The organism is Vreelandella aquamarina (assembly GCF_020075495.1).
In the GTDB taxonomy this organism is placed as follows: Bacteria; Pseudomonadota; Gammaproteobacteria; order Pseudomonadales; family Halomonadaceae; genus Vreelandella; species Vreelandella aquamarina_A.
This window is the reverse complement of the sequence record NZ_JABYQT010000001.1, coordinates 344,651-401,163: the sequence shown is the minus strand read 5'-3', so window position 1 is coordinate 401,163 and position 56,513 is coordinate 344,651. Positions and strand designations below refer to the sequence as shown.

Annotated in this window: 56 protein-coding genes and 1 riboswitch (2 of these 57 running past the window's edge); of the genes, 13 read left to right on the top strand and 43 right to left on the bottom strand. The window is 60.9% G+C overall.

What is annotated here, in order from left to right; all coding sequences use genetic code 11:
- A protein-coding gene (locus HW452_RS01835) for a diguanylate cyclase domain-containing protein (RefSeq protein WP_224104399.1) crosses the window boundary here: on the bottom strand, positions 1–706 show its 5' portion. 698 nt of this gene lie to the left of the window's left edge; 706 of the gene's 1,404 nt are visible here — the first part of the coding sequence; it begins with the start codon at positions 704–706; the stop codon falls past the left edge of the window.
- 44 nt (positions 707–750) lie between these two features.
- Positions 751–2,139, bottom strand: a complete 1,389-nt coding sequence (locus HW452_RS01830) for a sodium:solute symporter (protein ID WP_224104398.1) — start codon at positions 2,137–2,139, stop codon at positions 751–753.
- Positions 2,129–2,231: riboswitch (TPP riboswitch) on the bottom strand. (Overlaps the previous gene by 11 nt.)
- 298 nt (positions 2,232–2,529) lie before the next feature.
- On the opposite strand from HW452_RS01830, the gene HW452_RS01825 reads away from it, so the two are divergent.
- On the top strand, positions 2,530–3,228 hold the full coding sequence (locus tag HW452_RS01825; RefSeq protein WP_224104397.1) for a hypothetical protein: 699 nt from the start codon (positions 2,530–2,532) through the stop codon (positions 3,226–3,228).
- Between the two features lie 50 nt (positions 3,229–3,278).
- On the opposite strand, the gene HW452_RS01820 is transcribed toward HW452_RS01825, so the two are convergent.
- Positions 3,279–4,778, bottom strand: coding sequence for a CoA-acylating methylmalonate-semialdehyde dehydrogenase (locus tag HW452_RS01820; protein WP_224104396.1), 1,500 nt, complete (start codon positions 4,776–4,778; stop codon positions 3,279–3,281).
- A 234-nt stretch (positions 4,779–5,012) separates the two neighbouring features.
- Here HW452_RS01820 and HW452_RS01815 point away from each other — a divergent pair, with 234 nt between their 5' ends.
- On the top strand, positions 5,013–6,752 hold the full coding sequence (locus tag HW452_RS01815; RefSeq protein WP_224104395.1) for a potassium/proton antiporter: 1,740 nt from the start codon (positions 5,013–5,015) through the stop codon (positions 6,750–6,752).
- A gap of 61 nt (positions 6,753–6,813) precedes the next feature.
- Here the strand turns inward: HW452_RS01815 and HW452_RS01810 are convergent, their stop codons facing one another.
- Positions 6,814–7,521, bottom strand: a complete 708-nt coding sequence (locus HW452_RS01810) for a DUF3581 family protein (protein ID WP_224104394.1) — start codon at positions 7,519–7,521, stop codon at positions 6,814–6,816.
- A gap of 108 nt (positions 7,522–7,629) precedes the next feature.
- Here HW452_RS01810 and HW452_RS01805 point away from each other — a divergent pair, with 108 nt between their 5' ends.
- Entirely contained in the window at positions 7,630–10,578 is a 2,949-nt protein-coding gene (locus tag HW452_RS01805; RefSeq protein ID WP_224104393.1) for a hypothetical protein, read from the top strand.
- A 15-nt stretch (positions 10,579–10,593) separates the two neighbouring features.
- Here HW452_RS01805 and HW452_RS01800 read toward each other — a convergent pair whose 3' ends face one another.
- Positions 10,594–11,313, bottom strand: a complete 720-nt coding sequence (locus HW452_RS01800) for a trimeric intracellular cation channel family protein (protein WP_224104392.1) — start codon at positions 11,311–11,313, stop codon at positions 10,594–10,596.
- A gap of 187 nt (positions 11,314–11,500) precedes the next feature.
- Here HW452_RS01800 and HW452_RS01795 point away from each other — a divergent pair, with 187 nt between their 5' ends.
- Entirely contained in the window at positions 11,501–11,995 is a 495-nt protein-coding gene (locus HW452_RS01795; protein ID WP_224104391.1) for a nodulation efficiency, NfeD-like protein, read from the top strand.
- Between the two features lie 2 nt (positions 11,996–11,997).
- Complete coding sequence (locus HW452_RS01790; protein WP_224104390.1) at positions 11,998–13,056, top strand: SPFH domain-containing protein; 1,059 nt, start codon at positions 11,998–12,000, stop codon at positions 13,054–13,056.
- A gap of 63 nt (positions 13,057–13,119) precedes the next feature.
- Here HW452_RS01790 and HW452_RS01785 read toward each other — a convergent pair whose 3' ends face one another.
- From HW452_RS01785 to HW452_RS01760, 6 genes are all read right to left on the bottom strand, one after another.
- Positions 13,120–14,637: a sodium:solute symporter family protein gene (locus HW452_RS01785; RefSeq protein ID WP_224104389.1), complete on the bottom strand. Its 1,518-nt coding sequence runs from the start codon at positions 14,635–14,637 to the stop codon at positions 13,120–13,122.
- A complete protein-coding gene (locus HW452_RS01780; RefSeq protein ID WP_224104388.1) occupies positions 14,630–14,857 on the bottom strand; it encodes a hypothetical protein in 228 nt (75 codons plus the stop codon). The genes HW452_RS01785 and HW452_RS01780 overlap by 8 nt, the downstream gene beginning before the upstream one ends.
- A gap of 152 nt (positions 14,858–15,009) precedes the next feature.
- Entirely contained in the window at positions 15,010–15,921 is a 912-nt protein-coding gene (locus HW452_RS01775) for a LysR family transcriptional regulator (protein WP_224104387.1), read from the bottom strand.
- Positions 15,922–16,112: 191 nt separating this feature from the next.
- Positions 16,113–16,802: a 5,6-dimethylbenzimidazole synthase gene (bluB, locus tag HW452_RS01770; protein WP_224104386.1), complete on the bottom strand. Its 690-nt coding sequence runs from the start codon at positions 16,800–16,802 to the stop codon at positions 16,113–16,115.
- 23 nt (positions 16,803–16,825) lie between these two features.
- Positions 16,826–17,281 carry a GNAT family N-acetyltransferase gene (locus HW452_RS01765; RefSeq protein WP_224104385.1) on the bottom strand — a complete coding sequence of 152 codons (456 nt, stop codon included), beginning with the start codon at positions 17,279–17,281 and terminating at the stop codon, positions 16,826–16,828.
- Positions 17,282–17,368: 87 nt separating this feature from the next.
- On the bottom strand, positions 17,369–18,121 hold the full coding sequence (locus HW452_RS01760; protein WP_224104384.1) for an NAD(P)H-dependent oxidoreductase: 753 nt from the start codon (positions 18,119–18,121) through the stop codon (positions 17,369–17,371).
- A gap of 86 nt (positions 18,122–18,207) precedes the next feature.
- Here HW452_RS01760 and HW452_RS01755 point away from each other — a divergent pair, with 86 nt between their 5' ends.
- Positions 18,208–19,131 carry a LysR family transcriptional regulator gene (locus tag HW452_RS01755; protein ID WP_224104383.1) on the top strand — a complete coding sequence of 308 codons (924 nt, stop codon included), beginning with the start codon at positions 18,208–18,210 and terminating at the stop codon, positions 19,129–19,131.
- A gap of 57 nt (positions 19,132–19,188) precedes the next feature.
- Here the strand turns inward: HW452_RS01755 and HW452_RS01750 are convergent, their stop codons facing one another.
- The gene (locus HW452_RS01750; protein WP_224104382.1) at positions 19,189–19,449 is read right to left on the bottom strand and encodes a GlpM family protein; all 261 of its coding nucleotides are present in this window, start codon (positions 19,447–19,449) and stop codon (positions 19,189–19,191) included.
- 39 nt (positions 19,450–19,488) lie between these two features.
- Positions 19,489–19,971 (bottom strand): MarR family winged helix-turn-helix transcriptional regulator, encoded by a 483-nt coding sequence (locus HW452_RS01745; protein WP_224104381.1) that lies wholly within the window; start codon positions 19,969–19,971, stop codon positions 19,489–19,491.
- Between the two features lie 86 nt (positions 19,972–20,057).
- On the opposite strand from HW452_RS01745, the gene HW452_RS01740 reads away from it, so the two are divergent.
- Entirely contained in the window at positions 20,058–21,002 is a 945-nt protein-coding gene (locus HW452_RS01740; RefSeq protein WP_224104380.1) for a DMT family transporter, read from the top strand.
- A 15-nt stretch (positions 21,003–21,017) separates the two neighbouring features.
- On the opposite strand, the gene HW452_RS01735 is transcribed toward HW452_RS01740, so the two are convergent.
- From HW452_RS01735 to fabV, 11 genes are all read right to left on the bottom strand, one after another.
- Positions 21,018–21,443, bottom strand: coding sequence for a GNAT family N-acetyltransferase (locus tag HW452_RS01735; protein WP_224104379.1), 426 nt, complete (start codon positions 21,441–21,443; stop codon positions 21,018–21,020).
- A gap of 13 nt (positions 21,444–21,456) precedes the next feature.
- Positions 21,457–22,809, bottom strand: coding sequence for an N-succinylarginine dihydrolase (astB, locus tag HW452_RS01730; RefSeq protein WP_224104378.1), 1,353 nt, complete (start codon positions 22,807–22,809; stop codon positions 21,457–21,459).
- Complete coding sequence (gene astD / locus HW452_RS01725) at positions 22,806–24,278, bottom strand: succinylglutamate-semialdehyde dehydrogenase (RefSeq protein ID WP_224104377.1); 1,473 nt, start codon at positions 24,276–24,278, stop codon at positions 22,806–22,808. Before astD ends, astB begins: the two co-directional genes overlap by 4 nt.
- Positions 24,279–24,296: 18 nt before the next feature.
- Positions 24,297–25,325 carry an arginine N-succinyltransferase gene (gene astA / locus HW452_RS01720; RefSeq protein WP_224104376.1) on the bottom strand — a complete coding sequence of 343 codons (1,029 nt, stop codon included), beginning with the start codon at positions 25,323–25,325 and terminating at the stop codon, positions 24,297–24,299.
- Positions 25,325–26,407, bottom strand: a complete 1,083-nt coding sequence (locus HW452_RS01715; RefSeq protein ID WP_224104375.1) for an arginine N-succinyltransferase — start codon at positions 26,405–26,407, stop codon at positions 25,325–25,327. The genes astA and HW452_RS01715 overlap by 1 nt, the downstream gene beginning before the upstream one ends.
- 38 nt (positions 26,408–26,445) lie before the next feature.
- A complete protein-coding gene (locus HW452_RS01710) occupies positions 26,446–27,660 on the bottom strand; it encodes an aspartate aminotransferase family protein (protein ID WP_224104374.1) in 1,215 nt (404 codons plus the stop codon).
- Between the two features lie 157 nt (positions 27,661–27,817).
- Positions 27,818–28,807, bottom strand: coding sequence for a GlxA family transcriptional regulator (locus tag HW452_RS01705; protein WP_224104373.1), 990 nt, complete (start codon positions 28,805–28,807; stop codon positions 27,818–27,820).
- 214 nt (positions 28,808–29,021) lie between these two features.
- Positions 29,022–29,855, bottom strand: a complete 834-nt coding sequence (locus HW452_RS01700) for a PRC-barrel domain-containing protein (protein WP_224104372.1) — start codon at positions 29,853–29,855, stop codon at positions 29,022–29,024.
- A gap of 229 nt (positions 29,856–30,084) precedes the next feature.
- A complete protein-coding gene (locus tag HW452_RS01695) occupies positions 30,085–30,429 on the bottom strand; it encodes a hypothetical protein (RefSeq protein WP_224104371.1) in 345 nt (114 codons plus the stop codon).
- Between the two features lie 276 nt (positions 30,430–30,705).
- Complete coding sequence (locus tag HW452_RS01690; protein WP_224104370.1) at positions 30,706–31,233, bottom strand: PRC-barrel domain-containing protein; 528 nt, start codon at positions 31,231–31,233, stop codon at positions 30,706–30,708.
- A gap of 155 nt (positions 31,234–31,388) precedes the next feature.
- A complete protein-coding gene (gene fabV / locus HW452_RS01685; RefSeq protein ID WP_224104369.1) occupies positions 31,389–32,585 on the bottom strand; it encodes an enoyl-ACP reductase FabV in 1,197 nt (398 codons plus the stop codon).
- 158 nt (positions 32,586–32,743) lie between these two features.
- On the opposite strand from fabV, the gene HW452_RS01680 reads away from it, so the two are divergent.
- The gene (locus HW452_RS01680; protein ID WP_224104572.1) at positions 32,744–33,127 is read left to right on the top strand and encodes a DUF7079 family protein; all 384 of its coding nucleotides are present in this window, start codon (positions 32,744–32,746) and stop codon (positions 33,125–33,127) included.
- On the opposite strand, the gene HW452_RS01675 is transcribed toward HW452_RS01680, so the two are convergent.
- Together HW452_RS01675 and HW452_RS01670 are read right to left on the bottom strand one after the other, a co-directional pair.
- Positions 33,128–33,613 (bottom strand): glutathione peroxidase, encoded by a 486-nt coding sequence (locus HW452_RS01675; RefSeq protein ID WP_224104368.1) that lies wholly within the window; start codon positions 33,611–33,613, stop codon positions 33,128–33,130. It abuts the gene before it with no gap.
- 76 nt (positions 33,614–33,689) lie between these two features.
- On the bottom strand, positions 33,690–34,313 hold the full coding sequence (locus tag HW452_RS01670; RefSeq protein ID WP_224104367.1) for a LysE family translocator: 624 nt from the start codon (positions 34,311–34,313) through the stop codon (positions 33,690–33,692).
- Positions 34,314–34,473: 160 nt separating this feature from the next.
- On the opposite strand from HW452_RS01670, the gene HW452_RS01665 reads away from it, so the two are divergent.
- Positions 34,474–35,205 (top strand): YebC/PmpR family DNA-binding transcriptional regulator, encoded by a 732-nt coding sequence (locus HW452_RS01665; RefSeq protein WP_224104366.1) that lies wholly within the window; start codon positions 34,474–34,476, stop codon positions 35,203–35,205.
- A gap of 28 nt (positions 35,206–35,233) precedes the next feature.
- Here the strand turns inward: HW452_RS01665 and HW452_RS01660 are convergent, their stop codons facing one another.
- A complete protein-coding gene (locus HW452_RS01660; protein ID WP_224104365.1) occupies positions 35,234–36,088 on the bottom strand; it encodes a mechanosensitive ion channel family protein in 855 nt (284 codons plus the stop codon).
- Between the two features lie 8 nt (positions 36,089–36,096).
- Positions 36,097–37,227: a hypothetical protein gene (locus tag HW452_RS01655; RefSeq protein ID WP_317986302.1), complete on the bottom strand. Its 1,131-nt coding sequence runs from the start codon at positions 37,225–37,227 to the stop codon at positions 36,097–36,099.
- 217 nt (positions 37,228–37,444) lie between these two features.
- On the opposite strand from HW452_RS01655, the gene HW452_RS01650 reads away from it, so the two are divergent.
- On the top strand, positions 37,445–37,708 hold the full coding sequence (locus HW452_RS01650; protein WP_224104363.1) for a hypothetical protein: 264 nt from the start codon (positions 37,445–37,447) through the stop codon (positions 37,706–37,708).
- 65 nt (positions 37,709–37,773) lie between these two features.
- Here HW452_RS01650 and HW452_RS01645 read toward each other — a convergent pair whose 3' ends face one another.
- From HW452_RS01645 to ybaK, 6 genes are all read right to left on the bottom strand, one after another.
- A complete protein-coding gene (locus HW452_RS01645) occupies positions 37,774–38,781 on the bottom strand; it encodes a zinc-dependent alcohol dehydrogenase family protein (protein WP_224104362.1) in 1,008 nt (335 codons plus the stop codon).
- Positions 38,782–38,838: 57 nt separating this feature from the next.
- A complete protein-coding gene (locus HW452_RS01640; protein ID WP_317986301.1) occupies positions 38,839–40,707 on the bottom strand; it encodes an ABC transporter ATP-binding protein in 1,869 nt (622 codons plus the stop codon).
- A gap of 19 nt (positions 40,708–40,726) precedes the next feature.
- Positions 40,727–41,770: an AbrB family transcriptional regulator gene (locus tag HW452_RS01635; RefSeq protein ID WP_263433521.1), complete on the bottom strand. Its 1,044-nt coding sequence runs from the start codon at positions 41,768–41,770 to the stop codon at positions 40,727–40,729.
- A gap of 71 nt (positions 41,771–41,841) precedes the next feature.
- Positions 41,842–42,717: a PA4780 family RIO1-like protein kinase gene (locus tag HW452_RS01630; protein ID WP_224104360.1), complete on the bottom strand. Its 876-nt coding sequence runs from the start codon at positions 42,715–42,717 to the stop codon at positions 41,842–41,844.
- Between the two features lie 57 nt (positions 42,718–42,774).
- Positions 42,775–44,172: an ATP-dependent RNA helicase DbpA gene (dbpA, locus tag HW452_RS01625; RefSeq protein WP_224104359.1), complete on the bottom strand. Its 1,398-nt coding sequence runs from the start codon at positions 44,170–44,172 to the stop codon at positions 42,775–42,777.
- A 101-nt stretch (positions 44,173–44,273) separates the two neighbouring features.
- Positions 44,274–44,741, bottom strand: coding sequence for a Cys-tRNA(Pro) deacylase (gene ybaK / locus HW452_RS01620; RefSeq protein WP_224104358.1), 468 nt, complete (start codon positions 44,739–44,741; stop codon positions 44,274–44,276).
- Between the two features lie 124 nt (positions 44,742–44,865).
- On the opposite strand from ybaK, the gene HW452_RS01615 reads away from it, so the two are divergent.
- The gene (locus HW452_RS01615; protein WP_224104357.1) at positions 44,866–45,051 is read left to right on the top strand and encodes a DUF3008 family protein; all 186 of its coding nucleotides are present in this window, start codon (positions 44,866–44,868) and stop codon (positions 45,049–45,051) included.
- Positions 45,052–45,123: 72 nt separating this feature from the next.
- Here HW452_RS01615 and HW452_RS01610 read toward each other — a convergent pair whose 3' ends face one another.
- Both HW452_RS01610 and HW452_RS01605 read right to left on the bottom strand, forming a co-directional pair.
- Entirely contained in the window at positions 45,124–45,393 is a 270-nt protein-coding gene (locus HW452_RS01610; protein ID WP_224104356.1) for a hypothetical protein, read from the bottom strand.
- Positions 45,394–45,504: 111 nt separating this feature from the next.
- Entirely contained in the window at positions 45,505–46,371 is an 867-nt protein-coding gene (locus HW452_RS01605; protein WP_224104355.1) for a cation diffusion facilitator family transporter, read from the bottom strand.
- A 109-nt stretch (positions 46,372–46,480) separates the two neighbouring features.
- Between HW452_RS01605 and HW452_RS01600 the strand changes: the two genes are divergently transcribed.
- Positions 46,481–47,350 (top strand): LysR family transcriptional regulator, encoded by an 870-nt coding sequence (locus HW452_RS01600; protein ID WP_224104354.1) that lies wholly within the window; start codon positions 46,481–46,483, stop codon positions 47,348–47,350.
- Between the two features lie 179 nt (positions 47,351–47,529).
- The gene (locus HW452_RS01595) at positions 47,530–48,939 is read left to right on the top strand and encodes a PhoH family protein (RefSeq protein WP_224104353.1); all 1,410 of its coding nucleotides are present in this window, start codon (positions 47,530–47,532) and stop codon (positions 48,937–48,939) included.
- 44 nt (positions 48,940–48,983) lie between these two features.
- Here the strand turns inward: HW452_RS01595 and HW452_RS01590 are convergent, their stop codons facing one another.
- The 7 genes from HW452_RS01590 to HW452_RS01560 all read right to left on the bottom strand — a co-directional run.
- Positions 48,984–49,982: a YihY/virulence factor BrkB family protein gene (locus HW452_RS01590; RefSeq protein ID WP_224104352.1), complete on the bottom strand. Its 999-nt coding sequence runs from the start codon at positions 49,980–49,982 to the stop codon at positions 48,984–48,986.
- Positions 49,979–51,751 carry a proton-conducting transporter membrane subunit gene (locus HW452_RS01585; RefSeq protein ID WP_224104351.1) on the bottom strand — a complete coding sequence of 591 codons (1,773 nt, stop codon included), beginning with the start codon at positions 51,749–51,751 and terminating at the stop codon, positions 49,979–49,981. Before HW452_RS01585 ends, HW452_RS01590 begins: the two co-directional genes overlap by 4 nt.
- Positions 51,748–53,253 (bottom strand): complex I subunit 5 family protein, encoded by a 1,506-nt coding sequence (locus tag HW452_RS01580; protein WP_224104350.1) that lies wholly within the window; start codon positions 53,251–53,253, stop codon positions 51,748–51,750. The genes HW452_RS01585 and HW452_RS01580 overlap by 4 nt, the downstream gene beginning before the upstream one ends.
- Positions 53,250–54,740 (bottom strand): complex I subunit 5 family protein, encoded by a 1,491-nt coding sequence (locus HW452_RS01575; protein ID WP_224104349.1) that lies wholly within the window; start codon positions 54,738–54,740, stop codon positions 53,250–53,252. Before HW452_RS01575 ends, HW452_RS01580 begins: the two co-directional genes overlap by 4 nt.
- A complete protein-coding gene (locus HW452_RS01570; protein WP_224104348.1) occupies positions 54,737–55,417 on the bottom strand; it encodes an NADH-quinone oxidoreductase subunit K in 681 nt (226 codons plus the stop codon). The genes HW452_RS01575 and HW452_RS01570 overlap by 4 nt, the downstream gene beginning before the upstream one ends.
- Before the next feature lie 73 nt (positions 55,418–55,490).
- The gene (locus HW452_RS01565) at positions 55,491–56,156 is read right to left on the bottom strand and encodes an alpha/beta hydrolase (protein WP_224104347.1); all 666 of its coding nucleotides are present in this window, start codon (positions 56,154–56,156) and stop codon (positions 55,491–55,493) included.
- A gap of 73 nt (positions 56,157–56,229) precedes the next feature.
- A protein-coding gene (locus tag HW452_RS01560; RefSeq protein ID WP_224104346.1) for an SLC13 family permease crosses the window boundary here: on the bottom strand, positions 56,230–56,513 show its end. It continues 1,486 nt past the right edge of the window; only the last 284 of its 1,770 coding nucleotides appear in the window; its start codon lies beyond the right edge, outside the window — the gene reads right to left on this strand; its stop codon occupies positions 56,230–56,232.

The window sequence follows — 56,513 nt, the reverse complement described above, 5'->3', positions numbered from 1 at the left end:
TGCCTACCGCTTCATCACGCGTCCAGCCAAACATGGTCGACGCCGCCAGATTCCAGTCCAGCACGCGGTTCTGGGCATCGAGGCTGGCATAGCCATCGTAGGCGGTTTCGATCACCAGTCTCAATTCGTGGGTACGCTGTTCGATCTGCGCTTCAAGGCTATGATGCAGCTTGCTAAGCGCCCGCTGGGAGGCTTCTTTCTCCTTCTGTTCGCAGGTTACCCGCTCGCGAAGCTGGATCTCGTCGGTAACGATATCAGCCAGATCGAGCAGCGCTTTGAAGTCCGCCGTGCTGAGCACACGGGGTCGGGTATCCGCAACACACAGCGTCCCCAGCACCAGCCCGTGGGAGTTTTTCAGTGGGATGCCCGCATAAAAGCGGATGCCTTGAGGCTGGGTAACCAGCGGGTTTTGCGCAAACCGCCAGTCATTGCAGGCATTTTCGACGACCAGCGGCTCGGAACTGGCAACGGGGTAGGCGCAAAAGGCAACCTCCCGCGACATCTGCTGAACGTCGAGCCCCAGGCACGACTTGAACCACTGGCGCTCGGCATCTACCAGTGAAACCGTGGCAACCGGCACCCCCAGCAGCTTCGCCGCCAGCCGGGTGATACGATCAAATACCGGTTCGTTCGGCGTGTCGAGCAGCGCAAGCTCATAGAGCGCTGCCAGACGCGCCTTTTCGTCACGCGGTATGGGGTAACTCATTGACTATTCCACACTAGCATCGGTTAATTCTATTTATCATAGCGTTAAACCGTCTTTACTGCGTCATGCCGTCCAAGCAATGCGATCAAGAGACTGACACTCGTAGAGGCGAGCAGTGCCCCCAGAAACGGCCCCAACGTGGGAACGCCACCAGGAAAGCTTGCGCCAACAACCCCGGCAAGCAGGCTGGCGTGAGCAATCCAGCCGGGAAGGATGGCCCCCACCAGGCCCGCCAGGCCACCGGCAACGGCCGCTAGAGGTGTCATGCGCGCCCACAGGCCGAGCAGTACCGGCACGATAGTGGCGGCACACAGCAAATCGGCTATCAGAAATAGCCGCAGTACCGATACCCCCTGCAAAGCGACGGCTACCACCGGCACCATCAGCGCTACGGTCATCCAGCGTGCCCAGGCAATGGAGCACTTTGCATCGGCGCGGCGTGAGGAGAGCAGAGACGCGATACCGCTTTGCAGTGTATCCACACTCGAGGCTACCAGCGTGACGGCAAGCACCAAGGCCGCGATGCCTATCCAGGCAGGTGCAATGCTCAACAGGGCAAAAAACGGCATGGGCGGCTCGCCCAGGCCCACGCCGCTGGCGGCTGCCAGCATGCCCAGACTGCCAATCAGCATGATGATGATCACGGTGACCACACCACCCAGCCAGGCACCGTGCCCCAGACTTCGATCATCCTGCGCCGCCCATACCCGCTGCCAGTATCCCTGATGAAACAGGTTGGCCGCGGTAACGGCAATGATCAGGGTAAGCGCCACGCTTGACGCACTGAAGGCAGAAACCGATGGTAGCGCCGACGGCTCGGGCAGCGCAGGGAGATGCCTGAGTGTAACGCCCACCACGGCCACTAGAAGTGCAAGCAGGAGCCACGCCTGCCAGCGGTCGGTGGCAAGGCTTGCTCGAAGGCCACCGCGTACCGTGTAAAGCAGCGTGGTCAAGGTCACACCGATGATTACCCAGCCAGGCGGCACGTCGGAAAGCAGCGCGGTAATCGCACCAATGGCGGTCAGCTCGGCGGCCAGAAAGCACGCCATATAGGCCACCGATACCAGCGTTACCCAGTGGCGTACGCCACGCCCGTAACAGGCCTCGGCAAATTCAGCGATGCTGCGCCCGTCGGGCAGCGCCCGGCGAATCACCGGCCCGTAAAGCCCCAGCACCACCAGCGGCAGCGCAGAGCCCAACGCGTAACCGGCAAGCGCCACGGGGCCTATGAAGGCACCAATTTCGGGCGGAGCAAACAGGATCCACGCCCCCATGCCGGATGCAACGAACGAGAGTCCAAGCGAGGTGCCGGTTTGCGAGTTGCGCGCGGTCACGTAATCATCCAGCGACCCGGTTCGCCCGCGGGCACTCAGGCCCAGAAAAGCAAAACAGCAAAGTGCCGCGCCCAGCACGGCTGACGTCAGGTATGGCATGTCGCACTTCCTCCGCCGGTATTAACCGGATCAGGTTCCAGGGTCTGCAGAGTGCATTCTCAGCCACGTACGTGGCTCCCCTGGCGACAGTTGAGTGGAGGAGTATCCTGATTCAAAAACGCCGTGCCGTCAAAGCACTTGGCACAAGATCACACCTGGCACGAACAGTCTGAAGGTGTTACGGACACGCCCCGGCCTATACCTTGAATAAACCTGTTGAAGTTCGTCTACTTCTGCTATCCATTATCCGTAACCTTGCATAAACTAATAACAGTTTGCAGCAACCATATAACAGCGGCACCGGGCGAGCGAAAGCCTCTGGCGTGTCAAGCACGCTCACCACGCCATGAGCGCCACGCCTATGCGCGGCTCGTTTACAGGAAACTCGTCATGTCATACACCGAGGCCAAGGAGCATACTCGAGGCCGGCTGAACGCACTTTTCGCTGACCCTTATCGCGCCTTTGAAAACGATACCGAAGAGCGCCTGCTGCATCTTCACGTGATGCTCTACATGTTACTGGCGCGCCCCATGGCGCGCGGCCATGTAACGCTCAGGGTCATTCACGGATGGGAAAACGGCGGTTTCGCGCCGGAGGACCTTCATCACGTCGACTACCCGCTGAACACGCTTGAGGATTTCAAGCGCGCGGCGATCGATTTCGAGCAGGCGGCCAAGCGCAATGCACCGCTGCCCGCGGAAAATTCCGCCATCCTGGCCACGCCGCTAGCCAATGCGATTGCCGATGCTCAGGCCGAGGGGCAGGAGCTGATCGAAGATATTCAAACCATGCCCGCACGCTGGCCGGCATTTGAAGGCGGGCTTGCGCTTTATACCCTGTTCAAGATGTACCACCGTCTGGTATACGGCGAGGATGATGTCTACCGCTGCTCCCAGTGCCAAACGCCGCACGGGCTGCGCGAGATTCATGAATTCCATGTCGAAGAGGGGGAGTTCGCGCTGCTGGTGCCGCCAACCCAGCAAGAGGATAGGCAAGCATCGCCTTCGCTGCTGGTACTGCACGAAAGTCAGCTCCGGCCGCTTGAAAGGTTGCTTGAAGAGAGCGTCAGCCTGCTCAGGGACTTCTAATCGATGCAGAACATTCAGCCACCCGCCCTCTCGGGTGGCTGATCGGTCACCTAGCTCAGCGAAATAGTGCTATTGATACCGCTCGATACATTTTCCGGCTCGAACCAGCGGGCAGTGACCGTCTTGGTCTGGGTCCAGAACGCAATGGCCTGCTTGCCGTTGGGCCCCAGATCGCCAAGCTTGGAGCCTCGCGAACCGGTAAAGCTGAAATAGGCTACCGGCACCGGGATCGGCACATTGATACCCACCTGTCCCACATCAATATCGGTTTCGAAACGGCGTGCTATCCAGCCCGAGCTGGTAAAGATCGACGTACCGTTGCCGTTGGGGTTTTCGTTGATGAAGGCAATCGCCTCGTCCAGCGTCTCGACATTGACCACACACAACACCGGGCCGAATATCTCTTCCCGATAAATGCTCATGTTCGCACGCACGTCGGTAAACAGCGTAGGGCCAACGAAATTGCCCTCCGGGTAACCTTCGATGTGGCAGTGGCGCCCATCCACCTTGAGCGTGGCCCCCTCCTTCTCGCCGGCATCGATCAGACGCACAACGCGATCCCTTGCCGCAGGTGATACCAGCGGCCCCAGATCGGCGTCTTCCTGCGTGCCGGGCCCCACTTTCATGTTGCGTGCGCCTTCTACAATATCGTCGATCCACTGGCGCGCCTCACCCACCAGCACTACCACCGAGTTGGCCATGCAGCGCTGCCCGGCGGCCCCAAAAGCCGAACCGAGAAGGCTGTTGATGGCCTGGCTGCGGTTGGCATCGGGCATTACCACGCAGTGATTCTTCGCCCCCATCATCGCCTGCATGCGCTTGCCTGCGGCAGCAGCCCGCTTGTACAGAAGCGACCCGACATGGCTCGAGCCGATGAACGACAGCGCCTTGATGGTGGGATGATCGGCTATCTGGTTGGCCACCTCCGGCCCGCCGTGCACGACGTTGAGCACACCGGCCGGTACGCCCGCTTCATGGGCCAGTTCCACCAGGCGCATGGTCGAACTCGGGTCCTGCTCAGACGGCTTGAGCACGAAGGTATTGCCCGTGGCAATGGCCAGCGGAAACATGAAGCATGGCAGCATGATGGGGAAATTGAACGCGGTAATACCCGCCCCCACGCCCAGCGGTTGATGCAAGGTATAAACATCCACCTCGCTTGCCGCGTTCTCGGCCACTTCGCCCAGTTGAAGCGAGGTAATCGAGCAGGCGTGCTCCACGACCTCAAGGCCGCGGCCCACCTCGCCCCTGGCATCCGGCAGCGTCTTGCCGTGCTCTTCGGTGATCAGGATGGCAAGCGCCTCGGAGTTGTCCCGAATCAGGGCCTGCAGCTTGAGCATGATACGCATGCGCTTGCCCTGAGGTACCTTGCGCCACTCCTTGAAGGCCTGCTGAGCGCTGGCGATGGCGCGCTCCACTTCTTCAGCGGTACAAAAGGGAACCCGGGCCACCACTTCCTGCGTAGCCGGATTGACCACATCTCGCCACTCCTGGCTCTGGGAAGTGACGGCCTGTCCATCGATGATCATGGGAATTTCGCGAACGGCCATTACGCTGCTCCTGTCGATGACGGTGGTTGTTATTGGGGTGTTATCGATAACGTCGTGAAGGCGTCAACAGGGTATATCAGCTAGTTGACGTAAACGTCAATTGGCGATTCCGGGCAATAGCAATGGCGCTTTGCAGTGCCATACATCAAGATGCCTTGGCACGACCGATAGTGACAGCATGGCGCCGCCAGTTGAAGGAGCGCCTCTTGTATCGAATCACAGCAGGAAGCACGCATGTTTCAGGTGGATCAACTCATATTGATGGCAGCCATTCTGCTGCTGGTCGGAATCATGTCGAGCAAGCTCTCGGCACGGTTGGGCATGCCGGTACTGGTGTTATTTCTGGGCACCGGCATGCTCGCCGGTGAAGCCGGCATCGGCGGCATCGACTTTGACAACCCCGTCCTGGCTCACGCGCTGGGCACCATGGCGCTGGCCATGATCCTGTTCGATGGCGGACTGCAGACGCCAACGTCCTCCATTCGCATGGTCTGGAAGCCCGCCTCGCTGCTGGCCACGCTCGGCGTTCTGGTCACGTCGCTGATTACCGGCGTGGCGGCCGCGTATATCCTCGACCTGCCGCTGCTCGACGGCCTGCTGCTGGGCGCCATTGTCGGCTCGACCGATGCCGCGGCAGTGTTTTCGCTGCTGCGCAATGCCGGTATCCATATCAACCGGCGGCTCAAGGCAACGCTTGAAATCGAGAGCGCCTCGAACGACCCCATGGCGATATTCCTGACCATTGGCCTCCTGGAAGTACTGGTCAACGACATGCCGCTCGGGGCGGGGCTCTTGAAGCTCTTCATCCTGCAGATTGGCGTGGGGGGCGCAGTGGGCCTGCTGGTCGGCTGGTCATCGGTACAGCTGATCAACCGTATTCAACTGGTCACCTCTGGCCTTTACCCGGTCATGGTGGCCGCCTGCGGCCTGTTCGCCTTCGGTGTGGCCGCCAACCTGGGCGGCAGCGGGTTTCTGGCCATCTTCGTGGCGGGCGTGATGATCGGCAACCGCCCAATCGCCTTTCAGCGCAGCACCTTTCTGTTTCACGATGGCCTGGCGTGGATGAGCCAGATCGTCATGTTCGTGGTGCTCGGCCTGCTGATCAACCCTGTATCGCTGCTGGACGTATGGCGTGAAGGGCTGGTTATCGCCGCGATTCTGGTGCTTGTCGCGCGGCCGGTGGCCGTGATACCCATTCTCAAGCTGTTCGGATTCAACCTGCGCGAAACCAGCCTGGTCGCCTGGGTCGGGCTACGCGGCTCGGTGCCCATCATTCTGGCCATCTTCCCGCTGATCTTTGGCCTTGAAGGCGCCGAACTTCTGTTCAACGTGGTGTTCTTCGTGGTGCTGATCTCGGCCACGCTGCAGGGCACTACCCTGCCCTACGTAGCGCGCAAGCTGGGGTTGACCGAACCGCCACCGGAACTGCCTGCCGCCAGCCTGGAAATTACCGCGCTTGAAGATGTCGATGCCGATATCGTGGAATATAGGCTGGGTGATGTCGCCCGCGCGGCCAACCGGCGGATTTCACAGATTGCTCTGCCCGATGGGGCCGTGATCGCCATGGTGACACGCGGCAAGGACGTGATACCGCCGCGCGGCTCCACCGTACTGCTGCCGGGCGATCATCTGTTTGTGGTGCTGCGCCCGGATACACGCCCCTTCGTCGATTGCGTGTTTGCCGAAAGCGACGCCCACGATGGGCATGACTTTCCTGACAAGACCCTGTATCTGAAAGGCAGCACCTGCGTGGGCGAAGTGCGCCACTCCTATGGCGTAGCGCTGGATAACGACATGAGCCTTACTCTGGATGCACTTTTGCAAGACCGGCTGGGCACAAGCTTGAGCGAAGGCGATGCGCTCTTGTTGGGTAACGTGAAACTATCGGTCGAGGGGGTGCTGGATGGGCGCATCACCACGGCAGGGCTTGCAGTCATGCAGCCCGCCTACTCGCGTGAAACGGCCATGAGCTAGCCTGCCAAGCGGCCGCGCATGGTAGCGCGGCCGCCGCCCCGGCAGAGCGTAAGGGTGGGTATCAGGCGGCTTCGTAGGCGGCTTTCAGACGGTAGAACTCGTCCACGATGGCGGCCATTTCGGCAGAATCGTAGTGGCAAAGGCCGCTTACCACCAGCTTCTTGGAGCCAACGCCCACGGCGTTGCCCGCGGACTCGATCGAGAACTCCAGCAAGGCGTCGGCGCGCTTGCCCTGCACGTCAAGCGATGAGCGGGTCAAGGCGAGGTCGGGGGTAAAGCCATCCAGGCGTTCCAGCGAAAAGCCCATGCTGTCATAGATGACCAGCGGGCGTTTCGGGTTGAACATCACCCCATGCTCTTCCATCAGCGGCTTGAGATAGTGAGGAAAGTTCTTGCCGGAAAACGCCACATAGCAGCGCGCGAAGGCTTCGATGGCAGTCTGGTCAAAGGTCGTTTCGCCACTGCGCACCACCTGCAGGTAACATTTTCCGCTCTCATCGCATACGTGCAGTTCGCCATTGTCTGCTTCACTGAAGCACAGCGGCGTATCAGCACTTACCATATTGGTGAAGCGAAATTCCATTTGTCGCGACAGCCCGAACTTCACCAGTATCAGCGTGAACAGCAAGTCACCCGGCACGCAGAAACGCCGCGCATCGGGGTTGTGAATCGGGTTGTAATCGCCGGCCACGCCTTTGGCGAAACGGCTGGCCTGCTCTGCGGAGATGACCACGTACTCTCCGCGCTGCGCGTAAAAATCCTTGAACATGGCGTTAGCTGCCTGCCTAGCGTTGAAATCGAAAACCCATAACTACCCAACGTCGCGCATAATGCCATAAAACACGCGCCAACAGGAGTCATCGGCCAGGAAGCGAGTATGCCAAACACGAGTATCGCTAAAAAACGCTTGGCGCGCCTTGCGTTAGCTACATTGATCAGCGTCGCGTTCATCATAGCGGTTTGGCTGGCCGGCAGCCACTGGCTGCTCAACAGCCAGTGGCTGCCCAACCGGATTTCCCAGTTCGAGGGTATCGACATTCGCTGGAGCCAGGGCACAAGCCGCCACCCCGGGCGCTGGGAAGTGGAGAATCTCTACCTTGCCCGTGACGACGAGACGCTCCCCATCAGCATCGAGGCCGAACGTGCCACGCTGAGTCTGTCGCTGTTGTCACTCTTGCGCGGCGAGCTTTATATCAACGCGCTGGATGCTGACGGAATCCGCCGCTTGCGGGTGGGCGATATTGCCCTGGAGGCGCAAGGAGCCCTGCACGTAGCCGATACGGCCCTAAGCCGCGAGCATCTGGCCGTGCCGGACATGACGCTGGCGATTACCCAGGGCCGCCTGGTTCGTCTGAGCGATCAGGCCACGCTGGTCAACGCCATCGACCTCGATGCCACCGCCTCGCTCGATGACGCCACGCCCACCGACCCTGCCACCGGCGAGCTGAACCGCGAACTGCTGGCGGCACTGTCGGCCACCCTCGATATCCATGCCCAAGCCGACGCCTGGGACGTGTTCATGCCCTACCTCGAAGCCCTGCCCTGGCTCTTTCTGAACGGGCGAGGCGAGCTGACGGGCAATATCGAGCTTCGTGAAGGCATACTCGAAGAACGAAGCCGCCTGAACCTCGACGCACCGGAACTGCGCCTCACGCTGGATGAGCGGCAGTTGCAGGCATCTACGCACCCACCTGCCTGGATCATTGCCGACGAGCCGCCGCCCCGGCATACCGCCACCGGCCAAGGCAGCGTCACGCTTAGCGTGGAGGAGGGCCGGCTCGGCTTTACCACGCGGCTTTCCAACGTCACCCTGGCCGATACCCAGCCCTACGCGGTAGATACCGCACTGCGTCTGACCAGCGACACCGCCAATCGGCGTATCGACCAGCTACAAGCGCCGACCGATGCCGAGCTTGCCCTGGAAGGTAACATTACCAGGCTGGACATGCTGGACCCCTACCTGGCCGAGGTGCTCGATGGCCAGGGTATTCGCCTGACAGGCAGCGGACGGGTAGACGCCTGGGCACGCGTGCGCGACACCCAGGCGCATGACGGTCATCTAAAGGTCGAGGCCGAGGCCCTGTCGGCCAGCACGCAGGGCTTTCGGGTCGAAGGTAACGGCACTCTGGATGCCGAACTCGCCGATACAGCCACCCTGACCGCCACGCTGGATGTCACCCAGGCCAGGCTGACTCACCGTAAGCGCACCCTGCTTGACGGCGCCGCCATCGAGGTAAACCTGCAAAGCCCCATCGACCCGGAACGGGCCCGCGAACAAGCCACCGCCACGCTTGAATGGCATACCGCCCGTCTACCGGATATCCGTGTGCTGCAACCCTACCTCAATGCCTACCTGCCGACCCCGGCACCGCTTGAACTGATCAGCGGCCAGGCACAAAGCCACGGCGCGCTCAGTATCCATCCCACCCAGCTCAGCGGCGATATTCACCTGGCGGGTAACGGTCTTGCCATGCGCTGGCTGCGCAGCGATGAAGACACCACCTTGACCAGCGACATGCAGCTTGCGTTAAAGCTCAACCAGGCAGCCCTTGATGGCACCTCACTGGATATCAGCGGCAGCCGCCTGCGCTGGCAGGTGGCCGAAGGCACTCACAACGGCGAGCGACTTGAGAGTATTCTGGCCATCCGCGAGGCGCGTCTTGCGCGCACGGACGACGTACCAAGCGGCCAGTTTCGCCTGGAGGGCAGCGTGCAGCGCCTGGGGTTTCTCAACGCTTTTCTACCCGATGCCCACGGCCTGGCGCTGTCGGGTAACGGCCAGCTGTTCGCCCAGGGTGCATTCCGCGATAAACGCCTGCTCGCGCCTACCCGGCTGCGCATCGATGCCAACCAGTTAGAAGTGGCCTTTCTGGATTACCTGGCCACCGGGCGCGGTGAGCTGACCGCCCAGATTGACAGCACCGAGCAGGCGCGGCTTTCACTCGGCATTCCGCAATTTTCCCTGCAGCGCCAAGGCGATGACCGGCCCCACGTCGAAGGGCGCCATTTTGCCTTGACCACCCAGACAGCGCAGCTGAGCGAGGTACTAAAGTCGCCGGCACCGGAACATTTCGTCACACGTATCGCCCTGCCGATTACCGACGTGCCGGACTTTACCCGCTACAACCGCTACCTCCCGGAGAGCGCTGGCATCACGCTGCTGGGTGGCCAGGCAAGCCTTGCCAGTGAATGGCAGCTGGACGGCATGAATGCGCAGGGCACGCTGACGCTACGCGCCTTTGGTGCGGATATGGCGCTGCTCGACCAGCGCCTGCGTGGCGATCTGCACCTCTCCTTGACGCTGACCGATGGCGATCTTGAAACACGCCGATTTACCGCCAACGACTCCTTTTTGCGTCTGGAAAACATTACCCGCCCCGAGGATGGCCCGTCGGCGGATGCCGGCTGGTGGGTACAGCTCTCCATGAATCAGGCCAGGCTCGACTGGGCAGACCCGATTCATCTGGAAAGCCAGCTAGGCCTCGAAATGCGCGACACAGGACTGCTGGCACGGCTGTTTCTTGCCCACGCACGGGAGAAAGAGTGGCTGGGGCGCCTGCTCAGCGTGCGCGATATCAGCGGCACGGCGGATCTGACCCTCAATGGCGACCAGGCAAGCCTGCGGGATCTTCGCCTGCAGGGCGGGCCCTTGACCCTGCTTTCGGACATCACCCTGGCTGATAAAAACGCCAGCGGCGCGCTGTATGCTCGCCTGGGAGCATTGGGGGTGGCAGTTGAACTCGAACAGAACCAACCGAATCTGCATCTACTGCAGCCCCGCCGCTGGTTCGAGCGCTGGCGCGAGGCCCGGGCCGACACTCGATGATTGGCCGCCTTATCTCTAGCGCTTTGTCTTGCCCTTCTCACGGCGAATCATTCGCACCCGCTCCTTGGCCTTTTGCGGCGTCGAGAGCGGGGTAGCGGTATCCGATTCCTTGGGCGGAATGGTGACCCAGGCAAATACCGGCAGTGCCAGCTGCCAGTGAATGGCCGCCAGGCGAAGTCCCAGCGTGACCAGCAGGGCCACGGCGATACTCACGTATAGCGGGCAACCCAAGGCCTGAAGCACCACGTAGGCGATTCCGCCGGCCATGGCTGCCGTGGCGTAGATCTCCTCGCGCAGTACCATGGGCACCCGCTGGGCCAGCATATCGCGGATCATTCCACCGGCAACGCCGGTCATCATGCCCATCAACACCGCGACCACGCCGGAGGTGCCCAGCAGCAGCGCCTTATGGGTACCGATGACCGTGAACAGCGCCAGGCCACACGCATCGGCAATGGGCAGAAAGCCGCGCGAAAGACGGTGAATGTAGTGAAACCCGACCAGCGAGACGCCTACCGTGGCCAGAATGACCCACAGGTAGCTTGGGTCGCTGACCCAGAACACGGGGCGTATACCCAGCACCAGATCGCGCAGTGTACCCCCGCCAATTCCGGTGACCGCTGCCAGTACCAGCATGCCGAAGGGGTCCATTCTGGAGCGGCACGCCAGAATGACGCCGGACAGCGCAAAGACGATCACCCCCGCCATGTCCAGCCAGTAGACCACTCCCGTCACGCCGCTCTCCTTCGTAGGCTATGTTCAAAAGACCATTCTAATCCAATAACCCTTGATGCAGGTGAAATGCGTATTGGCAGTGTCTTTCTCAAGGCGGCATGGAATGATCGCTTGATTGAAACCCAATGGAGCAGACTTGGCCCCTCACCTGAGGTAGGCTGCAGTGACGGCTTTAAAAGGAGATGCTATGGACTGGAACCCTGCTTATACCTGGCTGGTACTCGCGCTGCTGCTTAGCCTTGGGGAGTTGACCTCGGGCGCCATGGTACTGCTGGCGCTGGGCGTTGCCGCGGCCTTGACCGCCGCCGTTACCGCGTTTGGTTTGTCGCTGCCCTGGCAGCTTTTGAGCATGGGCCTGTTTACCGGGGTGCTGGTGCCTATCGGTATCTGGATCATTCGTCCGCGCTTTTCCCCTCGCGGCGTTGCCTACGGCACCACCGGCACCGGCGTAGAAAAAGGCAACTACTACAGTACGCTGCGGCGAGATTTCGACGGCGCCACCGGCATCAAGATCAATGGCGACTTTTATCGTCTTCGCGTCATCGACAGCGGCACGACCGAGCTTCCAGCAGACACCACCGTCATTTTTCAGCGTTTCGAGGGTACGACGGCGTTAGTCGCCTTGCCTTCATCATCTCCCAATCCCCTTCACGATGCTACGATTCCCCACAAGGAGCCTTAATCATGGATCTACCCATTAGCCCTGGTTTGCTGATCAGCCTGATCATCGTCGCCATTGGCATTCTGATCATCTCCAAGGGGCTGGTGATCGTGCGCCAATCGGAGGTCATGGTCGTCGAGCGCCTCGGCTCGTTCAACCGCGTACTCGAAAGCGGCATCAATATCATCGTGCCCTTTATCGAGCAGCCCCGGGCCATCACCATGCTGCGCTATCGCAAGCTGGGCGAAGAGTACCAGGCAATCACCACCGACGAGATCCGCATCGACCGGCGCGAAACGGTCATGGACTTTCCCGGCCAGCCGGTGGTCACTACCGATAACGTGACCGTACGCATCAATGGCGCGCTCTACTTTCAGATCATCGACCCCAAGCGAGCGGTATACGAAGTCGAGAACATGAGCCAGGCCGTCGAGGTACTCGCCAAGACCACGCTGCGCTCGGTGGTGGGCAAGATGGAGCTCGACAAGCTGTTTGAATCCCGCGCCGAAGTGAACAACGAAATCCAGGCCGCAATGGAGGAGCCCGCCTCCAAGTGGGGTGTGAAGATATCCCGTGTCGAGGTACAGGATATCGCCATGCCTGAAGAGGTGGAAACCGCCATGCGCCTGCAGATGGCCGCCGAGCGCAAGCGCCGGGCCACCGTCACCGAAGCCGAGGGAGAAAAGTCCGCCGCCATTGCCATGGCCCAGGGCCAGCGCGAGTCCGCCATTCTCAACGCCCAGGGCGACAAGGAGTCGGCCATTCTGCGCGCTCAGGGCGAGCAGGAGTCGATCAGGCTGGTATTGAACGCCATCGGCGAAAGTGAAGAAGACAAGCGTACCGTGGTCGGCTACCTGCTGGGACAGAGCTACATCAAGGTGCTGCCCAACATGGCCAAGCATGGCGAGCGCGTCTTCGTACCCTACGAGTCTTCTGCCCTGCTAGGCTCCATGGGCATGTTCCGTGAACTGTCGGGCTCACCCGAAGACGCCGTCACCGAACACCTCAAGCATCGCACGGAGACGAGCCATCAGCCCGGCAGCTTCCGTAGCGGCGTGGTAGGCGGTGCGGCCAGCAGCTAATTTCTCGCTTCAGAAAAACCGGGTAATCAATACCCGGTTTTTTTACGCCTGTATGACGACTATTCAAACTGCGTTTGTTGAGGCGGACTTATCGCTCGTCTGTTTACCCAGACGCTTGAGCCCGCGCGGCGCGGCAATGCGAAAAAACCGCTCGACCACATCAGCCTGGGTCGCAGGCGTCATCAGCGATACGCCGATGAATACCGGCAGGTTCAGCATCAGTCCCCAGAAGCCTGCGTGGATACCCAGCGGATGCGACCATAGGGTCGTAAATGCCACGGTGACCATGAATCCCGCCACGATGCCTGCCATGACCCCAAGTTTGGATGCTCGGGGCCAGAAGAACATGCCGATAAACGCCGGCAGCACCTGCGAGGCAAACCCGAGGCCCACCAGCAGAATCATCACCAGACTTCCCGGCTCGGCAATCGCCAGCGGCGCGATGACCAGCGCCATGACAGGCAGCAGCAGCCAGCGCGCCAGCTTCGCCGTCAACGCATCGCTGAGTTTAAACAGCGGCTGCAGGACATCCTTGGTGATGGAAAGCGACACCGAGTGGATAAAGGGCTCGCTTGATGACATGGAGGCGGCAAGCGTCCCGGCCCCAAGAAGGCCGACCAGCACGACCGGCAGGTTCGCCATGGCGTACTCCAGCACCACGGTATCGGCGCGCGCCAGGTCTGGCAGCGAGTAAATCCCGATGAATCCCACGATCACCATCGGCAGAATGACGACATAATAGGTGGGCAGCCATGTAGCGCTGCGGCGAATGGTGCGCGCCGATGACGCGCACATCCACTGGGTCCATACCGGAGGCATGAACGAGAACATCGACACGATGATCGAGGTGGTCCAGAAACTGAAGCTCATGTCGCCACGCGCGCCCGGCAGGGTCAGAAACTCGCCATGCTCGGCCTGAATGCGCTTGAAAACATCGGCCATGTCGAGCCCGCCGGTGGCACTATGAACCGCCCAGAGCCCGACCGCCCAGGCCACCACCAGCATGAGCGCCCCTTGAAAGGCGCTGGTACGGCCAATCGCCCGCTGACCGCTGATATAGAGATAAAGGGCAATGCTGGCGAGCACAATGATCACACCAAGCCAGACGGGAATGGCGCCACCGCTCATCACGAACAGGATGTAGGCCGACCCCACGGTCTGCAGCACCGCGTAAGCCACCGAGCCCACCGCCATCACCAGGGCCGCCAGCGCCCCGAGCGCCGCGCTCTGGTAGCGGTCGGCGATGGCGCTTGCCTGGGTCACGTGGCCGAACTGCGCCCCGAACTGCCACACTTTAGGGCCGAAATACCAGGCCACCAGCGCCAGGTAGGCCAGATAGACCGCCACATAGAATACCGCCACCCCCTTGGAGTAGGCCCAGCCCGGTGCGCCCATGAAGGTATACGCACTCACGCTTCCCGCCGCAATCAGCAGATAAAGCACGACCGGCCCCATACTACGTCCGGCGACCCCCCACTCTTCCAGTGTATCCATGCGCCGCCCGGCGCGCGCTTTCAGGCCGATCACCATGGCGATGGCCACGTAGCCGAGAGTAATGACTAAAGGCCAGACGCTATTCATGGTCGTCCCTCTCGACAATGCGGTTGCCGATGAGCATCACACCCACGCAGGCAAAGATGACCCCATAGCTCCATACAATCATCAGTGGTAAGCCAAACACCAGCACGGCTCGGTTGAGCAGCCCGATCACCGGCCAGATACCTGCCATCACCAGACAGATGAAAGCGGCCAAGAGCCCCCACCCAGCACGCGAAGTGGGCAGCACGAACAGACGTCGCATAGCGGTTCCCTAGTTGCGCGCTCGCAAGTCACGAGCAGCGCAAGCGTTAGTTGTTGGAAAGATGGCTGGCACCGCTTACAAGGTTTCATGGCGTGCGCCAGTGACACACACTATTCCAATTTAAAACGCAGGTGTCCACTTTTTGTGTGCACCTAGAGGGGAGGACTATCCAGCACTTGGAGAGATTCACAGAGACGAGAGAGGCAAGCATCGACAGCAAAGCTTCTTGTACGGTGGCGATAGACACACAGATCGATACGGGCCGGTTCCAGTTCGTCGGCTGCCAGCGGCACGCTGATGAGTTCCCCGCGCCAGCACTCCCGCGCCACCGCCATGGGCGGCAGGATCAACACGCCGGCGCCGTTCAGCGCCAGCGCCTTCTGGGTTTCAAGCGAGGCGGTATCAAAGGCGGGGACGAGCGTGATACCGATGCGATGCGCGCTGCGCTCGAGCGCCTGGCGCGCCCCGAACGATTCGCCCGGCAGAATGACCCGATGCCTGGCCAGGCACTCAAGCGAAACCTCCTGGGCACCGGCCAGCGGATGATCTACCGCCATGACCGCGTGATGCTCGAGCCGGGCGCTGTCCAGAATGACGATATCCTCATGACGCGGCATGAAGAACGAGATGCCGATATCCGCCGTGCCCAGGCGCAGCCGCTCGACGATTTGCCCAGCGCTTGCGATGCCGATATCAAATCGCAGCTGCGGATAGTCTCGCCCCATGTCGGCCAGTGCCGGGGCCAGCAGCCCTGCCACCACGCCTTCGGCGGCTTCCAGGCGAACGCGTCCGGTGCGCAGGCCCTGCAAATCGGCGATATGTTCCTGAACGCGCTCGAGATCACGCAAGGTGTGCTGTGCCTGGATGGCAAGCAGCTCACCCGCCGCCGTCAGGCTGATGCCGCTGGGGCCACGCTCCAGCAAGGGCGCCCCCAGCTGCTCCTCGAGCAGATCGATCTGGCGGCTGATGGCCGTGGGAGCGATATTGAGCCTTGCCGCGGCCTGACGCAGCGAGCGACAGCGTGCCACGGTATCGAAATAGTGCAGCGCGCGACCGCTGATCATGACATCTCCTTAATCACTTTCTACTCTCACTTGGCGGAACATGGTGGGCATGTAGCGTCTATCCGCCGGTAACCGCTGCAAAATGGGCGTCTCTTGGCTGCCATGATCCCCTTGTCGGGTGGCGTTGAACGCGACGGAAAGCCGCATCAACGACGATCAAGGTTCAACACCAGCAGGGCAAGCCCGGCCGATCACTTGCCCTGCGCGAAGGCGCGGGCAAAGGGCTGGCCCCAGCTATTAGCATGCATCAGCTCCTCCAGCGACAATCGCGAGCGCCAGCCCTTGGCTTCAAGTTCCGGTTGACCCAGGAATTCGCTGACATGGCCAAGGCACAGATACGCCACGGGATACACGTGCTCGGGCAGGTTCAAGACCTGACTTAGCTGGGCCGGATCAAGAATGCTTACCCAGCCAACCCCCACGCCCTCTGCCCGCGCCGCCAGCCACAGGTTCTGTACGGCAAGGCAAGTGCTGAACAGGTCGGTATCCATGATGCTGTTGCGCCCCAGCACGTGAGGGCCACCCCGACGACGGTCGCAGGTAATGCAGAGATTGAGCGGGCTTTCCAGAATCCCCTGCAGCTTGAGGCCCCGGTAAAGATCCTGCCGCTCGCCGCTGAAACGCTCGGCGGCTCTGGCGTTCTCCTGCTCGAACAGCGCAAGTATCGACGCCCTGACCTCACGGCTCTCGATGACGATGAAATCCCAGGGCTGCATGAACCCTACCGAAGGCGCGTGGTGCGCCGCCTGAAGAAGACGTTCAAGCACTTCCGGGGAAATCGGGTCGGGTAGAAACTGCGAGCGCACATCGCGCCGCTCATGAATGGCGCGGTAGACGCCGCGCCGTTGCGTCTCGGGAAAAGCATGATGGCAGTTACTCATTATATGGCCGCACCTTTCCTGAATTACGCCGCAGCGGGCTTGCGCATATCGACATGCAAAATACCATCTTCGTCGTAGACATCGCTCACGGCCGCAAACCCGAAAGACTCATAGAAAGCGGTCAGGTAAACCTGCGCACCTATCTTGATGCCCAGGCCAGGATAGGTCTGCTCGGTGAAACGAATCGCCTCGGCCATCAGTTCGCGGCCGTAGCGGCAGCCGCGAAAGGCCTTGACGGTCATCACCCGGCCAATCGAAGGCTCGACGAACTTGTCGCCAGGCCCCAGCAGGCGGATATAGGCAGCAAGCTCCCCGCCGGCCGTCGCCAGAAGATGCCAGGCCAGCGGGTCCAGCTCGTCCACTTCCGGATAAGCACACTGCTGTTCCACCACGAATACCGCTTCACGCGCCTTCACGATCTCGTAAAACTCGCGCGTGCTGAGCTCATCAAACCGCGACCAGCGAAACTCCAGGGACATACCGACTCCTCCTGTCTGTGGCGTCATATCTCGAGCGCCAAGTGTACAGAAAACGGCCGGATCAAGCCCTTGTCTCACAACGTCCGCTCAGCCCAGCCGCCAGCGCCAGGGGCTTTCTCCTAGCAAAACACCATCGCTGTCCCAATCTTCCCAGCCAGCAAACGGAATCGGCCTTTCACATGGCCAATGCGCAAGGCGTTTGGCCCAGCACTGTTTGCAGGCCTTGAGGTGTTCGCACAGCGCACTTTTCTTTTGATATTCGATACCACCTCCCTGTACGCCATAGCTTACTTGAGGTGCTAGAACGTCAAAGCCCACGTAATACAGTGAAGCATGCAAGGGCCATAGCCATGCAGCCATATTACCCGCCCGCCCAAAGGGTTGAAATGCAGCCTCCGGCGAGCCAGCAGTCACGCCTAGTAGTGCGCGTTTTCCCTTGAAATACCCACGATCATAGCGCATGCGACTGGTATAACGTCCACCATAGACCAGTACACGATCAAACCAGCCTTTCAGGATGGCTGGCTCTGCGTGCCACCATAGTGGAAACTGAAAGATCACCAGATCAGCCCAGTCAAGTCTTGCAAGCTCTCGCTGAATATCTGTAGGCAGCGCCTTTTCGTTGTAGTGATGGCGTTGTTCATCTAGTGGGGCAAAGTACTTGTCATTGGCTCGATTAAGATAGTGACCTGCGCGCTCAACCGGATCGAACTGTTCAGCATACAGGTCATCGACCTCAACCTTGTGCCCGCTTTTTTGCAACTGCTCAACGGCGATATCGACCAGGCCGCCATTTAACGAATGGCGCTCGGGATGCGCCAAAATGATCAATACGTTCATATTACTGTTCCTTCCGTGGGGTGTTACGAAAGGCTAACCTGTTCATATATGCTTACCCATCCCTTGAAATCGATAAGCAGCCTTGCATGAATGAACAGCATCTAAAGTGGGATGATCTACAGGTGGTGCTTGCAATAGCACGAACAGGCTCGCTATCCGGTGCCAGCCGGCAATTGCATATCAGCCATGCCACCGTGTTTCGCAGACTCAATGTAATCGAAGCCCGCCTGGGTACCACACTGTTTGAACGCCACCGCCACGGCTATACTCCGACACTGGCTGGGGAAGACCTGGCGGCTACAGCTGAACATATTCAAGACGAAGTCAACAGCGCCGAGCGACGTGTCATCGGGCAGGATTTGAAGCTTTCCGGCACGCTGCGCATTACCACCACAGATACGCTTTTTGCCGGTTTGCTATGCCCGATAATGGCCACCTTTCGCGAGCAGTACCCCGGTATAGCCCTTGAAGTGGTAATTTCCAATCAGTTGCAAAACCTTTCACGAAGAGACGCGGATATTGCCATTCGTCCGACTCGCAAACCGCCCGAGACGCTGGTAGGCCGCCGATTAGGCGATATCACGCTGGCGGTTTATGGTCAGAAAGAGCAATGGCAAGCCTCCAACGGCTTGCTTGACCCTAACGTTATGCTGGAAGAGAGCTGGATAGGCCCCGATGCCCAACTAGGTGATGTCGCGTTTGAAAAGTGGATGAGGAATAAAAACACATGCTATCGATTGGACAGCATGCTGGCGATGCAGATGGCGGCTCGCCAAGGCGCGGGCATTACCGTACTGCCCTGCTACATGGGCGATGCAGATGACATACTGCAGAAGATTAGTCCGCCGATTGACGCGCTGACGACGCAGCTATGGCTATTGACCCACCCGGATTTGCGCCACGTGGCCCGAGTGCGCGCCTTCATGGCTACCATCACCGAAGGGGTGTCCGGACAGCTTGTCAAAACCAATAGCGTCAATGCATCCAAGGGGAATCCTCAGGCGGAGTAAAACCGTGTCCAGGCCGCCGGCAAAAAGCAGCCACACCAGGGTTGCGGCGGTCAGCGTTCATACCAGGTTCAGGCGGTAGCTGAAATAGTAGATGGCGACCAGATACGCCGCGTAGGGAATGAGCGAGCAGAGGCCAAACAGCGCGGTAGTACGCAGATCGGCCATGCTGCGCTCGGAGCCGACGATGTAGTGAGCGATCAGCGCGAAGGTCGGAAACAGCGGCACCAACCCCGCAATGAAGAAACTTTTGGTCTTGGAGAGCAGCGCGATCGCCAGCACCGCCAGTGCCCCAAGCAGGCATTTCAGAAATAGTGCCATTACCGTTTTTCGCTTCTCGACACCCGTGAGCCTACCGGCTCACTCAAGCCCTGCCAGCAAGCGTTTAAGCAAGTCATCCAACTGCGAGCGCTGCTTGTCACTCAAGCCATTGACCAGCCTGGCCTGGGTTTCCGTATGGGCGGCCACGGCCTCGTCGATCAGTGCAAACCCCTTGCCGGAAAGCGAAATCAGAAACCCCCGCCCGTCGTCGGGGTTCTTGACGCGCTCGATCAGCCCGGCTTTTTCCAACTGCTGGAGCCGGTGGGTCATGGTGCCCGAGGTCACCATGGTCGATGCCATTAGATCGCTAGGCGAAAGCGCGTAGGGTGCCCCTTCCCGGCGGAGCGTCGCCAGTACATCGAAGGAGGATTCATTCAGCCCATAGTGCGCCCAGGTCTTCTCCATGGCGCGCATGAGCACATGGTTCAACCGTTTGAGGCGGCCAAGCGTACCCATCGGTGCCACGTTCAGGTCCGGACGCTGCTGCTGCCACTGCGCGAGTATTTTATCGACATGATCCATGATCGCCATGCTCTTGCTTTTTTACCTTGACGTCAAGCTAAAAACCCGGATAACTTGATATCAAGGTAAATCGACAAGGATAATTCATGAAAGACACCTCACCACCGCACAAGACACTTTTTCAAAAAGATCGCGTCAGCGCACTTTTCTACCTGCTGACCGGTGGTGCCCTGCTGGGCCTTTCCACCAACCTGGCCAAGCTGGCCGGTGACGTGGGACTTTCACCGCTGGCGTTTCTATTCTGGTCGCTGTGTGGTGCCGCGCTCATTCTGCTGGCGCTGGCTGCGGCGCGGGGCCGTCTGCCACCGGTCAACGCCCGCACGCTCGAGTACTATACGGTGTCGGCGCTGGTAGGAGTCGCAGGCTCCAACCTGCTGTTCTTTTCCGCCATAGCACACATTGGCGCCGGCTTTGTTGCGCTGGTCATCACCCTGCCACCGCTTCTTACCTACCTCGGTGCGCTCGTGTTGAAGATGGAGCGTTTCCAGATCATGCGCGCCGAGGGTGTTGCCTCGGCGTTGGCAGGCGCCATCATCCTGGCCGCCCACAAGATGGCCGCTCCCGATGCCGACGTGCACTGGATCCTGCTGGCCCTGCTGGGCCCGGTACTGCTCGCCATCGGCAATCTTTACCGCACGCTGCGCTGGCCAGAAGGCGTTTCCGGCGAGGCACTGGCGCCGGGCATGCTGGTCGCCGCCGTCGTACTGCTGCTGAGTGTGAGCCTGATACCGGGTCTTTCGCTTGGCCTGCCGGGCAACCAACCCGTGGCAATGCTGTTAATCGCCGTTCAGGGAGTCGTGTTTGCGGGTCAGTTCCTGCTGCTTTTCATGCTGCAGAAAACCGGCGGCCCGGTGCTGCTGAGCCTTCTAGGGTCGGTGGGTGCGCTGTTCGGCGTGCCGGTAGCCATCTTCATTCAGGGCGAAAGTGCCCCTGAAGGCTTGCGGCTGGGGGCAGCGTTCATTGCTACCGGCATCGCGCTTCTCAATATGGATAAGGTGAAGCGGCCCGCCCGAAGCAGGCCCAGCCGATAGCCGGCTGACTACGGGCTAGAGAACACGCCGCTCCATATAATGGGTATGACCTTCTGTCTTGAGAACGTAAAAGCCCATGCGCTGGTAAAGTTCCATGGCTGGGTTGATGCAGAACACCCTCAGGCGCAGCGTGTCGATGCTCGTCTGGCGCGCTCGGTCGATGGTATAGCGAATGGCCGCTGCCCCGAAACCCTGGCGCTGCCAAGCAGGCTCGATCTGCAGCTCGCGGATATAGAAGGCCTGCGTATCGTGATCGAGACACAAGACTCCCACCGGGCAAGTGTTGATGATGAGCTGATAAGTCTCGAAAGTACGCCACTCGCGCTCGAACAGGGCGCTATCCCAGTGCATTCCCAACTGCTCGTGGTAGCCGGACATGTTCTGGCGAATCAGCCGCTCGGCAAAGGCCTTATCGCTGGTTGGTTGAATGAGCGGCGTCATATCGCTATTCGCCTTACTCCAACTGAAACGGGTAAACCGAACCGGTCCTCAAAAGCTGGGTAAGCTCGTCCAATGCGGCAAGCGACTCCTTGGCAAGCTGCGGGTCGGCCAGGTCCTCCGGTGCAAGGCGGTCGCGGTAGTGGCAATTGACCCAGGCGGTGAGGTCTTCGTACAGCGCCTCATCAAGCATCACGCGGCCTGAAAGTGCGCTTCGCTCGGCCTCTGTCAGCACCACCCGCAGGCGCAGGCAGGCAGGACCGCCGCCATTGCGCATGCTCTGCTTCACGTCCTTGACGATGACCTCGCTGATCGGGTTGTTGCCTGCCAGCAGGTAATCCTGAACCGTGCGCCATACCGCTTCGTTCTCCTGGCACTCGCCGGGCACCACCAGCGTCATGGTTCCGTCCGGATTGGAGAGCAGTTGGGAATTGAACAGATACGAGGTGACAGCGTCTTCCAGGCTGACCGCCTCCACCGGCACCCGCACCGGAATCAAAGGTGTGGCCATCTTGGCGCGCAGCTCATCGAGCGTGCCCTGCTCATCCAGAAAGGCCCTTTCGTGGTAGAGCAGCACCGCTGCATTGCCCACGGCGATGACATCGTTATGAAACACGCCGGCGTCGATGGCATCCGGATGCTGTTGGGCGAACACGGTTTGCGCCTCGGTCAAACCATGCTGGCGGGCCACCGCCTGGCTTGCTTCAAGGGTTTGCCGCGCCGGGTAGCGCTTGGGCGCATGTTCGCCGCCGAACGCCTTGCGGCCATACACGAACAGATGCACGCCCGGCTCACCATGCTCGCCACAAAGTCTCGTATGGTTGGCTGCGCCTTCATCGGAAAAAGCGGGCGTTGCCGGCAGTACCGGATGGTGGGCAAAGTGCTGCTCGTTGCGAAAAATGGCCTGGAGTACGCGACCGGTCGTTTGCGGTTCGAGAAAGCGGTGAAAGCTCGACTGCAGATTGGCCGGGGTGAAGTGTACGCGGCCATCCGGCGCATCCAGGCTTGGCGTGACCGTACCCGCATTGGCCGTCCACATGCTGGAGGCCGAACACACGGCGCGCAGTAGCTGCGGCGCCTTGCGCGCAGCACTGGCTAGCACTTCACTATTGCTGCCGCTAAAGCCCAGATCGCGCAGCGCGCCGATATCCGGACGCTGCTGGGGCGGCAGAACGCCCTGGGCGTAGCCTGCCTCCATCAGGGACTTCATTTTCAAAAGCCCTTGAAGCGCGCCCTCTTTCGGATTGGCAACCAGCCCTTCGTGACGCATTGAGGCCAGATTGCCGGCGGCCAGCCCGGCGTAGTTGTGCGTCGGGCCGACCAGACCGTCGAAATTGACTTCCCGAAGGCCACTCGGCTGAGTATTCACAGGCTGACTCCCGGCGGCAGGGTTTCGGGCATCTCCAGGGTATCGGCTTCCATGGAAGCCACCGGGTAGGCGCAGTAGTCCGCCGCGTAATAGGCGCTGGGGCGGTGATTACCGCTATCACCTACGCCACCGAAGGGTGCATCCCCCGAGGCGCCGGTGGTCTGGCGGTTCCAGTTGACGATGCCCGCACGGATACGCAGCAGAAAGTCATCCCAGTCAGCCTGCTCGCCGCCGATCAGCCCGGCGGAGAGGCCAAAACGGGTATCGTTGGCAAGCGCCATGGCCTCGTCCCAATCGCTGTAGCGGTGGATTTTCAACAGCGGGCCAAAATGCTCTTCGTCGGGTACTTGAAGACCGGTGACATCAATCAGCGCAGGGCTGACAAGGCTGGTGTTCTCCTGCACGCGCTGCATGCGGTTGATCACCGTGGCGCCCATGGCTTCCAGGTCATCCTGCGCTTTCAGTAGGCCATCGGCGGCGGCCACGCTGACAAGGCCCGAATAAAACGGTGCGGGATCTTCCTCGAACTGGCCCGCCACGTGCAGCTTGGCAATGGCCTCGCTCAGCGCCTCGATCAGCCGGTCGCCCGCCTCCCCCTTGGGCACCATCAAGCGACGGGCGCAGGTGCAGCGCTGGCCGGCGGATAAAAACGCCGACTGCAGAATGGTCAGCACGGCAGCGCGCTGATCGCGCACATCCTTGATCACCAGCGGGTTATTACCGCCCAACTCGAGTGCCAGAATCTTGTCCAGCTGGCCGGCAAACTGCTGCTGCAGCATGCCGCCCACCTTGGCACTGCCGGTAAACAGCAGCCCATCGATACCGGGGTGGGCAGAAAGCGCCTGGCCGACCGGCACGCCGCCTTGCACCAGGTTGATGACGCCCGCGGGCAGTCCGGCCTCCAGCCAGCACTGCAGGGTCAGATCCGCGGTGAGCGGTGTCTGGTCGCTGGGTTTGAACACCACGCAGTTGCCCGCGAGCAGCGCCGGCACCATATGCCCATTGGGCAGGTGACCAGGGAAGTTGTAGGGGCCGAACACCGCCATCACGCCGTGTGGGCGGTGGCGCAGCACGGCACGGGCGCTGCCGACGTCCTTCTCCCGCTCGCCGGTGCGCTCCTGGTAGGCCTTGATCGAGAGCGTCACCTTGCCCACCATGGCGCCGGCTTCGGTGCGCGCCTCCCATAGCGGCTTGCCGGTTTCCGAGGCAATTGCCCGGGCCAGCGTCTCGCTGCGTGCTTTAACCACCTCGGCAAAGCGCTCCACCAGCGCCTGACGCTCGCTGAAAGGGGTGCTTGCCCAGCCGGGGAAAGCCGTGCGTGCCGCGGCAACCGCTGCTTCCACCTGGGTATCGCCTGCCGAGGCGCCTTGCCAACATAAATGGCCGGATACGGGGTCGTGCTTGGCAAACGATGCGGCGGCGCCATCCACCCAGGCGCCGTTGATAAGCTGCTGCTGTTGGGCGTGCATCATGCTCTCCTAACGGTTTCAGGTTTCCAGAAGACGCAGGGAATCACCGCTGGCAACCCCCAGGCGCTTGGCTTCTGCACTGTTTAAAACGATGGTGTCGCCAACCGGTGCGCGCCCTACCCAGGCGGCAGTAAACGATGCCAGTTCCGTGGTTGCCGCCAGCCAGCGGCTGACACTCTCGTCCGGCGCGTCGGTTGCCACTTCCACCTGATAGAGCGAGGAGTTGCGCACGGCGCGCACGTCATCGATATAGGCTTCTACCGTGGGGCCACCGTCGAAGATGTCGATATAGCCTTCCCAGCGCAGGCCCTCTTTCTTGAGCATCTCAAGTGCCGGGCGGGTGTGGCGGTGCACCTGTCCGATACACGCCCGGGCCTCTTCGGCCATGAAGGTGGTGTAGATCGGAAAGCGCGGCATCAGCTCGCCGATGAAGCTTTTCTGGCCCAGGCCCGTGAGCCGGTCCGCCTCGTTGAAATCCATGGGAAAGAAGTGCTTGCCGAGGCTTTCCCAGAACGGGCTCTTGTTGTTCTCATCGAACACGCCACGCATCTCGGCAAGCACCTTCTCGGGGAAACGGTCACGAAACTGGGCAATGAACAGCCAGCGCGCCTTGGAAAGCAGCGCGCCGTTACGCAGATGCCGGTTTGCCTCGCCCCGGTACTCCGGGCGCAGAAACAGCGAACACACCTCCGCATCGCCGGTATGGTCCGAGCTTAAAAACAGCGTATCGATGGTGCGGTGCAAATCCAGCTGGACCGAGGAGTGCGCCAGCCGCCCCAGCCGGTAGTTGTAGAAAGGTACGGTGTGGCCCACCTGGCCTTCGATGGCACAGCAGCCAGCCAGCTCGCCGTTTGCTTCGTCTTCAAGCACAAAGAAGTAGAGCCGATGGTTGACCGGGGTGCGCTCTTCAAAGGCACGGGCGGAGGCTTCGATCTTGCCGGCCAGAAACTCGCGGTTACTGGGCAGCGAGGTAAAGCCCACTCCCGCCTGCTGCGCAAGCGTCAGCAGCCCATCCACGTCAGCACGGGCAATAGGACGAATGCGCATCATATTTCTCCTTCGTCAAAAGCATCCACTGCAACGGGCAGCGTGAGCGGTGCAGCAAATACGGCCCGCCCCTCTTCGACGCCCAGGCGCTTGGCGTCGGCCTCCGACAGCATCAACTGCCCGGTGGAGGAGAGCGCGTAGCGGGCCACGATGCAGCGAAAGCCTTCCAGCGCCTGGTTGGCAATCAGTGCAGGCTCGGCATCGGGCAGGCTCTCTTCCGGGCGCAGGCGTACCGGGTGCCAGGCTGCTCGGCAGAAGGTGGCCAGGCGCTCGCGCTCGGCCTTGACGATCGGGCCGGCGTCAAAAATGTCCACGTGCCGCGAGCGCACGAACCCTTCGGCAAGCATCTCCTGAAGCGCGTCTTCGTGGGCCGGGTGTTCACGCCCGATGGCCGCCCGCGCCTGGGGCGTCAGCAGCGGCAGGTAGAGCGGGAACTGCGGCATGACTTCGGCGATGAAGCTTTTGGAGCGCACCCCGGCGATGTGGTTGATATCGTGAAAGCTGCGGGCGAAGAAGTGATGCCCTACGCTTTCCCAGAAGGGCGACTCGTTCCTGACATCCAGGTAGCCTGGAAATGCCACGGCCAGGATGCGCGAAAAGCGCTCGGGGTACTGGGCGATGAACATCAGCCGGGCACGGCGCAGCAGGCTTTCAGCGCTGGTGCCTTTATAGCGCGGATTAAGCGAGTAGGCGCACAGCAGCGTGGCATCCGACACCTCATGAGACAGCGCCAGAGTCTGCACCTCGCGACGCACGTTGAGCTGCTGCGAGGCGTGGATCAGAGTCTCCTGGCGGTAGGTGTAGTAGGCCTCCTGAGCGCCCGCCTGGGCACGAATGGTGGCCGTTCCCAGCACCTCGCCGTTGCCCGCCTCATCGACGTGTGCGCTGTTTTCCAGCACAAAGGTGTAGTGTTCGCTGCCAGGAAACTCGATATCGCCGTTGAACGCCGCCTCGGAGCGTACGATACGCTCCTCCAAGCGTTCACGGTTGGCGGGCAGGTTGGTAAGCCTGGGAGTTGCGTGCTCGGCCAGGCTCACCAGCGCATCGATATCCGCCATCTTGACCGGGCGAATTACCAGCATGGGGGCATCTCCCTCTCTCGATAGAGCCGTTGGCAGGCTCATGCGCTGGCAACAAGCCGCTCGATCGCTCGCTCCAGGCGCGCCATGCCTTCGGCGATATCCGCTTCAGGAATTACCAGCGAGGGCGCCATGCGCAGCACGTTGGGTCCGGCAATCAGCGCCATCAGGCCTTCTTCGATGGCCAGCGGCAGAATGTCCTTGGCGCGGCCTTCAAAGGCATCCGACATCTGGGCGCCAATCAAAAGCCCCATGCCGCGTATTTCCTTGAACACACCGTGCTTGCGGTTGATGGTTTCAAGGTGCTCGCGGAACAGGTCGTGGCGTTTCTTCACGCCTTCCAGCACCTCCGGGGTATCGATAAATTCAATGGCCGCCAGGGCAATCGCCGACCCCAGGGCGTTGCCGCCGTAGGTCGAGCCGTGGGTACCAAAGGCAAGCGACGTCGCTACCTTGTCACTTGTCAGCATGGCACCTACCGGGAAGCCGCCACCCAGCGACTTGGCGCTGGTGAGAATATCCGGGGTGATACCATAGTTCTTGTAGGCGTAGAGTTCGCCGGTGCGCCCGGCACCGGTCTGCACTTCGTCAAAGATCAGCAGTGCGTTGTGCTTGTCGCACAGCTCACGCAGGCCCTTGAGGAATTCCGGTGTTGCCGGGATGATGCCGCCCTCGCCCTGCATGGGCTCGACCATGATCGCACAGGTATCATCACCCACCAGCTGGCGTACGCTTTCAAGGTCATTGAACGTCGCGTGCAGGATACCGCCGGGCACCGGACCGAACCCCTGGGAATACTTGGGCTGGCCACCCACACTCACCGTAAACAGCGTGCGGCCATGGAAGGACTGGCTGAAGGAGATGATCTTGTCCTTCTGCTCGCCGTAATGATCCACCGCGTAGCGGCGGGCAAGCTTCAGGGCGGCTTCGTTGGCTTCCCCACCGGAAGAGCACAGGTACACCTTGTCGGCGAAGGTACGCTCGACCAACGTTCTGGCAAGCTTGAGCGCCGGCTCGTTGGTATAGATGTTGGAGAGGTGCCAGAGCTTTTCGCCCTGTTCCTTGAGCGCATCGACCAGCACTGGATGACAGTGCCCCAGTGAATTCACCGCGATGCCACCGGCAAAATCGATGTACTCACGCCCCTGCTGGTCCCACAGGCGACTACCTTCGCCGCGCACCGGGATGATCTGCTGGGGTGCGTAGTTGGGAGTCATGTAGTGATCGAAATCCTGCCGGGTCGGGGTCGTGCTCATGGTCGATATCTCCAGTCGAGTCAGTCAATAGAAGCAGTATACGGGGCAAACGTCCCCGCCTGCTTTCAGCAATGGGACGGCAAGTTATGAAAAGCGGCACGTATTTCACGATGATTCATGAATGCTCGGCCGCGCCATACTTGCCAAGGTGCAGCGTTTACGCCTGGCCTGCTTGATCCAGACGCTCTTCTCGCGGGGTCAGGCCAAAATGGTTGCGGTACGCGGTCGAAAAATGCGCGCCCGAAGAGAAACCTGTCGCCAGGGCGATGTCTCCGACCGCCCGGTCGCTCTCGCGCAGCTGTTTACGCGCATCCTGCAGGCGCAGATTCAGGTAGTAGCGGCTGGGTACTGCCTGCAGGTACTTCTTGAACAGACGCTCGAGCTGACGGCGGGAAATCCCCAGGTGCTCGGAAAGCTCCAGCGTGGAAAGCGGTTCTTCAATGTTGGCTTCCATCAGCGTGACCGCATCCACCAAACTCTGCGGGGCATGGCCAAGGCGGTGACGCAGCGGCACATGCTGGCGCTCGTCGGCCAAGCGGATACGCTCGCACATGAAGTGCTCGGATACCTGTTCCACCAGCTGCCCACCCTGCTGCTGGCGTACCAGGGTCAGCATCATGTCCATGGCCGCCGTACCGCTGGCGCAGGTCATGCGGTTACGGTCGATCTCGAAAAGCTGTTGCGACAGCGTGACCTGGGGGTAGGCCTGGGCAAAGGTGGCAAAGCGCTCCCAGGGCAGTGTGGCCCGGTAGCCATCCAGCAGGCCGGCGCGCGCCAACACTTCCGCACCACCAGCGAGCCCGCCCAATACGGTACGGCTTGACTGCTGGCGTAGCCACTCAAGGAGTCTTGCAGGCAGTGCATAAGGCAGTGGCGAGGGTGCGCACACCAGCACCATATCCAGCTCCGGCGGTGAGGTCTCGAGGGTATAATCGGTATTGCAGGTCACCTGCGCGCTGCTGCGCACGGGTTGCTCGTCGCTGTTTAGCGTAAATATCTGGTAGAGCAATTGACCGCTCAACTGATTGGCCATGAATAGCGGCTCTACCGCGCAGGCATGTGAAAGCATGGAGAAGCCGGGCAGCAGTAATACGCCAATACGCTGACGCGCAAGCGTGCAAGAAGAGGCCTGGGTGCGATGCTGCATGCCAAAACGCCGTCGATAAGTGAGGCCCCATCTTACCCAATTGCACACCGAGAGGCAGCGCCTGTTAGCCATACCTGCAAAAACGCGTCGCAACGATGCTCAGGCCCGTGGTCGAGGCAAACCTAATAGCAGCCAAAAAAAGAGGCAAGACGAAAACGTCTTGCCTCGGTTGCTGGCGCGTCAATGGTCACGCCAGGCGGTACACCGGAAACGCTTACTGCTGATGCGCTTCAGACAGCGTCATGTCGCCATCCACTTCGGTGTAGTTATCTTCGTTGTAGTCTTCTGAAGACTCTTCGATCTGATCGCTGCCGTAGGTGGTATCCATCACCAGACGATCGTTCTCAAACTGCATTTCATCAAGTGGCAGCGCGATATCGGTAGCGCCAAAGCCCCAGATACCGCCTACCGAGATGATCGCATACAGCTCGCCGGAATCGTTGTGCTTGGAGATACGCTGGATATCGCCGATCTCCTCATCATCCTGATTCACGACGGTCATGCCTTCCAGGTCGCTTACCTGCTGCGTCATCAGCGTATTGTTGCGGTCGTTCTGGTCATTACGTGCATTAGCGGCGTCATCGTTGCGCTCACGCTCGTCGTCATTCTGATTGACGTCCACATGGGCATCGTCAGCCTGCTCGACATTCACATCCGGCTCACCGCTCTGCTCGACGGTAACATTGGGCTCGGCGCGCTCTACCGTTACATTCGGCTCCGGCTGCTCGATGGTCACCTCAGGCTCGGGCTGCTCGATGGTTACCTCAGGCTGATCCTGCTCGACGGTAATATCCGGTGATTCCTGCTCGACCTGAACCTCGGCAGGCTCCTGGTCCACCTGGACATCCATCGTCTCGTCGTTGGCACGTGTCTGGTTGGCAGTCGCGTTACCCGAGCGATCCGCCTGTTGCGTAGTAGCCGGTGCATTTTGCTGCGTCATCTGATCAGCGTTATCGGTGTCATTTCGATTGTTGTCCTGCGCCATGATGCCGCCTGACATACCTGTAAAAAGTGCACCAATAGCAATAGCAAGTGTTGTCCGTTTCATTAGGTCTCTCCTTGGGTTGGCTTACACTTAAGAGGCTAGTAGAAGAACGTACAATAACGCAAAATTAGTCGCCAAAACTTACAAAAGTTAACAACAACAATAATAACCGATAGCTTTTTAAGATAGTTTTTTCAAGAGAGCTTTTAAGCGCAAGAAGCCTGATTCCTTTAAAAAAAACCAGGCAGTGTATTTACCATCATGACCATGAGTTGCTCGATGGGTGCGTCAGTCAGTCCTGAGTCTTGCTGTTACCTCGACCACGCTGCTCTTCTTGAAGCTCCCGGTTCATGCCTGTCTGATCATCCATATCGAGATCACGTTCATCCTGGCCCTGCTGAGGACCCTGGGAACCAGTGGCGTCGCCTGCGGTGCTGCCCGGTTGATCTTGATCGTCGTTATTGCCCGACTCTTGCCCCTGATTCGCGGCATCGTCCATGCTGCGCAACTGACCAGAGGTCATGCCATCCTGCTGCGCGGCCTGACGATCATCACCGCTGGTATCGTCGGCCAGAGCGCTCAATGACATACCGGTAAATGCTGCACCAATGAGGATAACTGATAGCGTTTTATTCATGAGTCTTCTCCTGGAGTCAACCTGCTTTAAAAAAGCTAGTTGAGCAGTACGCAAGTCAGCAATAAAAAAATCATCTCAGCTTGATAATTGAATGAAAGTTATCGGCCTTCAGGGGAGAGTTCAGACATAAAAAAGCGCCTTGCTTACTGGATCAGTAAACAAGGCGCCGCGGCATCAGCAAATCGCGATTTATCGTCAACCTCCATTTGATTATTTCGATCAATCAGCGGTTGACGGTTTGATAGACATCAATCCTTTGGTTAAAAGAGGCCGTGTTCAATCCGGGTGTCGCTGGGCTTGTTCGAGCGTCATATTGTTATCGAGCTGGCTGTAGTTATTTTCGTCGTACTTTTCCGCAGACGCCTCGATTTCATCACTGCCATAGGTAGTGTTGGTCACCAGTTGATCATCGTTCAGCTCGATTTCCGACAGCGGCAGGGCAACCTCTTCATCACCAATCCCCCACAGACCGCCAATCGAGATGATGGCATAAAGCTCGCCCGACTCCTTGTGCTCCACGATACGGCTGATGCTGCCGATCTCTTCATCCTGCTGATTGACGACCGACTCGCCCTCCAGGTCGCGTATTTCCTGAGACATCAGGTTGTTGGGGTCGCGCGTTTCGTCGTTATCCGAGGGTCGGTTGCCTCCGCCCATGGCGGCCGGGTGCTTGTCACCGGGGGTGCCGTGCTCCTCGATAACCTCGCTATCTCTCACGGTGCTATCGCTATCCTGGGCAAACGCGCCCGCCGAGATTCCCGTGTAGAGTGCAGCAATGGCAAGTGCCAACGTCGTCCGTTTCATGGTGCTTCTCCTTGAGTAAGCGGTTACTACAGATTAGTCGACCCGGTGAAAAACAACCAACTTCTGCATAGCGCCCGCCCTGGCTGATCGGTAAAACGCAAATTGCCGGGCATCATGGCCCGGCAATTCAGTCACCCCGTTAACCCCGTTGTGGCTTACAGGTTGATCACGTCAAACTCGACGTTGGGGTCTACGTCTGCATCGTAGTCGACATCGTCACGCTCGAAACCGAACAGTTTCAGAAACTCGTGCTTGTAGCCTGAATAGTCGGTGATCTCGAACAGGTTTTCAGTGGTCACTTCCGGCCAGAGATCCTGGCAAGCCTTCTGGATATCGTCACGTAGCTCCCAATCATCCAGGCGCAGCCGGCCTTTGTCGTCGGTACGCATGTCAGAGCCGTAGAGGCGCTCGCCGAACAGACGATTCAACTGATCGATGGTGCCCTCGTGCACGCCCTGCTCTTTCATGATGCGATACACCATGGCGATATACAGTGGCATGACCGGAATGGCAGCGCTCGCCTGGGTGACCACGGACTTCAGCACCGCGACATTCGCACCACCACCGCTGGCTTTCAACTTGTCATCAATGGCCGTGGCGGCGCGGTCAAGATCCTCTTTTGCCTTGCCAAGCGCGCCATGCCAATAGATCGGCCAGGTAATTTCAGTACCGATATAGCTGAACGCAACGCTCCTGGCGCCCTTGGCCAGCACGCCGGCCTGATCGAGCGCGTCCATCCAGAGCTCCCAGTCTTCGCCGCCCATCACGGTGATGGTGTCGTCGATTTCCTGCTGAGTCGCCGGCTCGACCTCGGCCTCGATGATCGTGTCTTTATTGGTATCGATGGCGGTGGCGCGGTAGGTTTCACCAATCGGCTTCAGGCTCGAGCGCTTGACCTCACCGCTATCGGGCAGCTTGCGCACCGGGGATGCCAGCGAATATACCACCAGATCGACCTCGCCCAGGTCCTGCTTGATCAGCTCGATGGCCTTTTCACGCGCCTCGTGAGAGAAGGCGTCGCCATTGATGGACTTGCTATAAAGGCCTTCCTGCTTGGCGAACTTGTCGAAAGCCGCGCTGTTGTACCAGCCCGCCGTGCCGGTTTTCTTTTCGCTGCTGGGTTTTTCGAAAAATACGCCCAGAGTATCGGCGCCATAGCCAAAGGCAGCCGTGATACGTGCCGCCAGGCCATAGCCGCTCGAGGCACCAATCACCAGGACCTTCTTGGGGCCGGCGCTTTTATCCAAACCGCGCGCACGGGTCGCCTCGATCTGCTCGCGAACGTTCTGCTCACAGCCCTTGGGATGAGTCGTCGTACAGATAAAGCCGCGCACTTTAGGTTTAATGATCACATCGGACCTCGTTATCGGATTGATTTCATTATCGGCATGCCAATGCCGCAAGCGATGGAGGCTATTTTAGCCTGCCAGGCGGGCGCTGTCCGCTCTTGAGCTTGGCTGCCTTTCACGGCACGATAGTGCCCCCTTCCGACGATGCCCACGAGGCCATGATGAACGCACAGCAGCTAGTCGACGAACGCGGCGATCTTTGGCTTGCCCTGGCCCCCTTGTGGCTGGACCGCGAACCCAGCGAGCAAGACTATGCGCGCATGGTCGGGGTCATCGAACAGCATCAGATGTCGCTGATGGATCTGGAGTGGATGTTTCGCCTGGAGCTTGCTCCGGTCATGTCACGTCACCAGCTCTCGATTGCCAGCGAGTGGCGCAAGTTCGACGATTACAAGCTGATGCAGCAACTGGTCAGGCACAATCTGCGTTTGAAGGGCTGGCGGCGCAAGAGCTGGGCGCTTTTTTCGGGCCTGACCACCATGATGGTACGCCACCGCTGGGTGGAACTGATGCAGCGGGTCAAGGTAGCCCGCGGCGAAGTCTGATCACGGCTGATCGAGCGCAGCCTCGACCGCCAGGCGCAGCGGATAGCCGTGGTCGCGCGGGCCAAAACGGGCTATTGCCTCGCCATCGCGGCCCACCAGGAACTTGGTGAAGTTCCACTTGATTGCCTGAGTGCCCAGCACGCCCGGCGCCTGCTTCTTGAGCAGGACGAACAGTGGATGCGCGCCATTTCCATTGACGTTGACCTTCTCCATCAGCGGAAAACTGACACCATAGGTCTGCTCGCCAAAGGCGCAGAACGTCTCGGCGTTTTCCGGCGACTGTCGGCCAAACTGGTTGCAGGGAAAGCCCAGCACGGTAAAGCCGCGGTCGCGGTAGCGCTGGTAGAGCGTTTCAAGCTCCTTGAGCTGGGGCGTAAATCCGCACTGGCTGGCTACATTGACCACCAGCAGCACCTGTCCACGCAGGGCGCGCAGGTTGAACGGCTGGCCTTGATGGGTATAGCAGTCTTGATCGTAAATCGTCATGGTCGAGCCTTGAACCTTCTAGGCGATACAGACGCTACCTTGCCACGGCCAACGAATGGGCGCCAGCGCCGTTGCTTCAGCTAAACGAGACAGGCCCGGCCACCACGCGCAGGGCCAGGGCAATCAACAGCACGCCGGTCAGCCGATTGATCCAGTGGGCGTGGCGCTGCAGCCAGGGCAGCACGCGTGAATGTGACAGACCTACCGCCACCAGCATGTACCAGCCACCATCGATCAGCATGGCGGTCAGCACCACGATGGCCTTGGCCACGGCGCTCATGTCCGGGGTCACGAACTGGCTCAACAAGGCGACGAAAAAGATGATCAGCTTGGGGTTGCCAAGCGCGACCAGTACGCCTTCCCTGGCTGCCTGGCGGCGAGTAGTGGCCACGGCGTTCGCCCGGATGGCGCCTTCCCGGCCCGCGCGCAGCGCCTTGATACCCAGCCAGGCCAGATACGCCGCGCCGCACCAGGTAATCGCCTGAAAGACCTCCGGCGAACGAGTAACCAGGGCGCCCAGCCCCCAGACGGTCAAGAGGGCATAGAACCCCACGCCCAAGGCGTGAAAAAGAGCGGCCGTCATGCCCGGCAGGCGCCCGCCCCCCAGCGTGTGGCGCAGTACCAGTGCCAGACTCGGCCCTGGTGACATGGCCCCCATGGCGCAGATCGCGGCCAGCGACAACCAGAGTGAAAACGGCATTTCAGGTAAATTCCTTGAACAACGAACAGACGCCAGTATACGTCAACACGCTTAAATAACGCTGTTAGCATGGTACGCTGTTGGGTAAAATTTTCCCCTTTTCATGAAATGACGCCTGCCATCACGACAGGCGGTGCATGGCTAATTAAAGGACTTCGATATGGGTAGGGCGTTTCAAAACCGTAAGGAATCTATGGCCAAGACGGCCGCAGCGAAAACCAAGGTTTACAGCAAGTACGGGCGTGAAATCTACGTCGTCGCCAAGGCAGGCGGCACCGACCCCAACGGCAACCTGGCGCTGCGCGGCTTGATCGAGCGGGCGAAAAAGGATCAAGTGCCATCACACGTCATCGACAAGGCGCTGGACAAGGCCAGCGGCGCTGGCGGCGAGGACTTCTCCCCGGCCCGCTACGAAGGCTTCGGCCCCGGCAACGCCATGGTGATCGTCGACTGCCTGACCGACAACCCCAACCGCACCTTCGGCGACGTGCGCGGCTGCTTTACCAAGACCAAAAGCAAGATCGGCACGCCCGGCAGCGTCAGCCACATGTTCGACCACTGTGCGATCTTCGTCTTTGCAGGCCAGGATGAAGAGAGCGTGCTCGAAGCGCTGATGGAAGCCGACGTCGACGTTACCGACATCGAGCAGGACGAGAGCCAGATCACCGTATTCGCGCCACACACCGAATACGCCAAGGCCAAGCAGGCGTTGATCGATGCCTTCGGCGAGATCGACTTCGAGGTCGACGAGATCCAGTTTGTGCCGCAGAACACCACGCCCATCGAAGGCGACGACCTGGTCATGTTCGAGAAATTTCTGGGCATGCTCAACGAGCTGGACGACGTGCAGAACGTTTTCCACAGTGCCGAGCTTCCCGACACGAGCGAGTAACCACCTTCAGCCTCCAGGCCGCTTGATGTTAGCGGCCTGGAGGCTGCCCGCGTCTTCCGCCTGCGCTGTCCGGTGAATCCATTACCGCATCAGGCGGCAGCAGCGCCGCCTTGACGCCTGCCTGGCTCAACACCCGCTTGCCGCGTACGGTCAGGTCGGTGATGAACAGAAACTGCTGACGAGGGTCCACGGGGTAGGCACGGATACGGTAGTGCGTGCCCCAAGGCTGCTCTTCAGCCACCACGGTAATCGGCTGGTCAAACTTGAGATAGGCACTGGTCAGGGCAACATCACGCAGCGCCTTGCGAACCCAGCCAGCTTCGTGCGCCGGATGAAGGTAGAAGCTTGCCACACACTGCAGGCTGGTCTCGCCGTTGTTGGCATTATAGATAGCCGTATCCCACAGCTTGAGATGCGGCACCGTCACCAGGTCATCATCCGGCGTCAGAATCTTCACCGTACGCATGCCCACGTGCCGGACTTCACCGTAGGTGCCTTCGATGTCCACCCAGTCCCCCGGCCGGTAAGGCAGCTCGATGGCCGATACCACACCGGCAATCAGGCTGCTGACATAGTCTTTCAGGGCAAAGCCGATCGCCAGGCCAACCGCGCCCAGCACCGTCACCATATTGCGCAGCGAAGGTTCGATCACGATCGGCACGGCAATGGCCAGTGCCGTGATCAGGATGAGCAGCCGGGTCAAGGGTACCAGGGCAAATACCCGAAAACGCACCTGCCCGTGCAACCGGTTGGCCAGCCAGTTCAATCCCCGCTGGCTGACGATGATCAGCAGAACCACGCACACCAGTATCACGGCCAGCGTGATCAATGTCGGGCCATCGATATCGTTGAACAGCCTGGCGTACCGTTTTGGATCGTCCATCAAGGCTCCTACAGCGGGTCGACAAGATAATTACGGGATTCCAGCAGTTGACGAACGCTGGCATAGCTCAGCGGGGCCACCTGCCAGCGGCTTCCCTGGCACGACAGGATGCCCTGGCGCGTCAGCGCCAGCCGGGCGTTCAACGCCTCGTGGTGAGAAAACGGCAGCACATCGCCCAGCGCCTGATCCTCAAGCCCGCCGTGAAGCAGGAGCGCGTGCAGCACCAGCATGGCCACATCGCCAGTTGTTGCTGGAAGCTCGGCATCAGCCAGCGCATCCAGCAGCCACAGCTTTTGCGAATGCGCTTGTGCACCGTGTTCCGAGACTGGTTCGCGCAGCCGTTCGCGCCAGTAGTGCCAGGCAACGCCCAGGTGCCCGCGGCAATGCGCCGCCAGACGCTGCAGCTCTCCATTTGCCGTCGCCTTGCGCACCTGATCATCACGCCGAGGCAGCACGAGCTTACCGGTGCGCGTGCTGTACACGGCGAGCTCATCCTCCTGGCTTGAGGCAATAGCGGCGAAATAACTCGCCAGTTGCTCGCCCTCGAGCGCTTGCAGGGTAAACACGGGCGCGCCCTCTACACCTACCACATGTTGCAAGTATGCGTAGGTCCAGCTGTCGCAGCCAATCACGCCATGGCCCAGGCGGCCGCTCATGGCGCGCTCCAGGAACTCACGCACCCCCTGCAGCCCCTGAGAGTGGCGCAGCATGTGCCGTTCAAGCTCAGGCAGTGCCCAGCGCTTGAACGGTGCGCAGTGCTTCACCCATTCAAGACTGCCATCGGTCAGTGCCTGGTAGGTAGGCGGGGGTATTTCATCGACGCCCTGCTGTCTGGCCCAGTGGCCGACCACTTCCCCATGGCCGCCATGGGGTGGCGTGATAAAAAACACGACCGGTTCACTCTCCAGTCCCTGCCGCGAGAGGGCCTGAGCAAGAAGCTCGGCGGCGGGCGACCAATCGATACTCGGTACGATATGCGAAAGCCTTGTTTCCGGCAGCTTGCGCAGCTCATGCTCTTGCTTGGCCTGTTGCTCGGTATCGCGCTCGCCCATCAGCCTGGAAGCCACTGTCCGCCACGTTCGTTGCCACTGGCTCGCCTGGGTACTGTCAGGCGTCGTGAATTCCTCGAGTGTCACCACCGCCCAGCACCTTGAAGCGGCTTTTGTCGAGCGCTGTGTCATCGTCGACCCCGGGGCTTGTCGTAAAAAGGATAAAGAAGATCAAGATTAGCACGCAGTTCGGTGTCGTAGCGGGCTATTCGAACTTATCGACTAAAATGCACTCTTTACATGAGTCCCTTTTTACATGAGCCCCTTTTCACCCCGCAAACGTCGAGCATTTATGCAGGAGCCGATCATGAGCATTGTTCATGTTAGCGAGAAAGAGCTATACGCAAAGCTTGAAAAATGTATGGCGGGAGAACGTGTATTGATTGACCGGGATGGCAGACGCTTCAGCGCCCGTATCCAGCTTGCACGGGCGATGGATGCCACGGTCATACCCGAAAGGCAGCTTCTGGACAATTCCGGCGATGCCGACGAGATCGACAGCATCACGGTACCCTATGACGCCATCTGGGAGCTGGAAATCAAGGGCGTGGTCTACAGTCGGCAGGCCTAGTAAACACAGGCTGCCTGCCGCACGGCCCGCGGGCGGTGCGGCAGGCAATCATGCCTGGAACCTTTTTAAAAGCTCAGGCAGATCTTGCCCAGGTGCTTGCCATCTTCCTGATAGCGAAACGCGTCAGCGATATCGCCAAGGGCGAACTCGCGGTCGATGATCGGGCGCATCGCATTGGCTTCAAGTGCCTTGATCATCTCCATCTGATGGCGGCGGCTCCCCACGATCAACCCCTGCAGGCGCGCTTGCTTGGCCATCAGCTTGGCGGTGGGAACATCGCCCTGGCGGCCGGTGAGCACGCCAATCAGCGAAATGTGGCCGCCTATCCTGACCGCATCGATGGATTGGGGCAGCGTGCCCGGGCCACCGACTTCGATGACATGGTCCACACCTTCCCCATCGGTCAGCGCCTTCACCCTCTTGCCCCACTCCGGCTCTTGCTGGTAGTTGATGGTATGCGCCGCACCCAGCTTCTCGAGACGGGCAAGCTTCTCATCGGAAGAGGAGGTGGCAATCACGTCAGCCCCCATCATGCGCGCAAACTGAAGCGCGAATACGGACACCCCGCCGGAGCCCAGCACCAGCACCTTGTCACCGGCCTTCAATCCACCATCCACCACCAGTGCGCGCCAGGCGGTCAGCCCGGCGGTGGTCAGCGTGGCTGACTCGGCATGGCTGTAGCCCTTGGGCTGATGAGTGAACCACTGCGCCGGGCGAATCACCTGTTCACAGGCGTAACCATCCACGCCGTCGCCGGGAGTGGTGGTGAAATCGGCAATCCGCGCCGGGCCTTCCAGCCAGTAGGGAAAGAACGTCGATACCACCCGGTCACCAACGGCAAACTCGCTTACGCCATCGCCAACCTCCTCGACGATGCCTGCCCCATCGGACATCGGAATACGCCCATCGGCGGTAGGCATCTTGCCGGCCACGACCCCGTAATCGTGAAAGTTCAACGAGCTTGCATGTATCCGGACCCGAATCTCGCCCGGGCCTGGCGCCCCCGGGTCCGGCGCCTCCTGCATGGTCAGCTTGTCCAGTCCGCCGGGCGCTCGTAACGTAACGACTTTCATGTGATACCTCCTGATTGCGCTATCTGTGAAAGACACGTTAGCAGACGATTCGGCGCCTCACACCTCCACGCCCAAAAAGCCGCCCGATTGACGCTTCCACAGGCCGGCATAGATACCGTCTTGCGCCAGCAGCTGCGCGTGAGTACCGCTTTCCACGATCTGCCCCTTTTCAACCACGATCAGCCGGTCGAGCATGGCGATGGTGGAGAGCCGGTGGGCAATGGCGATCACCGTCTTGCCTTCCATCAGCGTATCGAGCTGCTCCTGAATGGCCGCCTCGACCTCGGAGTCGAGTGCCGAGGTAGCTTCGTCCAGCACCAGAATGGGCGCGTTCTTCAGCAGCACCCGGGCAATGGCAATACGCTGGCGCTGCCCGCCGGAGAGCTTGACGCCCCGCTCGCCCACGTGGGCATCAAGCCCCCGGCGGCCTTGCGGGTCTACCAGATCGTTGATGAACGTATCGGCATGGGCACGGCATACGGCGTTCCAGACGTCCTCATCGCTTGCATGAGGGCTTCCGTAGCGGATGTTGTCGCGCAGCGAACGATGCAAGAGCGAGGTGTCCTGGGTCACCATGCCAATCTGATGACGCAGCGAGGTCTGGGTCACCTGCGAGATATCCTGGCCGTCGATCAAGATGCGCCCACCCTGCACGTCGTAAAAGCGCAGCAGCAGGTTGGCAAGGGTCGACTTGCCCGCCCCGGAGCGACCGATCAGGCCGATCTTTTCGCCCGGCGCGATGGTCAGGTCCAGGCCATCGAATACCGTGCGGTTTTCGCCCTTGGCCTGGGCATAGCCAAAGTGCAAGCCGTCAAAATGTATCTCGCCCTGCGGTACTTCAAGCGCAGGGGCATCGGGAACATCGCGGATACTCGGCTCCTGGGCGATGGTGTTCATGCCATCCTGCACGGTGCCGATGTTCTCGAAAAGCCCGGCCACCTCCCACAAGATCCAGTCGGACATGAAGCGGATTCGCATTACCAGTGCAATGGCAATGGTCAGTATGCCAAGCGATATGGCATCGACATACCAGGCACTGATGGCCATGCCGGCGGTACCCACCAGCAGCGCGGTATTCAAAAGCGTCAGGCAGACGCTCATGATGGTGACCAGGCGCATCTGACGATGCACGGTGCCCATGAAGCCCTCCATGGCATCGCGGGCGTAGCGCTGTTCACGCTCGGTATCGGCAAACAGCTTGATGGTCTGGATATTGCTGTAGCTGTCCACCACCCGCCCCGTCATCTGGGCGCGCGCATCGGCCTGGGCCATGGATACATCGCGCAGCCGAGGGACGAAAAAGCGCATGATGGCCAGGTACCCGACAAGCCACAGCCCCAGTGGCAACAGCAGCCATAGATCGGCCCGGCCGAGCAGAATGGCCGCGCCGGTGAAATACACGATGGCATAGACCAGAAGGTCCATCACCTTGGTGACCGTCTCACGAATGGCCAGGGCGGTCTGCATCACTTTCTGTGACACCCGGCCGGCAAACTCGTCCTGATAGAACGCCAGGCTCTGATTGAGCATATGTCGATGCGAAAGCCAACGGCCGATCATCGGATAGTTACCGAAGATGCTCTGATGGGTCACCAGTGACTGCATCAATACCAGCAGCGGCAGGCCGACCAGCACCAGGACACCAACGCCCATCAGCCAAGGGCCGTGGGCCGACCAGAAGCCTTCGCGCTCGACGTTGCCAAGCCAGTCCACCAGCTCGCCCATGTAGCTGAAAAAGAATACCTCGGCGGCGGATACCAGGGCCGTGAACAGCGTCATGGCGATCAGCAGCGGCAACATGGGGCGTGAAAAGTGCCAGATGAACGGTAAAAGACCTCGGGGCGGCGTCTGGATCTCCCCTTCCGGGTAAGGGTCTATACGGGTTTCAAAGTAACGAAACAGCGGGTTCAGCAAACGAGACAACATGGAAGGTTCCTTACGTTACTTATCCATCGTGAAATGAAGACGCGTGCCGACGGCGAAGCAGCCAGCGCGCCCAGAAAGGCGCGAACAGCATGAGCGCCACCATGCGCAGAAGATGATGAAAGGCGACGAACACGGGGTCGATATCCAGCGCTACCGCCAGGATGGCCATTTCGCCGATCCCGCCCGGCGCCAGGGCCAGCAAGGCCACATCGCGCCCGACACCCAGCAGCCGATGAATCAGTTCGGCAAACAGTCCAAGTGCACAGAGCGCCAACAGCGTGGCAATGCCCGACTGCCAGAGATAGCGCCCCAGGAGCCTGCGTGTCATGCCCTTGAAGCGCGAGCCAATAGCGCAGCCCAATACCCACAACATCAGGTTCATGCCCCAATCGGGCAGCGCAAGGCTTGCGATATCGAAGCCGGAAAGCAGCGCGGCGGCCAGCAGCGGGGCAAGGAGCGCGGGGGTGGGAAGGCGCAGCCGGCGGCCAAGCATCAACAGCGGCGGAATCAGCAGCAGCATCCAGGCGTGTTCGAACCCTGATGCCTGAGTCGCGCCCTCCACGCCGCCGCCTTCGTAGGCCCAGAACAGCGGCGGTAGAAACAGGATGACCAGAATCACGCGCAGCGACTGGGCAACGGCAATGCGCTGAGGGTCGCCGCCGCACTTGTCGCCCAGCAGGATCATGGCCGTCATGGCGCCGGGCGCGGCGCCAAACCAGGCGCTCACCGGATCGAACCCGCAGCGCCGATACCAGGCCGCCGCAACCGCGGTGGACGCCGCCACTCCAAGCAGCAACAGCACGGCGGAAAGCGGCCAGTCCACCACGCGACTGGCAAGTTCCGGTGTGACCTGGCTACCGAGTACCAGCCCCATCACCGCCAGAAAGACGCCGCGCAGCCGCTCGGGAATCACCACGTTCACGCCCCGGGACGACACCAGCAGATTGGCAATCAGCGGGCCCAGCATCCAGGCAAGCGGCAGGCCGGCAAGTTCGAAGATGACACCACCCAGCGCGCCCACCGCAAGTGATGTCAACAACCCTCTTGCCGTCACCGCGCTCATCCTGATGCCCTTCACACCCGCTCCTTGTGTCGCGCCCGACGCCTCAGCCCTTCTTGCTCACCCAGAGTCGCCTAGTAGGGCTGGGGAATCTCGTCACTATCGTCATCGTCGCGCATGCGCGCCTGGCGTTCGGCCTCTTCTTCCTTGGCGTCGTCGATCACTTCCATCAGTTCATCCACGTTGGCAATGTGGGTGGAGAACGTGAAGTGGCCCGTCAGCTTGGTGTCCGGGTGCAACTCGCCTGCTTCATACAGTGCCCACATCTCCTTGCCGTAGTGGGTGGATAGAAGCTCCGGCGCATAGCGGCCAAAATAAGCGCGCATATTGTTCACATCACGCTCCAGCATGGCAGCAGCGCTATTGTTGCCGGCAGCGTCGACGGCCTGGGGTAAATCGATGATCACCGGGCCTTCGGCATCCACCAGCACGTTGAACTCCGACAAGTCACCATGGATCAGGCCCGCACACAGCATGCGCACCACATCCGTGATGACCTTGTCGTGATAGCGCAGCGCCTGCTCATGAGTAAGCGTGACATCATCCAGGCGCGGCGCCACAGCGCCTTCAGCGTCGGTGATCATTTCCATCAGCAGGACGCCATCGACGAAGCCGTAGGGCTTGGGCACACGCACATCGGCGGCGGCCAGCCGATAAAGCGCATCCACCTCGGCGGTCAACCACGCCTGCTCCTGCTCTTTCTGGCCGTAGCGGGTTTTCTTCGACATGGCGCGGGCACGGCGGCTGTTGCGCTCCTTGCGGCCTTCCTGGTACTGCACGGCCTGCTTGAAGCTGCGCTGCTTGGCCTCCTTGAAGACCTTGGCACAACGCACGTCTTCACCACAGCGAACAACGAAAACCTGCGCTTCCTTGCCGCTCATCAACTGCGTCAGCACCTCATCGATCAGGCCGTCGTCGACCAGGGGCTGTAATCGTTTGGGTGTCTTCATGGTTAGCGGTAGTGGCTCCTTTGATGAGTCGGCGCGATCAACAGTATAGAAAAGCGCCTAATAACGAATGCGGCGAACGCGAAAGGCCCGCCCTTTCAGCTTGTCGCGCTCAAGCTTCGCCTGGGCCTTGTCGACCACCGAGTAGTTGACGGCCACATAGGCGCTGCGGGCGAGCACCTTGATCTTGCCGACCTGATCGCCATCGAGCCCACCTTCGCTGGTCAGCGCGCCAAGGATATCCCCCGGACGCAGTTTGTCCTTCTTGCCACCGGCGAGTTGCAGCGTGGCCATGGGCGGTTCGAAAGGTGCGCCTTGCGTCGCCCTGGGCAGCGCTTCGGTGGCCAGCGGCTCGCCCAGCAGCGCCGAGAGACGCTCCAGGCGGTAGGTTTCTTGCGGGGTCACCAGCGTGCAGGCAATGCCGCTGGCCCCGGCGCGCCCGGTGCGCCCCACCCGGTGAACGTGAACGTCCAGCTCGCGGGCAATCTGATAGTTGAACACGGCATCCAGCTGGGCAATATCCAGTCCGCGGGCGGCCACGTCGGTGGCTACCAGAATCGAGGCACTCTGGTTGGCAAACAGTATCAGAATGCGATCGCGATCCTTCTGCTCCAGATCACCGTGCAGCGCCACGGCGCTGAACCCGGCTGCCACCAGGCTGTCGGCCACCGCCTGGGTTTCGCGCTTGGTATTGCAGAACACCACGCTGGTGGTGGGCCGGTTGGCCAGCAGCAGCTGCTTCAGCGCGGCAAAGCGGGCCTCTTCATTGGGCACTTCATAGAAATGCTGCTCGATAGTGGTGGCATCGTGCATGTCGGCCACCTTGACCGAGACGGGGTCCACCATCACGCCACGCGTCATGGTGGCAAGCCCGCCGGCTTCCTGCTCATCCGGGAAGGTGGCGCTGAACAGCAGTGTCTGACGATCCGCCGGGGTTTCGCTGATAATGGCATCCAGGGTCGCCTGAAAGCCCATGTCCAGCATGCGATCGGCTTCATCCAGCACCAGCGTGCGCAGCGATCCAAGCGTCAGCGACCCCTTGCGCAAGTGTTCGTCGATACGCCCCGGCGTGCCCACCACGATATGGGCGCCGTGCTCGAGCGAGCCGAGCTGGGGGCCCAGCGGGGCGCCGCCACACAGTGTCAGTACCTTGACGTTGGCCATGGCCCGTGCCAGACGGCGCAGCTCTTCGGCCACCTGGTCGGCAAGCTCGCGGGTGGGGCAAAGCACCAGCCCCTGCACGGCAAACGCCTCCACACGCAGCTCGGCAAGCAGCGCCAGCCCAAACGCGGCCGTTTTACCCGACCCGGTCCTGGCCTGCGCCATGACATCGCGCCCGGCAAGCATGGGCGGCAGGCTCTGGGCCTGCACCGGCGTCATCTGCCGGTAGCCCAGAGATTCGAGGTTGGAAAGCAGCGCTGCCGGCAAGGCAAGCGACGAGAAGGAAGCGTCTGACACGATAAGACCTGCAGGGCCGTTCAACGGCCGGTAAAAATAACGAAAAGAATGCACTTTAATGGCAAGCACCATACCAGAAAGTGCCTACCGCTGCGTGCTTCTCATACGCCAAGGGGTGCAAAGCCCGCCTGGCAAAGGGCAGCCAGATCGTCTGGCGCAAGCTCGATTTCAAGCCCGCGTCGCCCGGCGCTCACATAGATACTGGCAAAGTCCCTGGCCGTCTCGTCGATATAGGTAGCCAGGCGCTTTTTCTGGCCCAGCGGGCTTACGCCACCCAGCACATAGCCGGTCGCCCGCTCGACTTCGACAGGTACGCCCATCGCCGCCTTCTTGGCCCCGGCGGCCTTGGCAATCTGCTTGAGACCCAGCTGGTGGGTCACCGGCACGATACCCACCGCAAGCGTCTTGCCGTCCAGTTTGACCACCAGCGTCTTGAACACCCGTTCGGCGGGGATGCCCAGCTTTTCAGCTGCTTCCATACCATAGGACTCGGCCGCTGTATCGTGATGGTACTCATGGATGTCGAACCAAATGCCCGCTTCTTTTGCTGTATTGATGGCTGGCGTCATGATGCTCCCTTGATGATTGGTAAAGATGAGCAGCGCAGTTCAAAGGGCTCTGGAAAGGCGCTTCGTGCCTGCTAGGCTAAATAGCGCAAGCCTCGAAGGGAAGTCAATCGACAGGAGCTTTATCATGCCAGCCAAATCCAAGGCCCAGCAAAAGGCCGCCGGCGCCGCCCTTTCCGCCAAGCGCGGGGAGACCAAGCCAAGTGAGCTTCATGAATCATCCAAGGACATGTACGACTCGATGAGCGAAAAGGAGCTCGAGGAGTTCGCGAGCACCCAGCGCAAAGGCAAGCCGCAAAAGAAAGGGGATTAATCCCCTCATTGCAAGCGCTTTACAGCATAACGCCAGCTCATGAGCTGGCGTTATGCTGGTACAGACAAGTGCTTACTGGCAGGGAACGACCCGGCGCAGGGTATCCTTGGCCCATAGCGTCTGGCCATCGGGTGTGCGGCCATGTTCGTTCCAGCGCTCGGAGGTTTCCATGCAGTAGGAACCCGCATCTTCCGTGCGTGGGTCGGCGTTGGCGGGTCGCTCACCGCCAATGCGGATCACATCCGGGTTGTTCGTGGTATAGCGTGGTGCAACGGTGGAACTTGCGCAGCCCGCAACCAGAACGGTGGCAAGCAGCACGGGCAAACAGCGGCGCAGTGGCATGTTTTGTAAACCTCGAAGGTACGGTATGGGGCCGACACGGATGGTCGGTAGCGCTAGATATCACCCCGCCCTTTTACCGTCAATCTTTTTAACGAGCCGCGCGTCATCGGCCTAGGTGGTAACCAGCGTGATACTGGTAATCGGGCGCAGATTGCGTTGCACGCAGTGCTGCTCCACGCTTTCGACGATCTCTTCGGCATCATGGATCTGCTGCTTGTCGAGCTGAATATCCACCATCAGAAAACTGCCCACCTGAGCCAGGCGAACATCGCCGCTTGAAATATCGAAGTCGGCCACTTCCTCGACCACGTCCTGACGAATGCGCCCCACGGGTTCGCCAAACATCAGCTCGCGCAGCGCCCCACGCACCATGCGCACCGGCATGGGCAGAAAGTAGCCGGCAATGATCAGCACCATGACCGGGTCGGCAAGGCGTGCATAGCCCGCCCAGGGAGTCAGGGTCAGAAGCCATGTCAGCGCAAAACCGAACATGACCGCCGCACTCAGCCCAGTATCCATCTGCCATTGGCGCAGCTCGGCGGCCAGCAGTGACGAGCGGGCAATTCGCGCATAGCGCTTCAGCCACCACCAGGTCAACAGGCAGCCGCCCACGTTGGCAAGGCTGAACAGGATGGCAAGGTCGAGCGTCACCAGGCGCCCACCCTGCAACAGGCTCGCTACCGCTGAGACCATCGAAAACAGGCATACCAGCGCGATCACCACGCCTTTGAGCAGTACGGCAAGAGGCTCTACCGTCAGCCGCCCAAAGGGGTAGTGATCATCCGCTGGTTTACGCGCCTGCTGCAAGGCAAGCAAAGAAAGCGACGCCAGGGCAAGGCTCAGCAGCGAATAGCCGCTATCGAACAAGATGGTGATGGAACCACTGGCCAGTCCCAGCACCAGGCCGGTCACGGCAAACAGACTTGCGGAAATGGCAGAAAATCGTAGCGCTCGGCGCTCGGCAACAAAGGGGGTCACGCTGAAAACTCCGTATCGAGTAGGAAAAGGTGCTGGATTCTAGCGTGTATGCTAGCGTTAAACGAATCGCTCAGCGCCATGAAAGTTGGCGCTCGACAAGAGAGAACCTATGCGCACTGAACAGGTACAAGCGTTTGTGGAGGTCACCGAGCACGGCTCGTTTGCGGCGGCCGCCCGCCAGTTGGGTATCAAGCGCAGCACGCTGAGTGCAGCCGTGCATGCGCTTGAAGATAGCCTTGGCGTGGCGCTGTTCGAACGCTCCGGCAACAGCCTTCAACTCACCGCGGTGGGAGAAAGCGTACTGCCTGACTGCTACCGGTTCCTGACCAGCGCCAGCCGCATCAAGAAGCACTGCCACCAGCATCTGCAAGGTGTCGAGAACCAGCTGTGCATCGCCCGCGATGACGCGCTGCCCGAAGTGTTCTGGCGCCAGTTGATGCACGACTTGAAACAGCAGTTCCCCCTGACCGCGATCTCGGTCTATCTGGTGCCCCCTCAGGAGCACGGCCAGTTCATCCTGCGCCAGACGGTGGATATCGCCTTTGGTCTGTATACCGCCGAAGGCGTGATCACCAATGCCGCCAACCTGGCTCCGGTAGGCATGCGTCTGGTCGCCTCGCCCCAGCACCCCTTGAGCCGGTTGCCCAGCGTCAACCGGGACGATCTGGCGCAGTACACGCAGGTATGCTTGACCCATATTCAGGAAGACCGACTGGTCAGCGAAGCGCTGTTTTCCGCCAATTATCTTGGATTCACCATGTTCGAGGTGATTCGCGATGCGGTAATCAATGCCACCGGTTGGGCGCTGCTTCCCCATCCACTGGTCAAAAAGGCTATCGATGAGGGACGGCTGTGTGCGCTGAACCACGACCTGGCGCTGGACAGCCACTACTACCGCTATGTGGAAGGCGACAACCTGGGCGTGGTGGCAACGACGCTGCTGAACAAGGTAGCGCACTTTCTTGGCGACACCCGCTGATCGCAACACGATTGACATATAGCAGTGGAAAAAAACGCGTTTGCCTTCCACGCTAGTAAAAAGAGCCGCACAAGGAGACCCAGGACCACCCCCAGGGAGCGACACCGGCGAGTGTCATGGAACCGTAAGATGTAACTGCCAGTGTCGGTATTGCCGTCAACCAAGGAGTTATATCCACGATGGTAAAACTCGATAAGAAAGCGACCAGGCTTTACGTGCTGGACACCAATGTCCTGATTCATGATCCCACCGCGCTCTACCATTTCGATGAGCATGACGTGGTGATCCCCATGACGGTTCTGGAGGAGCTCGACAAGCATAAAAACGGCAGTCGTGAGCTTGCCCGTACGGCGCGGCAGATCAGCCGCACGCTTTCTGACTTGACCAATCAGGTAACCTTCAGCGAGATTCAACGCGGTATTCCCATTCCTCGCCTCAGCGGCGACACCGGCCGTTTGCACTTTCTCTGCTACAGCGACCTTAAACCTTTCGACGCTCTTAACGACAGCCCCGACAACCGCATCCTGGCCGAAACCTGCCGGCTTCGCGATGAGCGCCCGGACGCCTCGGTCATCCTGATCACCAAGGACATCAACCTGCGCGTCAAGGCCGCCGCCCTCAAGGTGCCGGTGGAGGACTACCTCAACGACCGGGCCTTCTCCGACAGCGATGCCATGATCGAAGGGGCCAAGGTGTACGCCGACGCAGGCCTGGAGGGCGCCTCGCTCTGGGAAGCGTTGAACGTGGAGGTCAGCGTGGAGCGCATCGGCCACCAGACCTTCTATCAGCTGAGCGGCGCCATGCCTCGCCACTGGCACCTGGGCATGCTGGTGTCCGACAGTGAAAACGGTGCCGAGTTCGAAGCCATCATCCGCGAGCTTTCGCCCGTCTCCGCCCGCCTGCAACTCTTGACCAACTACCGCCATCACGCCGGTGTCTGGGGCGTGCACGCCCACGACAGCCGCCAGAACTTTACCCTCAACCTGCTGATGGACCCGGAAATCGACCTGGTCACCATTGCCGGCAATGCAGGCACGGGCAAGACCTTCATGACGCTTGCCGCCGCCTTTCAGCAGACCCTGGACGCCAAGCTGTTCGAGCGGATCGTGTTTACCCGCGCGCCCATTCCGATGGGTGAGGATATCGGCTTTCTGCCCGGCACCGAGGAGGAGAAGATGTCACCGTGGATGGGTGCCTTCCACGACAACATGGATAACCTGCTGCGTAACGAAGAGGGCGAATCCAGCTGGGATAACGGCGCCACGCGCCAGCTGATCGGCTCGCGGGTGCAGATCCGCTCGCCAAGCTTCATGCGCGGGCGCACCCTGAACGACACCTTTCTGATCATCGATGAGGCGCAGAACTTCACCCCGAAGCAGCTCAAGTCACTGATCACCCGCGCCGGGCGCAATACCAAGATCGTCTGCCTGGGTAACGTCGGCCAGATCGATACCCCCTACCTGACCGCCAATACCTGCGGCATGGCCGCCGTGGTCGAGCGCTTTCGCGACTGGCCCCACGCCGGCCATATCACCTTGAAAAGCGTGGAGCGTTCGCGCCTGGCCCTGGCCGCCGAGGAGCTTTTGTAACGCCCCGTTATTTCAATGCCCCCGCCTGCCTCCTACCCGCCCGCCTAGCGCCGGCGGGTATCATCCTTGTCATCATTCCAGGGGTTTTCCACGCCGATCGTATCGGCGGCAAACGCTTCACGATCGCCCAGCGCTCGCTCCTCGCCCACCGTCGTATCGTTGCCGGTCTGGCGCTCCATCTCGCTATTCACCTCGGCTCCCAGCAGCACCACGAAGGCAGACATCCAGAACCACATCATCAGCGCCACCACAGCCCCCAGCGAGCCATACAGCTCGCTGAAACTCGAGAAGTAGCGAACGTAGAGCGACAGCCCCCCCGAGCCCAGAAGCCACAACAGGGTCGCCAGCAGCGTGCCATAGCTCAGCCAGCGCCACTGGGCCGAACGCCGGTAAGGCGCATAGCGGTACAGCAGCGCAATCAGAAAACTCATGATGATCAGAAGCGCCGGCCAGCGCAGCCATTTCAACGCACTATCCACCGGCGACTCGATCATCAGGCTATCCACCACCACCGGCACCACGGCGATGAAGCCAAGCGATAACAGGGTCATGCCGATCAGCCCGAAGGTCAGCAGGATGAGTACCACACCACGCCATACAATCGGCCGTTTCTCCTGTTCGCCATACACCACGTTCAATCCGATCACCAGCACTCCTACCGCCTTCGAGGCGATGAACATGGCCACCAGCAGCCCGATCAACGCCGTCATGGTGTTGCCGGACTCCGTACTCTCGACGACCTGCTGCGTCTGCTGGTCGATCAGGTTGGCGGCGTCCGGCGGCATGAAGCGGCTGATTTCGTAAAGCTGCTGGCCCGCCTCGATAGGATTGAAAAAAAGCCCCCAGAGTGAAATGACCGCCGCGATCGTAGGAAACAGGGCAAGCAGCGAATAGAAGGCTACGCCGGCGGCCAGGATGGTGATGCGGTCGCGCTTGGCGGCGCGCAGCATCCGCCAGACGATATCGAACCAGCCTCGGCTCGGAATGTCTTCCGGCGACCGGGCACGCCGCCCGCGGCGATGGGGTAGATTGAACTGACTCATGATGCTCCTTCCCACAGTAATAACAGGGCCAGCATGACAGCAAGCGCCATCATCAGACCGCTGGTATGGTGCCGCATCCAGCCTTCCATGGCCGTCAGCTGGGTAACTAGCTTCATTGCCCGCGCCTCGACGGCCAGGGCAATATCCACGCATCTGGCCTTGACCGTACCAAGACCAAGCCCCGCCCGGCGCACGCCATTCAAGACGTGGCAGCCAAGCCAGGCACAAGGCCACCACAAGTCGCCGGCGGGCGGCGTGGCCAGGCGTCCATAGCGCGTTACCAGCCAGCCAAACGCTACCACCAGCACGCCCGCCGGCAGCGGCCACATGAGGCTTGTCCACTCCTTGAGCGGCGGTACGACCGCGCTGCCCTCGGGAAGCGGTAGCCACAGCGGAGTGATCAACGCCGCAACGAGCGCTGCAAGCCAGGCGCCCCACTGCCCGGGGTGGCTACCGCCAGCGCTGCGCTGCTGCCATTGACGCCACAGGCTGACGCTTACCAGCGCCGACGTCCCCACGGCTGCCCAGGTGAGCAGGCTGATCAGCGTTTCATGGTGCATGTCATACAGCGCGCTTTTCACGCTCCACTTGCTGATCAAGCCCCCGGCAAAGGCACCGGTCAGCGACAGCGCGGGCAGCGCCAGCAGCATCCAGATGACCACCGGCGACCAGCGCGGCATATGCTCGCTGATGCTGGTGCCCATGAACAGCGCTCCCTTGGCAAGGGCGTGGTGGGCGGCAAACAGCACCACCCCCGGCAGCAGCAGCGGCCATACCTCAGGTGCCGCCAGGCCCATGGCCACCATGGCGGTCAGCATGCCCATCTGGCTGATGCTCGAATACGCCAGCACCGCCTTGGGGTGACGCTGCCAGACGCCGTAGAGTGCGGCGCCGAAGGCCGCCGCAAGCCCTGCGATCAGCATGATGTTGCCCAGCTGGGTCAGCGCCGGTGACAGCGACGCCTCGCCAAGCGGAAGCACGTAGATCCACCCCAGCAGCCCAGCCTTGATCATGGCGCCACTCAGCACGGCACTGGCCGGGGCCGGGGCTGCCGGGTGGGCCAGCGGCAGCCAGACATGCAGGCCGATCACCCCCGCCTTGACGCCCAGCCCCAGCCACAGCAACGCCGCCATGGCCGCACCGTGTTCAGAGGTTGCCACCGCCTCGCGAACGCCCTCCAGCATCACGCTTTGGGTCGCGCCCGCGGCCCATAAAAGGCCGCCCAGAATCATCCCCTCCCCCAGCACCGCCAGGATCAGGTACGCCCTGGCGCCCAGCTTGGCATCAGCGGTGCCGTTGTGCACTACCAGGGCATAGGCGGCGAACGTCATCAGCGCAAAGCCGAGGTAGAAGCTGGCAATATCCTGGGCAATGATCAGCAGCAGGTTACCCGAAAGTGTCACCGGCCACAGCAGCGCCAGGCGCAGCAGCCGACGCTCGGCGGCGCCATCCCCCGTCTGGGCACGCGCCTGCTCCCTGGCAAAGTAGCCGCGTGCATGCACCGCGGCGAGGCTCCAGAGAAGAGCGGTAAAGGCAAGCCAGGGGCGGCTGAGCGCGTCAAGCGACCAGCGGCCGCCCAGCATCCAGGCATCCATCTCCCACTGCGCCTCGCCAGCGTAGGCCAGCAAGAGCGCCGGCCAGGCAGCACTCAGCCACCAACAGGAGAAATAGCGCCGACGCGCCACCGGCGTGCGGTAGGCCTGCCATACGCAGAGGGCGCTCACGCACAGCGGCCAGCCAAGGGCGAGTACCAGCAGCAGCGTGATCATGGCAGGTACTCCCCCACCGCCACTCGGGTCGCCCAGTCCAGCGGGCTGAACGGCAGCCCGGCAAACAGCCCGGCGCCCAGGCTGATGACGGCGGTGAACACCGCAGGCCAGAGCAGCCAGCCGTGGGTTTCCAGGCGCCCCAGGCGCTGCTCGTCGGGCCAGTGGCCATGGCCGTGGGCTGGCCCCACGCGAAACCACAGGCGATGCACGATGGGCAGGAAATAGATCGCGTTGAGCGTGCTGCTGGCCACCAGTACCGCCACCACCCAGTACATGTCGGCCTGAATGGCGCCGATGCCCAGATACCACTTGGTGATGAACCCCGCCACCGGCGGCAGGCCGATCATGCCAAACGCGCCGACGGTAAAGGCCAGGCTGGTCAGGGGCATGCGCTTGCCGGCGCCGTCCATTTCATCGATCCGGTGGATGCCCAGCTCTTCGGCATAGATACCCGCACAGAAGAACAGCGTGACCTTCATCAACCCCTGATGCAGCAGGTGGGCCAACGCGCCGATGGTGCCAAACGGCCCGAACAGGCTGACGCCCAGCACCACATAGGAAACCTGACTGATGGTCGAGAATGCCAGCCGAGGCTTCAATTCCTGCTGGGCAATGGCACGCATCGACCCGTAAATAATGGTGATGCAGGACGCCACGGCCAGTGCCGTGGTCACACCCAGCTCAACGCTGAGCTCGATGCCATACAGATCGTAGATGATGCGCAGGATGCCAAAAGCGCCTGCCTTGACCACGGCTACCGCATGCAGCAGCGCGCTGACCGGCGCCGGCGCCACCATCGCCCGAGGCAGCCAGCCATGCAGCGGCACCATGGCCGCCTTGACCGCAAACCCGCCTACCAGCAGGGCAAAGATCAGCGTCAGCAGCACGCGGTGATCGTCCAGGTAGTCCCCCAGCCCGCGCTCGGAGGCAAAGGAGTGATCCCCGGTCAGGCTGTACAGCAGCACGACGCCAAACAGCAGCACGACGCCTGCGGTCAGGGTGTAGCGCAGGTAGATACGCCCGGCATTGAGTGCCTTGTCGCTCCCCGAATGCACGACCAGCGGATAGGTCGAAAGCGTCAACATCTCGTAGAAGATCAAGAAGGTGAACAGGTTGCCAGCCAGCGCGATGCCCAGGGTACTGGCCACGCAGAGGCTGAAGAAGCCGAAGAAGCGCTTGCGGTTGGCGGTGCCTTCCAGGTAACCGATGGCATACACCGTGGTGCACAGCCAGAGTACCGACGAGAGCCCGGCAAACATCACCCCGAGGGCATCGGCACGCAGTACAAAATCGATATTGCCCACGACCTGGAAACTGAAGACCGCTTCGTCGCCATGGGTAATCCGCTTGACCATCAGTGCCACCAGGCTGATCTTGATGATCGCGGCGGTCAGGTTGACGCTGGTACGCGCCCGCCTTGCCTCTTCCGGCAGCGAGAAGATGATCACCGCCGCCAGCAGCGAAGCCGCCAGCGCCGTAAGCGGCAGCCAGGCGGTATTCATGCGCCACCTCCATGCAGAAGATCGAGCGGCCAGTGTGCCAAGAGCCCCAGCCCGAAGGCTGCCAGCGCCAGACCCAGGGCAATGACATCCATTCCCGGTGCCAGCGGCTGATAGTCGTGACGCGGCGCGGTTTCCATGAACGAGTAGCGAAAGAAACGGAAGATGTAGGCAGCCGTCAACAGCGTACCGGCCAGCAGCGCGGCCACTGCCCACCACTGTTGAGAGATGACCATGGATTGCAGCAGCAGCCACTTGGCCGTGAAACCGGCGCTGGGGGGCAGCCCCATCAAGGTGACCGAGGCCACCCCGAACACCAGCAGCGAAAGCGGCAGCCGCCGGCTGGTACCGGCAAGACCTTCGAGGGTCTTTTCACCGGTGGCCAGTATCAGGTTGCCGGCAGCCATGAACATGGCCGCCTTGGCCAGCGCATGGCCCATCAGCTGCAGCCAGAAGCCGTCCCAGGCAAGCGCTCGCGCCAGCGGGCTGATATCCGGCCCCAGCAGCAGTGGAAATACCACCATCAGATAACCCAGCTGGGCGACGGTGGACGAGGCCACCAGGGTTTTCAGCGACTCGGCTCGCCAGGCAATCAGCCCGCCCCACAGGATCGCCAGCATGCCCATCCAGGCGATGACCCGCGGCGCCCAGAAGGTCTCGAACAGCAGAATGCCCCAGAGTTCGAGCAGCACGAACAGCGACGCCTTGACCACCAGACCTGCATGCAGCGCGCTCACCGGCGTCCAGGCGCTGGCGTGTACCGGCGAAAGCCAGGCGTGAAGCGGGAACAGGGCTGCCTTCAGCGCAAGCCCCGCGCCCATTAGAGCCGCCGCTACCCAGGCCACCGGGCCAGGCTCCACCATCTCGGCAAGCCCGGCCAGGTCAAGCCGGCCCCAGTAGCCCAGGATCAGCGCAACCCCCAACAGGTAGGCAAGCGACCCCACCAATGTGAGCAGCAGATAGCGCATACCCGCCAGCAGCGCATCCGCCTTGCCGGAGAGCAGCAGCATGGCCACTGCCGAAAGCCCCATGGCTTCCAACGCGATGTACAGCGTCAACAGATCGGTCGAGAGCCAGGCAAGCGACAGCGCGCTGATGACTACCCCCATCAACGGCCAGAGCCAGCGGGCAAGACGCTCAGGCTCGGAAATACGCAAGAGCCCCGGCGTATACAGCGCCGCTGCCGCGCCCAGCCACTGGGTCAGCAGCAGCAACAGCATGCTGACGCCGTTCACACGCAGCGCCACGTTGATACCGATAAACTCCCACTGCCAATGCAGCACGCCTGCCTGTTGGGTGTCCATGAGCAGGCCGATACCACCGCCAAGGATGACAGCACACCCCAGCGCCACGGGCCACATCCGCCGGGGCGGGAAAATGGCCGCCAGGACACCAAATACAAGCGGCAGCAACAACGCCGCGGCCAGCGCCCAGTGGCTTGTCATCAGGGGATCGAAGGTGCTGTCCGTCAGGCCAAACCGCCAGTTCATTGGCGTGTCTCCTCGAGCCCACGGCTACCCAGCAGCGCGTTTTCGCCCTCCAGCCGGTAAAGTTTGCGGATGACCAGTGCCCCCAGCAGAGAACCGAGCCAGGCGACCACCAGGCCGGTGGTAATCAGCGCCTGCCCCTGAGGATCGGCCCCTGCCAGCCCGGCCAGCAGCAGAAACACGCCGGAGCCCAGCACGTTGAACGCCAGCAGCCGACGCACCAGATGCCGGTGCCAGGCAAACGCGCCCATGGCGGCGGCCACCATCACCACGCCTGCCAAAAGCAGCGGATGCTCGGTGGGCGAGTACACCATGGCAGGAAAAATAAAACGCACCACGGCCCCCACCATCAAACACCAGGCAAGCGCCAGCAGCGTGCGCATGACGCCGCGCAAGCGAGGCTCCTTGAAGTGATCGTGAGGTGGCAATGTGTCGGAAGCGGGCGCAAGGACGCCCAAGGCATAAAAGAAGCATGGCGTGGTCAGCAATGCCCCGATGAAGCCCTCCATCAAGGCAAGCCAGGGGGCGGCAAGGGTCAACCAGGCCAATGCCATGCACAGGGTAAAGGCAACGAAAAAGCCGCAGGCGCGCAGCAGGTGCCGGTCGAACAGGCAGAATAGCGCTGCTGTCAGCAGACAGAGCGCTAGAACGACTTCGATAAGATCAACAGACGCGATCACGGCCTTTGCTATCCTTGCACCGGCTTGTAGTAGGTTACTGTGCCTGCCTTTACGTTACTTGTCGATGTGCTGATTATCCCAGCAGCTTGGTGAGCCACTGACCGATATCGCCCACCTGCTGCGGGCAGAGCGCATGGGCCATGGGGTACTGGCGATAATTGGCCGAATAGCCCTGTGCCTTGAGCCGATCAAACGCTGCCCGGCCCAGGCTTTCGGCCACGATGGGGTCGAAGTTGCCGTGGTGCACCTCGATGGGCAGGGTGCGATTGGCCTCGCTCGTCTCGATGCTGTCGGCCGTGGCGAAGTAGGTCGACATGGCCAGCAGCCCGCCCAACGGCTGCGGGAATGAAAGTGCGGCCTGATAGGCCACGGCGCCGCCCTGGGAAAAGCCCGCCACGATGATTCGCCGGCTATCGATGCCCTGATCGATCTGCTCCTGAATCAGCGCCTGGATGCGCTCGGCCGAGCGCTTGAGCTGCACTTCGTCCACCCGGCGGCCCAGGTCCATGGCCAGAATGTCGTACCAGGCGGGCATGACCATGCCGCCATTGACGGTGACCGCAAGCTTTGGCGCATGGGGCATGATAAAGCGCACGTGCGCATTGCCTGGCAGGTTCAGCGCGGGGATTAGTGGCTCGAAATCGTGCCCGTCGGCCCCCAGCCCGTGAATGATAAACACACAGGCATCGGCGGGTTGACCATGTTGCGGCTCGATAATCAGTTCGCCCGGTGCGGTCATCGGTTTCATCCTTACTTACTTGATTGAAAAAAGCACCCTAGCGCAAACCGGCACTCACGGCGAGAAGTTACGCTCAAAAGGGCCACACCAGAGGAATCAAGGCCACCGCAATGGCGCCGGTAAGCACGTTCAACCCGCCGCCTACACGCAGAAAGTCGCTGATGCGATAGCCGCCGGGCCCATACACCATCAAATTGGTCTGATAGCCGATCGGCGTCAGGAAACTGGCCGAGGCGGCAAACATCACGGTGACCACGTAAGGCATCGGGTTGACCCCCAGGCTTTCGGCAGCGGCCATCACTACCGGAAAGATGATTACCGCCGCCCCGTTGTTGGTCACCATTTCCGTCAAGAGCG

Bases quoted from the DNA above. Each gene is read 5' to 3' on its own strand.
- HW452_RS01830 (WP_224104398.1), bottom strand. From the start codon at position 2,139: ATGCCATACCTGACGTCAGCCGTGCTGGGCGCGGCACTTTGCTGTTTT.
- HW452_RS01825 (WP_224104397.1), top strand. From the start codon at position 2,530: ATGTCATACACCGAGGCCAAGGAGCATACTCGAGGCCGGCTGAACGCA.
- HW452_RS01820 (WP_224104396.1), bottom strand. From the start codon at position 4,778: ATGGCCGTTCGCGAAATTCCCATGATCATCGATGGACAGGCCGTCACT.
- HW452_RS01815 (WP_224104395.1), top strand. From the start codon at position 5,013: ATGTTTCAGGTGGATCAACTCATATTGATGGCAGCCATTCTGCTGCTG.
- HW452_RS01810 (WP_224104394.1), bottom strand. From the start codon at position 7,521: ATGTTCAAGGATTTTTACGCGCAGCGCGGAGAGTACGTGGTCATCTCC.
- HW452_RS01805 (WP_224104393.1), top strand. From the start codon at position 7,630: ATGCCAAACACGAGTATCGCTAAAAAACGCTTGGCGCGCCTTGCGTTA.
- HW452_RS01795 (WP_224104391.1), top strand. From the start codon at position 11,501: ATGGACTGGAACCCTGCTTATACCTGGCTGGTACTCGCGCTGCTGCTT.
- HW452_RS01790 (WP_224104390.1), top strand. From the start codon at position 11,998: ATGGATCTACCCATTAGCCCTGGTTTGCTGATCAGCCTGATCATCGTC.
- HW452_RS01785 (WP_224104389.1), bottom strand. From the start codon at position 14,637: ATGAATAGCGTCTGGCCTTTAGTCATTACTCTCGGCTACGTGGCCATC.
- HW452_RS01780 (WP_224104388.1), bottom strand. From the start codon at position 14,857: ATGCGACGTCTGTTCGTGCTGCCCACTTCGCGTGCTGGGTGGGGGCTC.
- HW452_RS01775 (WP_224104387.1), bottom strand. From the start codon at position 15,921: ATGATCAGCGGTCGCGCGCTGCACTATTTCGATACCGTGGCACGCTGT.
- bluB (WP_224104386.1), bottom strand. From the start codon at position 16,802: ATGAGTAACTGCCATCATGCTTTTCCCGAGACGCAACGGCGCGGCGTC.
- HW452_RS01765 (WP_224104385.1), bottom strand. From the start codon at position 17,281: ATGTCCCTGGAGTTTCGCTGGTCGCGGTTTGATGAGCTCAGCACGCGC.
- HW452_RS01760 (WP_224104384.1), bottom strand. From the start codon at position 18,121: ATGAACGTATTGATCATTTTGGCGCATCCCGAGCGCCATTCGTTAAAT.
- HW452_RS01755 (WP_224104383.1), top strand. From the start codon at position 18,208: ATGAATGAACAGCATCTAAAGTGGGATGATCTACAGGTGGTGCTTGCA.
- HW452_RS01750 (WP_224104382.1), bottom strand. From the start codon at position 19,449: ATGGCACTATTTCTGAAATGCCTGCTTGGGGCACTGGCGGTGCTGGCG.
- HW452_RS01745 (WP_224104381.1), bottom strand. From the start codon at position 19,971: ATGGATCATGTCGATAAAATACTCGCGCAGTGGCAGCAGCAGCGTCCG.
- HW452_RS01740 (WP_224104380.1), top strand. From the start codon at position 20,058: ATGAAAGACACCTCACCACCGCACAAGACACTTTTTCAAAAAGATCGC.
- HW452_RS01735 (WP_224104379.1), bottom strand. From the start codon at position 21,443: ATGACGCCGCTCATTCAACCAACCAGCGATAAGGCCTTTGCCGAGCGG.
- astD (WP_224104377.1), bottom strand. From the start codon at position 24,278: ATGCACGCCCAACAGCAGCAGCTTATCAACGGCGCCTGGGTGGATGGC.
- astA (WP_224104376.1), bottom strand. From the start codon at position 25,325: ATGCGCATTCGTCCTATTGCCCGTGCTGACGTGGATGGGCTGCTGACG.
- HW452_RS01715 (WP_224104375.1), bottom strand. From the start codon at position 26,407: ATGCTGGTAATTCGCCCGGTCAAGATGGCGGATATCGATGCGCTGGTG.
- HW452_RS01710 (WP_224104374.1), bottom strand. From the start codon at position 27,660: ATGAGCACGACCCCGACCCGGCAGGATTTCGATCACTACATGACTCCC.
- HW452_RS01705 (WP_224104373.1), bottom strand. From the start codon at position 28,807: ATGCAGCATCGCACCCAGGCCTCTTCTTGCACGCTTGCGCGTCAGCGT.
- HW452_RS01700 (WP_224104372.1), bottom strand. From the start codon at position 29,855: ATGAAACGGACAACACTTGCTATTGCTATTGGTGCACTTTTTACAGGT.
- HW452_RS01695 (WP_224104371.1), bottom strand. From the start codon at position 30,429: ATGAATAAAACGCTATCAGTTATCCTCATTGGTGCAGCATTTACCGGT.
- HW452_RS01690 (WP_224104370.1), bottom strand. From the start codon at position 31,233: ATGAAACGGACGACGTTGGCACTTGCCATTGCTGCACTCTACACGGGA.
- HW452_RS01680 (WP_224104572.1), top strand. From the start codon at position 32,744: ATGAACGCACAGCAGCTAGTCGACGAACGCGGCGATCTTTGGCTTGCC.
- HW452_RS01675 (WP_224104368.1), bottom strand. From the start codon at position 33,613: ATGACGATTTACGATCAAGACTGCTATACCCATCAAGGCCAGCCGTTC.
- HW452_RS01670 (WP_224104367.1), bottom strand. From the start codon at position 34,313: ATGCCGTTTTCACTCTGGTTGTCGCTGGCCGCGATCTGCGCCATGGGG.
- HW452_RS01665 (WP_224104366.1), top strand. From the start codon at position 34,474: ATGGGTAGGGCGTTTCAAAACCGTAAGGAATCTATGGCCAAGACGGCC.
- HW452_RS01660 (WP_224104365.1), bottom strand. From the start codon at position 36,088: ATGGACGATCCAAAACGGTACGCCAGGCTGTTCAACGATATCGATGGC.
- HW452_RS01650 (WP_224104363.1), top strand. From the start codon at position 37,445: ATGAGCATTGTTCATGTTAGCGAGAAAGAGCTATACGCAAAGCTTGAA.
- HW452_RS01645 (WP_224104362.1), bottom strand. From the start codon at position 38,781: ATGAAAGTCGTTACGTTACGAGCGCCCGGCGGACTGGACAAGCTGACC.
- HW452_RS01640 (WP_317986301.1), bottom strand. From the start codon at position 40,707: ATGTTGTCTCGTTTGCTGAACCCGCTGTTTCGTTACTTTGAAACCCGT.
- HW452_RS01635 (WP_263433521.1), bottom strand. From the start codon at position 41,770: ATGAGCGCGGTGACGGCAAGAGGGTTGTTGACATCACTTGCGGTGGGC.
- HW452_RS01630 (WP_224104360.1), bottom strand. From the start codon at position 42,717: ATGAAGACACCCAAACGATTACAGCCCCTGGTCGACGACGGCCTGATC.
- ybaK (WP_224104358.1), bottom strand. From the start codon at position 44,741: ATGACGCCAGCCATCAATACAGCAAAAGAAGCGGGCATTTGGTTCGAC.
- HW452_RS01615 (WP_224104357.1), top strand. From the start codon at position 44,866: ATGCCAGCCAAATCCAAGGCCCAGCAAAAGGCCGCCGGCGCCGCCCTT.
- HW452_RS01610 (WP_224104356.1), bottom strand. From the start codon at position 45,393: ATGCCACTGCGCCGCTGTTTGCCCGTGCTGCTTGCCACCGTTCTGGTT.
- HW452_RS01600 (WP_224104354.1), top strand. From the start codon at position 46,481: ATGCGCACTGAACAGGTACAAGCGTTTGTGGAGGTCACCGAGCACGGC.
- HW452_RS01595 (WP_224104353.1), top strand. From the start codon at position 47,530: ATGGTAAAACTCGATAAGAAAGCGACCAGGCTTTACGTGCTGGACACC.
- HW452_RS01590 (WP_224104352.1), bottom strand. From the start codon at position 49,982: ATGAGTCAGTTCAATCTACCCCATCGCCGCGGGCGGCGTGCCCGGTCG.
- HW452_RS01585 (WP_224104351.1), bottom strand. From the start codon at position 51,751: ATGATCACGCTGCTGCTGGTACTCGCCCTTGGCTGGCCGCTGTGCGTG.
- HW452_RS01580 (WP_224104350.1), bottom strand. From the start codon at position 53,253: ATGAATACCGCCTGGCTGCCGCTTACGGCGCTGGCGGCTTCGCTGCTG.
- HW452_RS01575 (WP_224104349.1), bottom strand. From the start codon at position 54,740: ATGAACTGGCGGTTTGGCCTGACGGACAGCACCTTCGATCCCCTGATG.
- HW452_RS01565 (WP_224104347.1), bottom strand. From the start codon at position 56,156: ATGACCGCACCGGGCGAACTGATTATCGAGCCGCAACATGGTCAACCC.